Source organism: Microbispora sp. NPDC088329, assembly GCF_040685655.1.
Classification (GTDB): Bacteria; Actinomycetota; Actinomycetes; order Streptosporangiales; family Streptosporangiaceae; genus Microbispora.
On sequence record NZ_JBFBIP010000007.1, the window covers coordinates 1 to 57,671 of the forward strand.

Below are 57,671 nucleotides of genomic sequence, written 5' to 3' on the forward strand. Positions count from 1 at the left end.
CGGCGCCATCGCCGCCAGCCCCTCGGGAATCGCCACCGGCGCCTGCCGCGGCCGGCACGACGACGCAGGCCGCTGCCGTCCACACGGCGACGACGACGGCGACACCGGCGCAGGCACAGGCACAGGCACAGGCGCAGGAACGGGCACAGGCGCGGGCGCGGACGCCGACACGGACGTGGACGTGGGTGCGGACACGGCGGGTGACCCTCCGGAGAGCGGAGACACGGCGGCTGATGGGTTCCCGACCGCCCGGATCGGGACGTCCTTCACGCAGACTCGGCTCAACACACGGCGTATGGCCCTCGACGGCCCGCCAGCAAGGCTCACCTGTAACGGCTACCCCAACCCTACCTCGAACACACCATCGAACCAAGCCCCCACCAGCGACAACATGGAGCCACAACCCGCCCCCAGCCCCGCCACGCCACCCCCAACCGAGCCCCAGGACGTCGAAAACCCGGACCGGCAACCACCCCCGACAACACCAAGCACCAAGCACCAAGCGCCAGGCACCAAGCACCAGGCACCAGGCATCAAGCGCCAGACCCAGACAGCCGGCCAGCTAGCCACACCCCGCCCGGCAAGGGTGCCGGGGCTCCAGCGGACCCCTGCGCCATGGGTGCGCACGCGGCGGGAACGGATACAGCACAGCTGCTCACAGACAGAGCGCTACATGCACACGAGACGGACGCGGCACCGGCCCCGGGACGGGTTACCTGCGATGGGCGGCATGCGCACCGAAAACACAAGGCGCGCTTGAAGGAGAGGGAGCCCCGTTCCGGGCCGTGCGACCCGGCACGGGGCTCCCGACGGTGGCGGGGCGGCTCAGCCGCGCGAACGGCGCAGGGCGGCTAGGCCCGCCCCGGCCCCGACCAGGCCGGCGACGAGGCCGAGGCCGCCGAGCACGAGGGCCGGGGTGTTGTTCCCGCCCTCGTCGTCGTCACGAGCCGCGGCCGCCACCGTGGGGGCGGCGCCCGGCGCGGTGGGGGCGGCGGTGCTCTGGTTGTCGTCCTCCTCCTCGGCCGCGACGAGCTTCAGCGTCGGCGCGGGGTGCTCCGCCTCGGACCCGTCGGCCTTCGGCGCGTCCGCCCACTTGACCACCTCACCGTTGGAGTAGGTCTGCGCCGTCGGGAACGCGATCGCGTCCACGTTCTTCGGCAGCGGGCCGGCCGACACCTCGAACTCCTGGAACTGACCGGACTCGACCTTCCCACCGGACCAGGTGATCTTCAGCACCGACTCGGTGATCGTGTCACCGGCGTCCGACACGACAGGCTTGGGCAGCTTGCCGCGGGTGATCTTGACGTCCCAGCCGGGGACCGGGCGAACCGAGACGAACGGCAGCGGGTGGTCGGTGGGAAACTCGACCTCCACCTTGGTGGTCGAGGCGTTGTCCCGCTCGTTGGGGACGCGGAAGGCGATCTTGGTCCAGCCGCCCTGCTCGGCGGTGCCGGGGTTGACGGTGACGTGGGCGAGGGCGGGCACGGAGAGGCCGAGAGTGAGGGCGAGGGCACCGGCGGCGACGGTGGCCGCGCGCCGAACATACGAGGTCATGGGGGTTCTCCAGTCGTCTGCGAGATTACGAAGGCGCGCGAGCGTGCCCCCAGGGGGGAGAAGAGCCGGATCCCTGGGAGATACGCGCCGCCCGCGCGTGTAGATCAGAAGACGCGGAGAACCGGTGGTCCGCGGCGGACGACCACGTGCCGCAGTACGCCCACGGTGCGAGGAGCGCGCGCCACACCGGGCGCCGTACGCCGGATAGAGCGCCGGGTGGCCGCGAGATCCGCTCCCGGCAGTGCCGCCAACGCCCCCACCAGAGCGGCCACGGCCCGCAGGCAGCGGACCGCCCCGGCGCCGATCGCGCGCAGCGCGGACCACAGGGCCTCCTCGCCGCGCGACAGCCACACTCCGGTGAGCAGCGCCGCGGTGAGGTGGGCGGTGAGCATGCCGGTCTGCGCGGCCAGGCCGCCGTGCCAGGTGGGGTGCGACGCCGCGGCGGACCCCGCGACGTCGAGGAGGCAGTGCAGGAACACCTGGGCACCGACCAGCAGGCCGACGATCGCCTGGGGCGAGCGTTCCCGGCCCGCCGCCGCGGCAGCGGCCGCGGTCACCGTGAGCACTCCCGTGAGGAGCGCCGCGGGCGTCGGCCCGCCTCCCCCGGCGAACCGGTGCGCACCGACGGCGAGGAGCACGCAGACAGCCGAGAAGGCGGCCGACCGCGCGAGCCGGAAGGAGAACGTGGCGCGCATGACGCCGGGATTGTCTCACACCCCCGCGATCTAGGCTGTCCGTCGCCGAGCTTGCCGCCCACCAGGGCAACCGCCCTCGCCGCATCGGCCACGGGAAGGGGCCACTCCGCGCCACAGCCTGCCACTGTCGCCGCACCGCCGCACCGCACCGCAGCCTGCCACTGTCACCGCACCGCCGCACCGCACCGCAGCCTGCCACTGTCGCCGCACCGCCTTCGCCGGGACGGACCGCGCCGCCCGGCGAAGGCATGCGAGGAGAGGTCAGAGGCGGGTCCAGCGCTGGTTGGCCTGCCCGTTGCACGTCCAAATGACGATCTTGGTGCCGTTGGCGGTGCCCGCGTTGTAGGCGTCCAGGCACTTGTTCGAGCCCACCGCGGTGATGGTGCCGTCGGCGTTGAGCCGCCACTGCTGGTTGCTCTGCCCGTTGCAGTCCCAGATCACCACGTTGGTGCCATCCGCGGTGCCCCGGTTGTACACGTCCAGGCACTTGGTGCCGTAGACCCGCAGCTCACCCGAACCGGTCGGCGTCCACCGCTGGTTCACCTGGCCGTTGCAGTCCCAGATCTGCACCTGCGCGCCGTTGGCCTGCGAGGCGCCGTTGACGTCGAGGCACCGGCCCGACCCCACCCCCTTGATCGCACCCGTCGCGGTGGGAGTGGGCGACGGGCTGGGAGCGGTGCCGTTTCCGGTGACGGTGAGGAGGACCGCTTCGCGGGCGGGCACGGTCGTGGTGTAGCCGCCGTCGAACGTCCCGGCGTCGCTCCCCGTCCACAGGTTCCGTACGGTCGCCGGCCCGGTGAGACCGAGGTCGGACCAGCGGGCGGTGATGGACGCGGAGGAGGTGGTCCGGTTGAGCAGGAGCACCGCCCGCCGGCCCGTCCCCGACAACACCTTGCTGTACACCTGACGGCCGCTCTGGTCCTCGGCCACCTTCACCCCCTGCCGCCCGAGCGGGTCCTGGTCGACCGCGAGCACCTCCCGATTGGTGAGGATGGCCCGGGTCTCCGCGCTCATCGTGGCGAGGTTGTTGCCGGCCAGCAGCGGCGCCCCCGAGATCGCCCACAGGCCCATGTGCGTGCGGTTCTGCGCCGCCGAAAAGCCGTTCATGCCGACGATGAGCATGTCGGGGTCGTTGTAGTGGCCGGGGCTCTGCGCGTTCGGGTGCTGGGCGGAGTCGAAGTTGGCCAGCACCCGGTCCATCGACGCACTCTGCCCCCAGTAGATGATGTCGCCGCTGGTGCGCCACATGGTGGAGATGCCCGGTGCCCAGTCCCAGGGGTTCTGGGCTCCCCAGTTGCAGACCGACAGGACCATCGGCCGCCCGGTCTCCGCGGTGGCGCGGTCGATCGCGGCGCTGATCGCCTGGTAGGCGGTGCGTGCGTTGAGCCCCTCGGCCTGGCCGCCGCACCAGTCGACCTTCACGAAGTCGAAGCCCCAGCGGGAGAACTGCAGGAAGTCCTGGTCGTAGTGGCCCTCGCTGCCGGTGTTCGGGGCGGCCGGCCGGCCGGTGGGATAGTAGTAGCCGCAGCCGTTACGGCCGGCGTCCGTGTAGATGCCCGCCTTCAGCCCCTTGCTGTGGATGTAGTCGGCGATGGCCTTCATCCCGCCCGGCCATTCAGCCGTGTCGACCGTGATGTTGCCGGACGCGTCGCGTGTCCCCTGCCACCAGCCCTCGTCGATGTTGACGTACTCGTAGCCGGCGTCCTTCATCCCGGAGGACACCATCGCGTCCGCCTGGGCTTTGATCACGTTGTAGTCGATCTGGGCCGCGAAGGTGTTCCACGACGCCCAGCCCATCGGCGGAGTCGTCACCGCCGCCACGGCCGCGGCGGCCCCGGCCGTTCTCGTCGTGGCGGCCACCGCGCCGTCCGCGAGCGCCCACCATGCCGGCACCGTCGTCGCGATCGCGAGGTGCACGGCGACGACCAGCCGCAGCAGCAGCCGGACGCGGGGGGAACGGCCGTCCCCCGTGTGCCCCGAGAACCACCGCGGGGCAGGCCCGTGTAATCGCATTCGTTTCTCCTTCTGGTGAGGGATCCCCGGCGAGTGCCCGGCGTCGCCGCCGGCCCCTGCCGATCGTCACCGCCCCGGCAGGAGGAAGCCGATCGCGCACTCAGTGTGAAAAATCTTCACGACGTGCGTCAAGACCGTGAGCGAATCGATTCGCATCGCGCGTCCCTCCATCGCACGGCTCGCAGGACCGCTGAACGTTTCGGCCGGACGCCGAGGTGGCGGCCGGACACCCCGCGGGGGTTTCCCCGAAGACAGCCCTTCGGTCATACTCACAACGATCAACGGTGCAAAGGCGAGGACGCCGACCATGACAACTCCCCAGCGCCGCCCTGGCGCGGTCGTTCCCGCCGTCGCCGCGACGGCGATCGCCGTACTGGTGCTCGCCCTGTGGTTCGGCGGTGGCAGACCGCAACCGGCGATCCAGGGGCTCCCCTCCCCCGGCGCGCTGACCACCTGGGGCCTGCCGGTCGCGCGCCTCGTCCACGACATCTGTGCCGTCGCCACGGTCGGGGTCCTGCTCGCGGCCGTCGTGCTGGCCCCGGCGAGCGGCCGCGCCGTCGTACGGGCGGCCGGGGCCTGGGCGCTCGGCTGGGCGGCGAGCGCGGCGGTCACCGAGGTGCTGACGCTGTCGGACTTCCTCGGGCTGCCCCCGGGAGACGCCCTGCGCTCCGGCGCGCTGACCGCCTTCCTTCTCTACATCCCGCAGGGACAGGCGTTCCTGACAGTGACGCTCGCCGCCCTGGCGATCGCCGCCGGGTCGTTCCTTGCCCGCGGCGCCCGCAGCTGGTCCGCGCCGCTCCGGATCGTGCTGCTCTCCGTGGCGCTCTTCGCGGTGCTGCCCCCGGTGTACGTGGGCCACTCGGCCTCGGCGGCCGACCACAACCTCGCGGTTCTCAGCCTGATGGCGCACGTCGCGGCCGTCGCGATGTGGACCGGCGGCCTGTACGCCCTCGTGGCGCACCTGCGCGCCGCGCCCGGGCTCACCGTCGCCGTGCGCCGCTTCAGCACGCTCGCGCTGGGCTGCTACGTAGCAGTCGGGGCGTCCGGCCTGCTCAACGCCTGGGTCAGGCTCGGCTCGCCGCCTCTGCTGTGGCAGTCGAGGTACGGCCTGCTCGTGCTGGCCAAGATCGCCGCGCTGGCCGTGCTCGGCTGGTTCGGGTGGCGGCACCGGAGCGGGACCATCGCGGCGTTGGAGTCCGGCGGAGCCCGCGCGCCGTTCCTCCGCCTCGCCTGCGTCGAGATCGCGGTGATGGCCGGCACGCTGGGCCTGGCCGCGGCGCTGGGACGCACGCCCCCGCCGCCCACGGAGACGGCCGCGCACCAGCACGACGCCCTGGGATACACCCTGCCTCCCCTCACCCCCGGCACGCTCGTCACCGAGGTGCGGCTCGACCCGATCGCGCTGCTCCTGCTGGCCGCCGCCCTGGCCGCGTACCTGTCCGGCGTACGGCGGCTGTCCCGAACTCCGGCAGACGGCGGGAGGTGGCCGGCCTGGCGGACCGCGTCCTGGGTGGCCGGTCTGGTCGTGCTCGGCTACGCCACCTCGGGAGGAGTCGCGGCGTACGCGCCCGCGCTGTTCTCGGCGCACGCGGCGCAGTACGCGCTGCTCGGCGCCGTGGGTCCCGTCCTGCTCGTGTACGGCGCGCCGCTGACGCTGTGGCGCCGGGCACGGCCGGATGCCGACCCCGCCGGCGGCCCCGCCGGGCGCGCGCTGTCCCATCCGGTGACGGCGGTCGTCCTGTACGCCCTGCCGTACCCGGCGCTGTACCTGACGGGCCTGTTCGGGTACGCCCAGCCGAGCCTCGCCCTGCGACTGGCCGCGCAGACGGTCGTGACGGTCACCGCCGTCCTCTTCCTCGCGGTGACCACCGGCGTGGATCCGCTCCCGCGTGCGATCCGGCCGCAGGTGCGCGCCTGGATGCTCGCCGCGGCGATCGCCGTGCTCGCGTGGACGGGCCTGGTGGTGCTGGTGGGGCCGCCGCAGGCGCCGGAGTGGTACGCGGCGCTCGGGCTGACGTGGGCACCCGCCCGGGCGGCCGACCAGCGGCTGGGGGCGCTGCTGGGCACCGGCCTGGCCGTCGCCGTCCTCGCGGCTGTGCTCGTGCTGCTGCTCGTCCGCTGGTGGGCGGCGCGGCGCAGGACCGTGTCCGGACCCGGGTCGATCAGGACGACGGGACGGGCCCCGTCGAGTCGCGGACGCTGAGAGTCGTCGCCAGCTGAAGGTGCCGGGAGACGGGCTGGACGCCGTCCGCCATGCCGAGGACGGTCTCGACGGCCATCCGGCCCATGCCGACGAGAGGCTGCCGGACGGACGTGAGCCGGGGCACGGTCCACTGGGTCTGCGGGGTGTCGTCGAACCCGGTGACCGACAGCTCGCCCGGCACGCTGATGCGAAGCTCCTTGGCCGCGGCGAGGACACCGACGGCGATCTCGTCGTTGCCCGCGACGACCGCGGTCGGCCGCTCGTCGAGCGTGAGCAGGTCGTTGCCGTGCCGGAGGCCCGCCTCGACGGAGAACGCCTCGTGGCGGATCAGTGTGCGGTCCGGCGTGATGCCGGCCGAGTCGAGCGCGGCCTGGTATCCGTGGAAGCGCTCCACCGAAGGCGCGGATCCGAGCGGGCCGCCGATCCAGGCGATCCTGCTGTGGCCGAGCCTGATGAGGTGCTCGGTCGCCGAGCGTCCGCCCGCCCAGTTGGTGGAGCCGATGCTGACGACGCGTGATTCGTTCGTGTCGATCGGGTCGATCGTCACAACGGGGACCTCTAGATCCTCCGCGGCGAGGAGCACCGAGTCGGGCACGGCGACGGCGAGCGCGATGACTCCGGCGACGCCGGACGCCTTCTGCTCCTCCATCCAGGCACGGGCCGCCGTATGGCTCGTGCTGATCGGCTCGTCGGGCGGCAGGCGCAGGAGAAGCTCTGCCTGGGCGGAGGTCGCGGCCACGAGTATCCCTTGAAGCACCGTGCCGGCGTAACGGGACTCCACGATGTCGAGCACGGTGACGAGGGCCCGGTCCCGTGCGCGCTCGTGACGCGCGGCCGTCGGCTTGTAGCCGATCTCGGCCATGACACCGAGGACACGCTCGCGCGTGTTCGCCCCCACGTCGCTGCGCCCGTTGAGGACCTTCGATGCGGTCGTCGGCGAGACGCCGGCCAGCCGGGCGACGTCCGCCAAGGTGACTCGCTCGGAAGGACCGCGCCGTGGCATCAGGGCTCCTTTGGCCTCGAAATTTTTTCGAATTTACCACGGAGCCCCCTGCCGTCGGCGGCTCCAGCGATTCCCTTCCTGTTCCACCGTTGACGGGGGACAGCGGCACGACCTACTGTCCTCGCAGCACCGAACAAGTTGCGAAATAGTTTCGAAATTCTCTGAATGAGAGGCCACACGGCTCTCCCAGAAGGCAAGGCTGAGACCATGACGATCGACAGTGTGGATTCCCCGGTGCCCAATTCAGCGGTGCGCATCGACGGGAAGCTTTGCGACGAGAGTCCGCTCCCGCACATCTGGAGCAGGTGCGTCGGCGCCGGCCGGGCCAACGAGGCACTGCGCGCGGACTGGCGGCAGCAGTTCGCCGAGGCCGTCGCCGCATGCGGATTCGAGTACGTCCGCTTCCACGGCCTCTTCCACGACGACATGTTCGTGTACCGGGAGAGCTACGGCGGCGGTTTCGGCCCGGACGCGCCTCTTGCCTCGCCCGTGTACACGTTCAGCTATGTGGACAAGGTGTTCGACTTCATCCTCGGCTGCGGGGCCCGGCCCTTCGTCGAACTGGGTTTCATGCCGCGCGAACTGGCGACGGCGACGGAGACGGTGTTCTGGTGGGGCGCGCACTGCAGCCCGCCCAAGGACATGGCGCGCTGGGTCGAGCTGGTCACGAGGACGGTCGAGCACTGGATCGACCGGTACGGCCTCGACGAGGTGCGGCAGTGGCGATTCGAGGTGTGGAACGAGCCGAACCTGGTTCCCCACTTCTGGACCGGGACGAAGACCGAGTACTTCGAGCTCTACGAGCAGACCGTGATCGCGATCAAGGGGGTCGATCCCGAGTTGAAGGTGGGCGGGCCCGCGACGAGCGTCTTCGTGCCCGACGACCGCTACAAGGGCGAGGTCGAGGACCGCTCCGCGACGCACGAGACGGCCGCCGCGGCAGACGTGGACGCGCTCGACTGGCGTCCGGTGTGGATCGAGGACTTCACGGCCTGGTGCGCGGAGCGCGACCTGCCGATCGACTTCATCTCGACCCACACCTACCCCACCGACTTCGCGTTCGCCGCCGACGGCGAGGCGGTGCAGATCACCCGGTACGCCGACGCGACGTTCGACGATCTGACCCTGCTCCGCACGATCGTGAACAACAGCGCGTATCCCGATGCGGAGATCCACATCACGGAGTGGTCGACGTCGCCGTCATCGCGCGACTTCATCCACGACACGCTGTTCGCGGCGACCTTCATCACGCGGGCGTATCTGCAGTGCGCCACCCTCGCCGACTCGATCTCCTACTGGACCTTCACGGACGTGTTCGAGGAGGGGGGCGCCGGGATCGGACCGTTTCACGGCGGGTTCGGCATCGTGAACGAGAACGGCGTCCACAAGCCCACGTTCCACGCGTTCAGGATGCTGGAACGGCTCGGCGACCGGCTGCTCCTCTCGACGCCCGAGGGGGTCGTGACCCGTGACAGCCGGACGTCGGCCGTGTCGGCGGTCTTCTTCAACTACCCCGACGACATGGCGCTGAAGGGTGTCCGGTCGCAGAGCTCGTACGCGGCGACACGCGCGCTGGCCGAGACGGGGCCGAGCCGGCGGATCCGCCACTCGATCGGCGGGCTCGAGCCGGGCGCCACGTTCCTCGTCGAGATCCTGGACTGGGAGCACGGGAACGCCGCCGAGGCCTGGTACGCGCTCGGATCCCCCCTCAACCCGTCCCGGGCCGAAAGCGAGCACCTGAGCGAGGTCGCCGACTCGCTTCTCAGGTTCGCGCTGACCGTGCCCGGCACCGGGGTGCTCGACCTCGACGTCGAACTCGCGCCGTGGGCGGTGATGTCCGTGCGGCAGTCGGCATGACCGCGGGCCGCCGGGCCCCGGAAGACGGCCGCCGGGTGAGAACGGCCGTCGCCCCGACCCGGCGGCACCCTTCAGTGCCGATCGTCTCCGGGAAGATCAGCGACGGCCGCGCGGGGCGTCGTCGCGGTCCCTGCGCACCATCGGCTTCCTGCCCTTGATCGTGGTGCGGCGCAGTGCGGAGACCACCTCGTCCACCGCGCCGTCCGGGATCTCGACCAGGGTGAACCGGTCGGCGATCTCGATCGCGCCGATCTCGCGCCCGCTGACCCGCGTCTCCCCGGTGATCGCGCCGACGATGTCCTGGGGGCGCACGCCCGCGCTGCGGCCCGCGCCGACGAACACCCGGCTCATCGCGCCGCCCGCGCGCCGCCCGCGCCGCTCGTCGCGGCCGAACCTGTCGTCGCGCGGCCCGCGCTCGGGCCGCTGGGGGCGCGACGCGACCTCGGGGATCTCCTCCTCGTCGGCGGCGGCGCCGGTGGACTCGTGGGCGAGCTTGACCGCGGCGAGCGCGATGTCGACCAGGTCGAACTCGTCGGCGAGCGTCTCGACCACCACGCGGAAGCGGTCGAGGTCGCCGTCCTCCATCAGGCTCTCCTGCAGGGCGGCCCGGGTCAGCTCCAGCCGCCGGGCGCGCAGGTCGGCCACCGTCGGCACCTTCTCCACCGCGATCTTGCTGCGGGTCACGCGTTCGATGGTCTTGAGCATGCGGTGCTCGCGCGGCTCGGCGAGCGTGATCGCGACACCCTCGCGCCCGGCCCGGCCCACCCGGCCGATGCGGTGCACGTACGACTCGGGCGCGGACGGCACGTCGTAGTTGATGACGTGGGTGAGCTGCTCGATGTCGAGGCCGCGCGCGGCCACGTCGGTCGCGACGAGCAGGTCGGCGGTGCCGCTGCGCAGCCGGCTCATGACCCGGTCGCGCTGCTCCTGGCCCATGCCGCCGTGCAGGGCCTCGGCGCGGTAGCCGCGGCCGTTCATGGTCTCGGTGAGGCTGTCGACCTCCTCACGGGTACGGCAGAACACGATCGCCGCGGTGGGGGCCTCCACGTCGAGCACCCGGCCCAGCGCGGCCGGCTTGTACGCGCGGCTCACGATGTAGGCGCTCTGCCGGATCAGCGGGGCCTCTCCGGCGGCGGGCCGCTCCCGCTCGATTCTGATCCGCACCGGCTCGCGCAGGTGGCGGCGGGCGATCCCGTCGATGCGCGGCGGCATGGTCGCGGAGAACAGCACGGTCTGCCGTTCCTGCGGGGTGTCCTGGAGGATCGCCTCGATGTCGTCGGCGAAGCCCATGTCGAGCATCTCGTCGGCCTCGTCGAGGACGACCATCCGCAGGCCCTTGAGCGGCAGGGTGCCCCTGCCGATGTGGTCGAGCGCCCGTCCCGGCGTGGCGACGACGACATCCACGCCGCGCTCCAGCGCCCGCAGCTGCCGCCCGATCGGCTGGCCGCCGTAGATGGGCAGCACCCGCGTGCCGAGGTCGCGGCCGTATCGGTGCATGGCCTCCGACACCTGCACCGCCAGCTCCCGGGTGGGCACGAGCACCAGCCCCGCGGGCTCCCCGCCGTCGCCCTCCGCGTGCAGGCGCTGCAGCATCGGGAGGGCGAACGCGGCCGTCTTGCCCGTTCCGGTCGCGGCCTGGCCGAGGAGGTCGCGACCCTCCAGCAGGGGCGGGATGGCCTCACGCTGGATCGGGGTCGGCTCCTCGTAGCCGAGACCGGACAGGGCCTTGAGGAGCTCGGGGCCCAGCGCCAGGTCGGCGAATCCGGGTCCTTCGTCGATCTCGTTCACGACCATGTCCTGCTCCTGATGGTTCTGCTCCTGGTTTTGCTCACCGGCGGGGCTAATGTGCACGGGACGACCCTACGGTCTTTCCGCCCTTACCCCGAACGCCGCCCCCGGCACGCGGCCCGGAAATCCCGGGGCCTATACCGTTTGATCGTGGATCTTCGGGAGCTGAGACGGGCCAGAATCGCGGTGTCGGTCACCTTCGCCCTGCACGGGGCGGTGACCGGCGGCTTCGCCTCCCGCATCCCCTGGATCCAGGACCACGTCGGAGCCGGCCCCGGCCTGCTCGGGCTCGCCCTGCTCGCGCCCGCGGCCGGCGCCATCCTCGCGATGCCGACCGCGGGGCGCCTCACACACCGCTTCGGCGGGCGGGCCGTCACCCGCGTCTCGATCGGCCTGTGGTGCCTGATCCTCGTCCTGCCCCCGCTGGCGCCGAACCTGCCCCTGCTCTGCGCGGCGCTCCTGCTGTACGGCGGGGTGGCCGGCATGAGCGACGTCGCGATGAACGCCCAGGGGGTGGTGATCGAGCAGCGGCTCGGCCGTTCGATCATGTCCGGGCTGCACGGGATGTGGAGCGTGGGAACGCTCGCGGGCGGCGCGGTGGGCACGCTGGCCGCGAGCGCGGGCCTCGACGCCCGGCTTCACCTGGGCGGGGCGGCGGTCGTGCTGTTCCTCGCGTCCCTGGCCGTGGGTCCGCTGCTGCTCGACGTGCGGGCGGGCGACGACGAGCCGGCCCCGCCCCACTTCGTGCTCCCGCCGCGCGAGGTGCTGCTCATCGGGCTGGTGGGCTTCTGCTCGGTGTTCGGCGAGTCCGCCGCCCAGGACTGGTGCGCGGTCTACCTCCGGCAGGTCACGGGTGCGTCCCAGGCGGTCGGCGCCGCGGCGTACACGGCCTTCGCCTGCATGATGGCCGCGGGCCGGTTCTGCGGCGACGCGGTGGTGCGGCGGCTGGGGCCGGTCGCGACCGTGCGCGCCGGCGCGGCGCTGGCCTCGCTGGGCGGGCTGCTCGTTGTGGTCTCCCGGACTCCGGTGCCGGCGACCGCCGGGTTCATGCTGATCGGCGTGGGGATCGCGGTGGTAGTCCCGCTGGTGTTCGCGGCGGCGGGCAACGCGACGCCCTCACCGAGCGAGGGCGTGGCGGGCGCGGCCACGGTCAGCTACGCGTCGGGCTTCGTCGCACCGAGCGCGATCGGCGGGATCGCCGCGCTGACCGGGCTGCCCGCCTCGTTCGCGCTGGTCACCGTGCTGCTGCTGGCGGTCCTGCTGGGCGCGGGCAGGCTCGCGCCGTCGGGCGGGCGGGCGCGTCAGGGGATCCGGCCGACCCCGCACAGGAAGTAGGTTTTGAATCTCAGCAGGCGCGGGTCGAACGCGTCGTGCTCGGGGCGCCACTCATGCAGGTTGACCAGGCCGGGCTCGACCAGATCGAGCCCCTCGAAGAACGGCGTGACCTCGTCGGAACGCCGGGCCACGAACTGCGCGGACGCGCCCCGGTAAATCCGCTCGACGCGCGACGCCTGCTCCTGGCGGTCGTCCACCGCGACGTGCGACATGACCAGGTAGCTGCCGGGCGCGAGTTCCTCGCGGATCTCCCTGATCAGGCGGCGGGGCTCGTCGGAGTCGGGCAGGAAGTGGACGATAGCGACCAGCAGCACGGCGACCGGCTGCCCGAGATCCAGGTGATCCCGCACCTCGGGATGGGACAGGATCTCCTTCGGGCGCCGCAGGTCGCCCTCCACGACCCGCACCTGCGGGCTGTCGGCGAGCAGCGCGCGGGCGTGCGCGAGCACCTGCGGGTCGTTGTCGACGTAGACCGTCTTCGCGTCGGGCACGTGCTCGGCCGCCACCTGGTGGACGTTGGGCTGGGTGGGCAGGCCCGCGCCGATGTCGAGGAACTGCCGGACGCCCTGACCGGCGAGGAACCGGACGGCGCGGACGAGGAACTCCCGGTTCTCCCTGATCCTCAGGGTGACCTCCGGAACGTGCCGTATCACCTGCTCGGCCGCCGCCCGGTCGGCCGGGAAGTTGTCCTTGCCCCCGAGGAAGTAGTCGTACATCCGAGCCGCGTTGGGCACGTTCGGGTCGAACCCGCTCTCCATGGCCGCCGAATCCATGACGCCTCCCCCTGGCCGTCGCCGACGTAGACGATCTTAGCTGGCAGCACCCGAAAGACGGCGTTCACCGAGGAATGCGACATTTCCCGAAGAGCGCGACGGCCCAGGGACTGAGCGGGGCGCTCGACGAACCGGTAGGTCAGCGCGGAGCAGGCGAGGACCACCGCCAGCAGCAGGACGGCCATGGCCAGGCGCTCGGTCAGGGGGAAACGGCCCGGATCCATCGTCAGCCGCCGGAGCACCTGCACGGCGAGGGGGTGCAGCAGGTAGACGGAGTAGCTGATCAGGCCGAGCCGTACGAGGGCACGGGGCATGGGCCGGCGCCGCAGCAGCCGGGCGGCCAGGAAGGTGGCCCATGCCGCGGCGACGGCGGTCGACCAGCCCCGGGTGAACGCCAGCGCCTGATCGCCGGGCATGCCCCAGCCGGGACCGAAGGCCCACGCGGCGCCGATGGACGCGACCGGCACGCACGCGAGCGCCCACCCGCTCCTCTTCCAGCGGAGCTGCCCCTGGTCGAGCCGGTGGAGCACGGTGCCGGCGAACATCGTCGCGAGGATGGCGAGGCTCTGCCACGCCCCGATCCGGCTGTTGACGCCGAGCAGCACGAGCGCCAGCACGGCCGCCGCCGTGGTGCCGCACACGCGCGGCCACCCGCCACACGCCAGCGACGCGGCCGCCGCGAGCAGCACGACCACCGTGATCACCACGACCTGGGTGGCGCCGGCGCCACGCGACAGCGCGCCCGATGGAAGCACGCCTCCCACGGTGACGGCCGCCACGGCGAGGACGAGCGTGGCGGTGGCGCTCGCGCGATGCGCCCGGGCCACGAACATCGCCGTCACGAGCAGATAGAAGACCATCTCGTACGACAGCGTCCAGAACACGTTGACGACGCCGGCCACCTGCAGAAGGTCCTGCAGCATCGTCAGATGCGCCATGACCGAGGTGACGGGACTGTCCGTCAACTGGCCCGGCAACGTCGCGTACACGCCCGCGGCGCCGAACACCGTCCCGATCAGCGCCGCGACGAGCCACAGGGGATACAGGCGGAAGACCCGGTTGATCCAGAACCCGCCGACGCTGCCGCGCCGTTCCAGCGAGACCGGCACCACGTATCCGCTGACGAGGAAGAACACGAGCACGCCGTACTGGCCGAAGTTGAACCACGGACTCGCGCTCGCGCGCACCTCGGGAAACAACGCGTCCAGGGAATGCTCGAACACCACGACGAGCGCCGCCATGCCGCGCAGCGCGTCCAGCCATCCCTGTCGCGGCGGGGACTGCGGCCGCCGGGCCGAGACCTCCTCCCTGACCGCGGTCCGGCCCGTTTCCACGGCATCGACGAACATCCGGTCAGGCTAGGAGGTCATCCTGGGAGAATCGTGAGCGCCCGGCGAACGCTCCCGTATACCTACGTCAGGTCGGCGCAGCTCAGGGCGTCGGCGTCCGTGGCCGCGCCAGGCACCCACCGGACGTTCGCGAACGAGGCGGAGAACGCGCCGTCCGTGTACACGAGGAACGGCGTGTTGACGTTCTCGAAGTCCAGGTTCGGCGTGAAGCAGGACAGCGGGATCTTCACGGTCGTCCTGGTGTTTGCGGGCAGCTTCCGGAACAGCGACGTCGCCACGACCTCGGCGGAGCACGGGTAGACGCAGTGCGCGCTGATCACCGTGCGGGCCGCCGGGGGCTGATGGACGATCGTGTCGAAGACCAGCGCGCCGCCGGCGTTCAGGTAGCCGCGCAGGTCGCCGCCGCCCGCCGGGTCCTGCAGGTAGATCTGCGCCGCCCCGGCGCCGTTCCAGGTCGCCTTCAGCCCGTCGCCCTGCACGTCGACGTCCGACGGGACGACGGCGATCTCCGAGTGCGCCGCCGCGCCGTCCACGCCGATCTCCGTGCTGCCCCAGTTCTCGGCCGAGCCGATGAAGCTCTTGTACGGCGCGACGTCCTGGCGGTTGTAGATCTCCAGGTCCTCGGTGGCGGTGCCGCCGCCGCCCGTGCCGGAGCAGCCGGACCCCGGCGAGGTCTCGTCGAGCGTGCCGACCGACCCGGTCTGCCCGTAGCGCAGGCCGTACCCGAGGGGGAACAGCGGGTCGTAGCCCTCCTCCCCCGGATTCAGCGGAGTCTGGCAGGCGCTCTTCGGCCACGAGTACGACAGCGTGCCCGTGTAGCCGGGGCCGCTGTCGCGGCTCCTGACCAGCAGGTCGGCCACGCCGCCGCCCTCGGTGCCGGGAAGCCAGGCGACCACGAACGCGTCGGACCGGTTGAGCTCCTTGTTCACGTGCAGCGGGCGGCCGGTGACGTAGACGGTCACGACGGGCGCGCCCCTGCCCGCCACCTTGTCGAGCACCGCGAGGTCGCCGGGGTACAGCGTGGCGGCCTCCAGCGAGCGCCGCCCGAGGTCGCCCACGCCCTCGGCGTACGGCGTCTCGCCGATCACGGCGATCACGGCGTCGTACCGGCTCGGGTCCACGTCGTCGGCGGTCTCGCTGAAGGTCACGTTGCCCGCGCCGAGGATCTCCCGCAGCCCGCCCAGGATCGTCGTGCCGTTCGGGAAGTCGGCGTTGGTGTTGCCGGTGCCCTGCCAGCTGAGGGTCCAGCCGCCGGTCTGGTTCTGCATGCTGTCGGCGCTCTTGCCGACCACCAGCACCGTGGACCGGGGAGACAGCGGCAGGACCTTCCGGTCGTTCTTCAGCAGGACCTGTGACTCCCGTACGGCCTTCCTGGCCAGCGCCCGCGCCTGAAGGGCCCTCTGCGAGCCCGCGCCGGGACGCGCGGACGGCTTGGGCGCCCCGAACAGGCCCGCGCGCAGCTTCACCCGCAGGATGCGCGTCACGGCGTCGTCGATCCGGGACATCGGGATCTCCCCCGCCTCGACCTGGGCGATCGTGGTGGAGATGAACGCCTTCCAGTCGTTCGGGACCATCACCACGTCGATGCCGGCGTTGATCGCCCGGGCGCAGTTCGAGTTCGTGCAGCCGGCGACCTGGCCGATGCCGTTCCAGTCGGAGACGACGACGCCGTCGAAGCCCATCTTCCGCTTGAGCACCTCGGTGAGCAGTTTCCCGCTGCCGTGCACCTTGCCCTCGGTGATGCCGAGGTCCTCGTTGGTCCAGCTGTTGAAGGACGCCATGACGGTCTGCGCCCCGGCGGCGAGCGCGCCGTAGTAGCCCTGGCCGTGAATGTTGATCATTTCGGCCTCTGACGAGGCGTTCACGCCCTGGTCCTGTCCCTTGAGCGTGCCCCCGTCGCCGATGAAGTGCTTCGCCGTGGCGATCACGCCCCGGTCGCCCAGCCCGCGCGAGTTCCCGTTCTGCAGGCCGCGCACGACCTCGTAGCCGTACGCCCGGGTGATGCGGGGGTCCTCGGAGTAGCCCTCGTACGTGCGGCCCCAGCGGTCGTCCCTGACGACGGCGAGCGTGGGCGCGAAGGCCCAGTCCTGGCCGGTCGCCCGGACCTGGGCGGCGGTGGCGGCGCCGATGTCGCGCAGCAGGCAGGGGTCGTGCGCGGCGCCGAGGCCGATGTTCTGCGGGAAGAGCGTCGCGCCGAAGACGTTGTTGTTGCCGTGCACGGCGTCGATGCCCCAGATAATCGGGATCTTGGTCCGCGTGCTCACCGACGCCTGCCAGTACGCGTCGGCGAGGGCCAGCCAGTCCTGCGGGGAGGCGTGCTTGTCACGGCCCGGCCACGACCCGCCGCCGTTGAGAACCGAGCCGACGCCGTACCGGCCGACCTCCTCGGCAGTGATCGCGGAGATCTCCGGCTGGGTCATCTGGCCGACCTTCTCGGCCAGGGTCATCCCCGCGACGATCTTCGCGATGCGCTTCTCGTCGGCCGGGTTCCGCGTGATCTCGCTCCTGACGGCCGGCCAGTCGGGCAGCACGGGCAGGCGCTTGTCGATGCGCGCGCAGCCGTGGTCCATGTCCGGTCTGCCGACCACCGGGCGGGCCGGGGGCTTGCCCGGCGACTTCCCGGACGGACCGCCGGGGGTCGCCGCCGCCACGGCGCCCGGCAGCAGGGCGAGGCCGGCCAGGGCGGCGAGCACGCGCCGGGGCGATCGGGTGATGAGTCTGCGCATGAACGTCCGTTCTCGAGGGTCCCGTGGACCAGGTCGGGTAGTACGGGCGTGTTGCGCAGATCGTCACCCGGTAAAGGCCATCGGTCAAGAGAGCGCTCTCCAGCCGTTCGGCGGTAACCACTGCGATCGCCGCCCCCGTGAAAGTTTCGGGTCGTCCGGCCGCGGCGGACGGCCGGGGCCGAGGTCACCGCGGACGGACCGGCGGGCGGGACGAGCGCGCGTTGCCCCGTGCGCCGGACCGTGACTATGGTCCGGGAGCGCCCGAAGCCGGACGCCGGCGTTCCGTCCCCCGCCCGCCCTTCCCCCCGATGAGGCGCCCATGAGACGAATACTCACGTGGTTCACGGCGCTCGGCACGGCCGTCCTGACGATGGCCGGGCTGTTCACGCCCGCCCCCGGGTTCGCCGCCGCCGCGACGCTTCGGCCCGGCGTCCTGTGGTACGACACCGCGGGCAACCGGCTGCAGGCGCACGGCGCCGGCGTGTTCAAGGTCGGTTCCACCTACTACATGGTCGGCGAGGACAAGTCCGCCGGCGCCACGTTCACGGCGGTCGCCTGTTACTCCTCGACCGATCTGGCGACCTGGACCCGGGTGGGAGACGCACTGAGCCGGCAGAGCGGCGGCGACCTCGCGGCCGGGCGCATCGTGGAACGGCCGAAGGTGATCTACAACTCCGCGACCGGCCAGTACGTGATGTGGGTGCACATCGACAACTCCTCCTACGGCGACGCGCGCGCGGGGGTGGCCACGAGCCCGACGCCGTGCGGGCCGTACACCTACCGCGGCTCCTCACGTCCGCTCGGGTTCGAGAGCCGGGATCTGGGCCTGTTCAAGGACGACGACGGCACGGCGTACCTGCTGACCGAGGACCGCAGCCACGGTCTGCGCATCGACCGGCTGTCCGCCGACTACACCCAGGCGGTGAGCACGACGGCGGTGCTCGCCGACCTGGAGTCCCCGGCGATGGTGAAGGTGAACGGGCGGTACTTCCTTTTCGCCTCGCACCTGACGGGCTGGTCCACCAACGACAACGTCTACGCCACCGCGACCTCCCTGTCCGGGCCGTGGAGCGGCTTCACCACGTTCGCGCCCAACGGCAGCCGCACGTTCGACTCCCAGACCTCCTCCGTCGTGCCCGTCTCGGGTTCGTCGGGCACCACGTACGTCTACGTCGGCGATCGGTGGAACCCGGGTGACCTCAACAGCTCCACTCCCGTCTGGCTACCGCTCACGATCGGCGGCTCCACCGCCTCGATGAGCGCGTTCTACGACTCCTGGACCATCGACACGGCCACCGGCACCTGGGCGGCCACGCCGGCTCCGCAGAACTTCACGCTGGTCGGCGGCCAGTCGGGGCGCTGCCTCGACGTAGCCGGCGGCGCCGCGACCAACGGCTCGATCGTCCAGATCTACGACTGCAACGGCGGCGCGGGCCAGAAGTGGTCCCTCACCTCCTCCGGCGAACTGCGCACGTTCGGCGGGACCAAGTGCCTCGACGTGTTCGACCAGAAGACCTCGGCGGGATCCACGGTGGGCGTGTGGGACTGCAACGGCGGCGCCAACCAGAAGTGGACGCTCACCTCCGGCGGCACCGTGGCCGGCGTCCAGTCGAGCCTGTGCCTGGATGTGAACGGCAACCAGACGGCCAACGGCGCCAAGGTGCAGGTCTGGACCTGCAACGGCGGCGCGAACCAGAGGTGGACTCGCGTCTGAGGTCCCCGGCCGCCTCACGGCCGGTTCCCCCATGCCGGCAGCGGGAGGATGCCGAGACTCGCGTCGAGGCCGCCGTCGACGACCAGCGCGGTCCCGGTGACGTACGAGGCGGCCGGCGAGGTGAGGAACCAGACGGCCTCGGCCTGCTCGCGGGGCTCGGCGAACCGCTGGAGCGGCACGCGGCGCTCGATCTCGGCGGTGAGCACCGGGTCCCGGCGGACGCCGGCGTTGATCCGCGTCCAGGTGAGCCCGGGGGCGAGGGCATTGACCCTGATGCCGTCGGGGGCGTGATCGATCGCCGCGGCGCGGACGAGGTTGATCAGCGCACCCTTGGATGCGTTGTAGGCCCAGTTGCCGGGGTCGGCGCGCAACCCGGCGACGGAGGCGGTGACGACGATCGCGCCGCCTCCGGCCGCGCGCAGCGCGGGCGCCGCGGCCCTGATGCCCAGGATCGGCCCGCGGAGGTTGACGGCGAGGATGCGATCCGCGGCCTCCACCGCGCCGGGAGCCTCCCAGGGCCGGGTGCCGCCGATGCCGGCGTTGAGCACGACCGCGTCGAGCCGGCCGAACTCCCGCACCGCCGCCGTGACCGCTGCCTGGTTGGTCTCCTCAAGCGACACGTCCCCGGCCAGCGTCACCACGCGGTCGAGCGTGGCGAGCTCCTCGAGCGTACGCTCGTCGTGGTCCACGGCGAGGACGGCGACGCCGCGCTCGGCGTATAGCTCGGCGGTCGCCCGGCCGATGCCCGATCCGGCGCCCGTCACGAGTACGGCGTGCGGGCCGGGGACGGATGTGGTCATAAAACCCACACTACCTACATAGAAGTAGGAATGTGAGCCCCCGAGACCAGCGCTCCCGCGGTTCCCCGCCGTGGCGGGGAACCGCGGGCCGCCGGCTACAGCGACCTGAGGAAGGCCAGACCGTCCACGGCGAGGGAGTCCTGGCTCGGTGCGAGCGGCCGCCAGATGGAGGCCGCCGTGGCGATCGTCTGGTTGTGGGCGGTGAAGGATTCGATGACGAGGGGGCCCGCATAGCCCGCTTCACGCAGGGCCTGGGTGAAGGCGGGCCAGTCGAAACGGTCGGCGCCTGGTGTGCCCCGATCCGTTCCGCAGACCTGCACATGCGCGATCCGGCCCGCCGCGGCACGTACGGCTTGCGCCGGATCCCTCTCCTCGATGTTCATGTGATAGACGTCGAGCGCCAGGCCGCATCCGTCGGGCAATGCCTCGAGAGCCTGCTCAACGGTGTTGAGCAAACTGGTCTCGTAGCGGTTGAGCGGCTCGACCGCGATCGTCACACCGCGCTCGCCGGCGTAGTCGACCACGGGTTCCAGGTTGTTCCGGAGCTCGGTGTAGATCGTCCGGCGCTCGTCGTGCGACATCCGCCAGGTCCTGCCCACGGAGGCGTAGGCGGGCCCGCCGATCACCGGGGAGCCCACGGCCACCGCCACGTCCACGCAGTGCCGCAGGTAGTCCTGCGTCTCCTCGACGACCCCGGGCGTGGCCGCCACGAGCTCCCGCCCCGGCGGCATGACCAGCACCACCGACGCCTTGAGCCCGTGTTCGGCCAGCAGTGCCGCGGCCTTGTCAGGATCCCAGTCGCCGGGCCGCTCCACCGGCAGCTCGATGACGTCGAACCCCCAGGCCGCGATCCGGGGCGCCAGGGACGCGAGGTCGCCGTCCGTCAGCGGCGACACCCACACCCAGGTGTTCACTCCGAGAGGGAAGGCGCTCACCCCTTCTTACCGCCCCACTTCTCGGGGAATCCCGGCATGCCCTCACAGCCGCACAGCGCGTAGTGCAGCGGCGGCATGTTCGGCTGCAGGTACCGGTCGAGGTTCTCCGATGTGATCTTGGGCTGCGGAAGGTTCCACACCTTCGGCACCTCCTCACCCTTGAGGATCTTCAAGGCGGCGATGATCGGTGTGCGCCACTGGTAGGTGGGGTACGTGGGAGCGACGGCGGTCAGACCGTCGTCCTTCCACTTACGCAGGAAGTCCTGCTGGTCTTCACCGGTCATCGGCGGGACGGGCATGCCGGCGTCCTCGAACGCCTCGGCGACGGCCACGGAGGTGGCTCCCGAGTCCATCCAGACGCCGTCGAGCTTGCCGTACCGCTGGATGTAGTCGTTGACGATGCCCTTGGCCTTGGCCGCGTCGCCATCGGTGAACTCCACGCCGACGACCTGGAGGCCGCTGGAGTCGAAGGCGGCCTTCGCCGCCGACCAGCGGGTCTCCAGTACATCCACCCCGGGGCTGATGCGCAGCGCCAGAATCTTCCCGCCGGCCGGCACCTTCTCCACGAGGAACTCGGCCGCGTCGGCACCGAACGCGTAGCCGCCGATCGGCTTGATGAACGTCACCGGGCAGTCGGTCTCCACGCCCCGGTCGAAGACGATGACCGGGACCTTGCCGCAGGCGGCCTTGACGGCCGGAGTGAGCGTCGCCGTCGTGTTGGGCGAGACGATCAACGCGTCGCACCCCTTGGCCTGCAGCTCGGCGATGTCAGAGATCTGCTTGTCGTCCTTGCCCTCGGCGTCGAGGGCGGTGAGCTTGGAGATCTCCTTGTGCAACGCCACCTCGGCCTGCATGGTCTTCCAGCCGACCTGCCGCCAGGGGTTGTCGACCGCCGCGTTGGAGAAGCAGAGGTGGTATGGCCCATCCTTCTTCTTGTACTCGGCGGTGGACACCATCTGCGGCGCGATGGCCTGTTCCCAGGGCTTGTCCGCCGGTCCCTCCGCCGTCTGCGACCGCATCGCGAGCTGAGCGTCGTAGTCGGCCTGTACGAAGAACTTGGACTGCTCACCGGTCCCCGAGGCCGGCGCCGTCGAAGCGGCCGCGGTCGGCGCCGTGTCGGCGGCAGTGGTGGTGCTGGGCTTGTCGCTGGTGCAGCCGCCGACGGCGAGCACCGTCAGAGCCGTAACGGCGAGGATGAGCGGTCTATGAGGCGGCATGAGCGTCTCCTTTTGTTTTCGGGGCATTGAGGAAGGGAAGACGGATGGCTCCGGCCGCTACGGCGGCGATGAGGACGACGCCCTGCACGGTGAACTTCAGCGCCCCGGAGACGCCGTACAGGTTGAGCAGGGTGAACAAGGCCTCCAGGGTGAACGCCCCGGCCATCGCGGCGATGACCGTGCCGCGACCGCCGCCGAGGACGACGCCGCCCAGGACGACCGCGGTGATCGCCTGGAACTCCAGTCCCTGGCCGACCTGAGCGGACACGCCGGCGAACCCACCGAGCAGGATTCCGGCCACCGCGGCGGACACGCCGGAGAGGGCGAAGGCGATGATCCTCGCCCTGGTGACCCGTACGCCGGACAGGGCGGCCGCACGCTCGTTGTCGCCGACGGCGATGAGCGTCCTGCCGAAGTTCGCCCGCATCAGCAGCACGGCCGCGACGGCGACGACCACGAGGATGAGCACGGCCCATCCGGTCTCCCTGCCGAACATGCGGAAGGCTTGGGAGAGCGCGCCGCGCGGTGCGCCGCCCGTCCACAGGAAGACCGCGCCGGACAGCACGAGCATCATGCCGAGCGTGGTGATGAACGAGGGCACGCGGAGCAGGGTCGTCACCGCACCGTTGACCAGACCGACGAACAGGCCGAGAACGATCAGCAGGGCCAGCACCGGCCAGGTCGCCGCCTCGTCCCCGTCGATCAAGCGGGCGGCGACGACCACCTCGACGGTGACCAGCGATCCGACCGACAGGTCGAACTCGCCGGAGACGATCACCAGGTACTGCCCGGCGGCGAGGATGACCAGGGGCGCGGCGCGCCTGACGAAGGAGAGGAACCCGGCGGGCTCGAGGAAGAACGGGTTGACGATCGCGATGGCGGCCAGCAGCACCGCCAGCACCGCGAGAATCGGCAGCGCACGCTTCACGTCCGCCTCCTTCCGACCAGGCCCGCACGCCGGGCGTAGACGGCGACGGCGACGACGATCACCACGCCCCGCACGACGTCTTTGAAGAAGGAGTTCACTTCCAGCTGGTTGAACACGCTGTCCAGGACGGCGAGCAACAGCACACCGCCCACGGTGCCCGCGACCCCGCCTCTGCCCCCGGCCAGCGCGGTGCCGCCGAGTACGACGGCGGCGATGGACTCGAGGTCGTATCCACCGTCGGTGCCCACGGTCGGGGCTCCGGCGCCGAGCCTGCTGGCCAGCAGCAGTCCCGCGATCCCGGCACAGAGCGAGCACAGCACGTGCGTGATGATGATCACCCGATCGGTTCGGATGCCGGACAACCTGGCCACCTCGACGTCACCGCCGACGGCGTACACCCGGTAGCCGTACTTGGTCCGTCTGAGCAGGAACCAGGCGACGAGTGCGACCGCGGCCCAGAGCAACGCCGAGACGGGCACGGGGCCCAACCGGTCGTAGCCAAGGTGCTGGAAGGACTCCGGCACCCGGCCGGCCGGGCCGTCGTAGAGGTCGCTCAGGATTCCTTTGACGATCAGTGCGACGCCGAGCGTGGCGATGAACGCGTGCACGCGCAACTTGCTGATCATCAGGCCGTTGACCAGCCCGACCAGCGCGCTCACTGCCACGACGGCGCCGACCGCGAGCACGATGTTGGAGTCCTGGCCCGCCATGGTCACGGCCGCGACCAGCGAGGTGAGGCTGATCAGATAGGCGACCGACAGGTCGAGGGATCCCGCCAGGATGGCCAGCGTCTGGCCTACCGCGACGATCCCGAGCGCCGCCGAGCGCTGCTGCACCCCGACGACGGTCTCCATGGTGAGGAACTGACCACCGTCCACGGCGACCAGCGTCCAGCCCACGAGGATCACGCCGGCCAGTGCCAGGAAGACGACACTCGTGGGGTTGACCAGCGCCGAGAACCTGGCCCTGCGATCAGCGAGAACGTTCTGGGTCATGGGGACACCTCGCCCGCGGCCAGGCTCATGATGGCCTCCTCTGAGGAGCCCGCGGGAAGGGTGCCCACGATGCGGCCCTCCCGGAGCACGACGATGCGGTCGCTCATGCCGATCAGCTCGGGCAGCTCGGAGGAGATCATCATGATCGCGACGCCGTCTTCGGCCAGCTCGCGCATCAGGTCGTGGATGGCCGCCTTGGCGCCCACGTCGACCCCACGGGTGGGCTCGTCGAACAGGAGCACCTTCGGGGCGACGGTCATCCACTTGGCGAGCACGACCTTCTGCTGGTTGCCGCCGGACAGGTAGCGAACCTCCTGCTCCTCGCGGGGCGGCCTGAGCCGTACACGTTCCAGCAGTTCTCGCACCCCGCTGCGGCGAGCACCACGGCCCATCGCGCGGGTCACGAGAAGGGCGTTGTCGCGCACCGACTGGCGCAGGGCCAGGCCCTCGCTCTTGCGGTCCTCGGTCACCAGGCCGACTCCGGCGCGGATTCCCTCGCGGACCGAGCGCGGGCGCACCGGCGTCATCTCGCCCCGGGTGAACGGCTCGGCGCCGAACAGGGCCTTGGCCAGCTCCGACCGGCCGGACCCCTGAAGCCCGGCGATGCCGACGATCTCTCCCGCGTTCAGCTTCAGGTCGATGTCGTGCAGCCGGTCGTTGCCGCCACCGGTGACCTGCAGCCGTGTCTCCCCGGCCGAGGTGGAGCGTGGCGGGAAGTAACCGTTCAGATCGCGCCCGACCATGAGGCGGACCAGATCCTCGGAGGTGACGTCCTCGGTGGCGACCGTGGTGACCAGCCTGCCGTCCTTGATGACCGTCACGTGATCGCTGAGGTCGAACACCTCGCGCAGCCGGTGAGAGATGTAGAGCACGGCGATGCCTCGCTCCTGCAATCGCCGCACCAGCCGGTAGAGCAGCTCGACCTCGTGCTCGGCGAGCGCGGCGGTGGGCTCGTCCATCACGACGATCCGGGCATCGAGCGACAGCGCCTTGACGATCTCCACGACCTGCTGCTGAGCGACCGACAGGCGCTTGACCAGCCGCCGGGGGCCGAAGGAATCCTCACCCAGTTCGGCGAGCAGCCGGGCGGTCGCGGTGTCCATCGCGGTCCGGTCGACCAAGCCGCGCCGTATCGGTTCCCTGCCGAGGAAGACATTCTCGGACACGGTCCGCTCGGGCAGCAGATTGAACTCCTGGTAGATGATCGCCACGCCGGCGCGCTGGGCGTCCAGCGGATGGCCGAACGATACGCGCCGGCCGTCGATCTCGATCGTTCCCTCGTCGTGTGCGTGCACTCCGGCGAGGATCTTCATGAGCGTGGACTTGCCCGCTCCGTTCTCCCCCACGATCGCGTGGACCTCGCCCGCCGCGACCGCAAGGTCGACGCCGGATAACACCCGCACGCCGAAGAAGCTCTTGCCGATGCCCGTCATGGTCAGCATCGGCTCTACTCCGCCACGGGAACGGAGGAGAGAAAGGCCGCGCGCATTCGCGTGACGCGGTCGCCCGCAGGGGCGAAGTAAGCAAGGGCCCGGCCGATGCCGTACTGCTGGGCCCTCTGGATTCTCGGCTCGGGCACGCCGTTAACACAATTCATAAACCCGCTCCCGACCGACACGCGGTCTGCTTGTCAGAACTATAGGTGTGCCGCTACATATCGCCGCGAGCGTATACACGACTTATGACTTCGGTCAAGCAAAAGGCGGCGTAGTGTAAGACATAAGGAAACGTCGAGTACGAAGGAGTGCCAGTGGCTCAGGGCATGCCCGGGGGGACCGGAGCGGGATCACTACTCTCGATCCTGCGCGACGGGCGGGCGCGTACCCGCGCCGAGCTGGTCCAGCTCACCGGTCTGTCAAGGAGCGCGGTGTCCCAACGGATCGACGCTCTGCTGCACCAGCGCCTGATCCTGCCCGCCGAGGAGACGACTCCATCGGGCGGCAGGCCCGCCACCGCCTTCTCCTTCAACCGGGAGGCCCGCATGGTGCTCGCCGCCGACCTCGGCGTCACCCACGCCAGGATCGCCGTCAGCGACCTCGGCGGCACGGCCCTGGCGGAACGTGCCGCCGACCTGCCCATCGACCGCGGACCCGAGCCGACGCTGAGCTGGGTTCTCGACACCTTCCGCGAGTTGCTCGCCGAGTGCGGTCACACCGCGTCGGACGTATGCGGAGTCGGCGTCGGCCTCCCCGGCCCTGTGGACCACGAAAGCGGCACGGCGGTCAACCCTCCGATCATGCCGGGCTGGGACGGCTTCCCCGTACCCGACTGGCTCGGCGAGCGGCTCGGCGTTCCGGTGCTCGTCGACAACGACGTGAACATCATGACGCTGGGCGAGCACTGGGCCGTCTACCCCGAGGTCGAGCATCTGATCTTCGTCAAGGCGGGCACCGGCATCGGCTGCGGCATCATCGCCGGACGCCGGCTGCATCGCGGCGCCCGAGGCGCCGCAGGGGATATCGGCCACATTCGCATACCCACCATCGACCAGGTGCAGTGCCGTTGCGGCTACGTCGGCTGCCTGGAGGCCGTGGCCGGCGGCGCGGCTCTGGTCGCCCGCCTCCGCGACGTGGGGCTTGATGTCGCCGATGGCCGGGACGTCGTCCGCCTGACCAAGGAAGGCAATCCCCTGGCCATCCGCCTTGTCCGGCAGAGCGGCAGAGAGGTCGGCAGCGCGCTCGCCTCGATCGTCAACTTCTTCAATCCCACGCTGATCGTGATCGGCGGCGACCTGGTCGAAGCGGGCGATCACCTTCTGGCAGGCGTCCGCGAAATGATTTACGGCCGCTCGTTGCCGCTGGCCACCCAGAGCCTCAGCATTCGTGCCAGCGAACTCGGTGACCGGGCGGGCGTTACCGGCGCCGCCGTGATGGTCATCGAGCGCATTCTGGCTCCCGAGACCGTCGATCGGTCAGTTACCAGGTAACTTCTGTCGAGTTATGGCATATCTATCCGCCGATCGTCGCAGAACCTGCTCCTCACCTCCAGCGGGTTCGCCTATTTCGGCCCTTCACAAACCGGGCGCGTGACTCGAAAATAGTGCGCTCGGACTCCCGAACAGCTCCCCAGTTGGTGGGCCACCCCTTCGGTGAAGGGGGGCCCGTTTCCTTTTCTGGTCCCGCCGACGGTTCAGGTCTGGTTGAACAGCGAGAGGGTCAGGGTGGAGTGGTACTCGCCGGCGGCGACGTCGACCGGGGTGCGCAGGGCGAGGTCGGCGTTGACCTTCGAGGTGCCGATCTCGTCGGAGGAGTTGGCGGTCGACACCAGCAGCTCCTGACCCTGCAGACCCACCTCGGGGGCTCCGGTGCCGTCGGAGATGACACTGGAGACCGGCTCACCGGCCGACACCGCCCCGGTGGAGGAGTCGCTCAGCAGACGCGGCTTCCATCCCAGGTACTGCGGGCCGATGGTCTTGGCCGGGTCGTCGGAGGCGACGAACTGGCTCGACTGGCCCACGACCGCCCAGAACTCGCCCTCAGGGATGTCCTCGGGGTTGCGGGTGTCGGACACCGTGACCGTCGGCAGGGTGCCGGTGAACTGACGGGCGGCCGCGTCGGAGCCGTTCTCCGTCAGGGACACCCCGTTGTTGTCGGCGACCGTCATCGACAGCTGACCGGGCGTGGTGATGGGCTCGATCTTCACCGACACGTCGATGCCGCTGCCGGGGTTGTCGTCGGCCAGCGCGGGACCGGCCACACCGGCCCCGGCGAGCGCGAGGCCGAGCACGGCCGCGGCGAGCAACTGGGTGGTCCTGTTGATTCTCATGTGTTCGCTCCATTTATGGGGGGCGGGGCCGGTCGGCTGTTCGGCCGGCCGGCCCCGGTTGTGCCAAATCGGCGGCTGACCGCGGTGTGAGCCGCTCAGCGGCAGCCGGCCGCGGTGTAGGCGGCGTCGTAGGACGTGGTGACCTGCTTGCCGCCGATCGTCCCGGTGCCGGTCACGGTGACCTTGCCGGCGTCGACCTGGGCGGCCCGGGTGTTGAAGGACTGGTAGGCCTGCTTGCCCGGAGCCACGTCGGCCACCGTCTTGGTGCCGTACGGGGTGGTCAGCGTGATCGTGGCCGGCGCGTCCGAGTCGTTGACGGCCGTCACCGCGACGTACGCCGAGGTGCCGATGCAACGGGACGAGGCGGTCACGGTCAGCGGGAGCACCGGAGCCTCGCGGACCGTGACGGTCTGCGTGTTGTACTTCTTGCCGTTGCCGTCCGGCTTGTAGCCGTTCTCGGTGTTGCCCGCGAGGTCCATGGCGAACCAGTGCACCTCGGTGGTCTTGTCGACCGAGATCTTCGCGGCGCCCTCACGCATGCCCGAAGAGGTCAGCTTGGGCGAGCTCAGCGTCGGCCGGCTGCCGTCGAGGGTGTAGTACACGTTCGCCGGCTCGTCCACGGTGAAGGTGAACGTCGTCGAGCCGTCGGTCTCGCCCGCCACCACGAGTTTCGACTCGGGCTTCTGCTTGTCCTTCTGGTACATCTGGGCGACCTCGAGGATGCCGATCTGGCCGTTGGAGAACTCCATCGCCTCCTCGTGGCCCTCCTCGAACGGAGGCTGGAAGCCGACCGCGCGGTACTGCTTGGCCGCCGGGTCGTAGACGTCCGCGCCGACCTCGAAGTCCCAGCCGATGATGCCCTTGTTGTACCAGAACTCGTCGGCGCTGTTGCCGGCCGCGGAGTAGAGCACGTCGATCACCGGGCCGGTGCGTCCCGGCCAGATCGCCGTGCCACGCCGGCCCTGGACGGCGGACAGGATGTGGTTGGAGGCGTTCCAGAAGTATTGCTCGGTGCCGAGGTCCGGCCGCGGCAGCGCCTCCCGCCCGGCGGTCTTGTACGCCCCGGGAGGCCACATGAAGTAGCCGCCGTAGGAGTGGGTGTTCATCGCGAACTTGATGTTCGGGAACTTCTCCGTGAGCCACACCTCGTTGCGCGTCTCCGGCTCCGACAGCTCGGCAGGCCCGGCGTAGGTGTCGCTGGTGCAGGTGGTCGAGCCGCCGTTGTATCCGTCGTAGACGCTGCCCACCGAGAAGTTGCGGTTGAGGTCGACGCCCCAGGAGTTGCGCCGCCCCGGGTCCGACCCGTCGGCAGCGCAGTAGTTGACCATGTTCCTGCGCTGCATGTTGTAGTCGTACATCGAGTAGTGGGCGCCGTCGGGGTTCATCGTCGGCACGATGAAGATGTCGAGGTTGTTCACCAGTTTCTTGGTGTCCGCGTCGAGCGCGTAGTTGCGCAGCAGCCGCTCGGCGGTCTCCACACAGGTGAGCGGGGTCACCCACTCGCGGGCGTGCTCCTGGCAGTAGAGGAACACTCCCGTCTTCGAACCGTCCCGGCTCTTGCCGATGCGCAGCGCCTTCATCTGGAACGGCTGACGCGAGACGCTCGCCGGCGCCTTCAGGTTGTCGGTCAGCTTCGTCGCCGGAGCCGCGGCCACCACTCCGGTGCCCGTGCCGGTCCTGTAGAGGGCGGCGGTCAGCAGCGCCGAGGCGGCGGAGTCGCCGTTCAGCGCGGCGACCACCTGGGCGGCCGTGCTGCCGACCGCGCCGGAGGCGTCCGTGCCCAGGTTGACCACGACGTCCTTGCCGCTGACGGCGACCGAGAGCGGGGCCGAAGCGGTCCCGGGGTTCACCAGCGCGACGCTGACGTCGTTGCCGCCCTCGCTGCCGTACGCCTTGGACGTCACGTAGAACGTGCTCGCCAGCGCGCTCCCCGAGCCCGTGCCGAACTGCGTCTGTGCCTGGCGGCGGTAGCCGTTCGTCTTGTACGGGAGGTCGATGACCTCCGAGATGTTAGGGAACTGCTTGGACAGCCACACGATCCGGCTGGTGACCTCGGTGGGGTCCATGTAGTGGTCGACGAAGTCCTGCACGTAGTGCTTGGTCGGCGTCTTACGCGGCTCGCCCAGCCACTTGGTCACCGGCACGGTGATCGAGCCGCCCCGGTTGCTGGTGATCGTGACCTGGGTGGGGGCCTCCGTGATCGGCAGCGGCGAGCTGAACCGGTGGTACATGTACTGCCCGGCGTCGGTGAAGCGGGACATCGTCGCCGTGCCGCCGGAATCGGGGGCGGTGCCGGAGCCGCTGTCCCAGGTGGCGGTGAGGACGGTCTGAGCGTCCGTCGCGCTCGTCTTCACCTCGACCGACAGGAACCGCTGGTTGTCGAGGCTGGTGAACCACTCGGCGCGCAGCGGCGTGAGCGTGTCGGTCTCCGCCGCGTCGGCGGCCGCGGCGGCGAGCGCCTGCCGCCGTTCGGCCACGTTCGCCGCGTAGTCGCTCTGGTCCGATATGGAGTCGCGGACGTCGAAGCCCTGGTCGCGCAGGCCTCGGGCCTCCTCGGGGCTGAGCACGGCGTGCACCTCGATGCCGCCGTCCACCGGCTTGCTGTATTCGGCCAGGTCGACGCCCATGGAGGACAGCCTGTCCACCGCCGACTGGTCAGGGACGACGATGCGCATCAGCGCGACGCCGTTCTGCGCGGTGCTGGACGTCCGGTCGGGCGGGGCCGGATCAGGAGAGGGATCGGCGAGCGCCGGGAGGGCGTTCAGGGTGAGCGCCAAGGGGAGTGCGAGCGCGGCGGCGTAGCGCCGCGCCCTGCGGGGAGAGCTCCTCATCGGGTTTCCTCCATCTGGCGTGCCTTCCGGGCGAGGGGGGCCGGCCCGGAGTGGATCACGCGAGGTCGAAGGAAGTCTTCGTCACCCCCAAATGGGCGTCAAGGTCTGCAACCCCCGATTCCGGGATTTTTCCGTAACGAGATGACTTAGTGCCCTATTGGGTATTTAGGCCCTCTTGTCACGGCGGACGGCGTGGGTAACGGTCTCGCGTGACCCTCGTTCGTCACCGCATCAGCACGAGGCGTACGGCCTCGGTGACGGGCACGGCCCCGCCGATGAGTTCGAGGACGCGATGCCGCGTCTCCGGCGCGTCGATCAGCGCGGCGATCACGGCGGCGACGTCGTCGCGCGGCACCGCCCCGGAGGGAAGCGGCGGGTCGGCCAGCGTCACCAGGCCGGTCCCCGGCTCGTCCGTGAGCCGCCCCGGCCGCAGGATCGTCCAGTCGAGCGGGCGGGCGCGCAGGTCCTCCTCGGCCGCCGTCTTGGCGGTGATGTAGGCCGTCCAGACCTCGTCGCGCCCCGGCGCGGGTGGCGATCCCGCGCCCATTGAGGAGATCTGGATGAAGCGGGACACCCCGGCTCGTTCCGCCGCTTCGGCGAGCAGCACCGAGGCGCCCTGGTCCACCGTGAACTTGCGCGCGGCGCCGCTGCCGGGTCCCGCTCCGGCGGCGAAGACGACGGCTCCGGCTCCCAGCAGGATCTCGGCCACCTCCTCCGGTGTGGTCCGCTCCAGGTCGCACGGCACCGCCTCGGCGCCGGTCGCCTCCACGTCCGCGACCTGGTCCGGGTTGCGGATCAGCCCCACCGGGGCGTCGCTCCGATCGCTCAGCAGGCGTGCCAGCCGAAGGGCGATCTTCCCGTGTCCACCCGCGATCACGACGCGCATGCGCTCACCTCCGCGCCGATCCTGCCATGGCCCGTTGCCGCTCGTGGGGCAGGCCGCGCCGTCGTTTGCCCGTCTTCGCTGGTCAATGATTACGTGTTGTGATAGTCATGTCACCACAAGTAATCAGCAAAGTGTCTGTGGAGATGCCATGCTCTTAGGCGTACTCGCGGTCGCAGCGGCCGTCGGGCTGGTGGCCGTGGCGGCCCTTCTGTTCCGTGCGCTGGGCCGGGGCACCGACGATCGCGATCCCGGCGGCGCGTCCGCCGGGCACGCCGGGTCGATGCTCTCCTCGCTGTTCCTGCTCGTGTTCGCCATCGCGATCGTCGTGCCGTGGACCTCGGCCGACTCCGCCCGGCAGAACACCTACGCGGAGACCCAGGCCCTCGTGGAGGCCTACTGGGCGGCCGCGCCGCTCCCCGCCCCCGACGCCGCCCAGGTGCGCGAGGGACTGCGGGAGTACGCGAGATATGTGATCGACGACGAGTGGCCGCAGATGGCGGCCGGACATCTCGGCGCCGAGGGCACGGCGCGACTGGAGTCGCTGCGTGCCCGCGTGAGCGAACTGCCGGTCACGACCGACGAGGCCCGCGACGCCAGGGACGCCGTGCAGGAGCGGATGGCGGACCTGTTCGCCGCCCACCGGCAGCGCGCGGCCGACGCGGAGACCGCGCTGCCTCCCGGCGTCTTCCTGCTGACGATCCTCACGGGCGTCATCGTCGTCGTCTTCCCGTTCCTGGCCGGGGCCCGGCCCCGAGGGCTCACGCTCGTGCCGATGATGGCGATGGCGGTCCTGCTCGGCGTCGGCGTCTACCTCGTCTGGAACATCTCCCACCCCTTCAGCGGTGGCCTGGCGGTGAAGCCCGACGCGTTCGTGAGCGCCCTGCACGAGTTCCAGCGGATCCCCGAGGGCCGCTGACATGGGCAGGACGGCGAGCCCGCGCGTGGCCGTCGCGGTCGTCTCCACCTGCGCCGCGCTGACCTGCGTCATGCCGGCCGCCGCGTTCTCCGCGCCGGTGCGGCCCGAGCGCCCCGCGATCGCCGGTGCCCGTACGGCCGCCCTCGTCCGGCAGGGCGCGGCCACGGCGGGCGACACGGCGGGCGACACGGCGGCGTCGAAGCGGCCGGAAGCCGGAGGGATGGTGCGGGCGACCGGCAAGGCGGCCGTCAAGGTCGGCGATCCTGACGGGCCGGGCCTGCGGGTGGGTGTCTGCGTCGACGTGAACGTGATCGTCGGCCTGCACGCCGAGGTCGGCATCGGAGGGCCCGCCTGCACGCCGCCGACGCCCGTGCCGCCGCCCGCGCCGCCACCCGAGCCGCAGCCCGCTCCCTCCCCGAAGCCGCCGCCGTCCCCCGAGCCGCCACCACCGCCACGGGTGCCCGAAAGGCCGGCACCTCGGCACTCTCCTCATCGGGTGGCGGCCGCGCCCAGGCCGCCCGCCGCGATGCCGTCCCCCCGGCCTCGCGCGACGCCACGGCCCACCCCGTCGCCGTCGAAGCCGGCGGTCCACCGCGTGCCGGCCATGCGCGCGATCGCGCCCGTACGGCACCGCAACCCTCTGGGGGCGCTGACGGTCATCGTGGTGCTGTCCGTGGCGATCGCCGCGGCCGGCGCCGCCGCCTTCCGCCGGTAGGAGAATCCCTGCGCGCTCCCGGAGATCGGGAGGAGCGACAGGCTGCCCCGGACGCCGGCGCCTGACCGTGCCGAGGGCGGGACCGGCGAGTGCGGCGCGGCGCCGGCCCCCAGGTGCCTCGGGAAGCGGAGCCGGCGCCGCACGATCGACGGTCTCAGGACCGGTTCGCCCGGGCCACGACCTCCTCGCTCGTCAGGGGACTGGCCGGGTGGTGGCTCAGGCACAGCGGCGTACGGACCTTCGTGAAGGACCCGCCCTCGAACGCCGCGTAGAACTGGCCGGAGCGCAGCCGCGACACGTCGGGGACGTCGCCGCCCTTGGCCCTCGCCAGCTCCCGCGCCGCCGTGATCTGGGCCGGCGCGTTGAGCAGCCCGAAGAACTGGGTGGCGGCGTTGCCGGTGATCCGGTTGTGCAGGCCCTTGGGCGCCTGGGTGGCGAACACCAGCCCGAGGCCGTACTTGCGGGCCTGGGCGGCGAGGGCGAGCGTGCTCTGGGTGCACACGGTCGTCGCCCCGGACGGCGCGAACGTCTGGGCCTCGTCCATCACGAACAGCCCGCCGAGCGGCCGGTCTCCGGCCGGGTGCCGCTTGATCCAGGAGAACAGCGCCATCTGCAGCTGGTTGACGAAGCCCTGCCGCTGAGCGTCGGAGGCCATGCCGGTGAGGCTGATCACCGAAACGCGGGCCCGCTTCCCCTCCGGCGGCGTCAGCAGGACGCCGGGATCGACGGGCGTCCCGGTCCCCGCGAACAGCGGATCGCTGATCGTCTCCGCCCTCAGATGCTGCGCCATCTCGGTCGCGAGCCTCGCCGCGCCTTCGAGACTGCTCACGCCGTCCGGCAGGTCGTCGAGCAGGGCGATCAGACCGCCCAGCCCCGTGCCGCCGCGCCGTCCGTAGTGGGCGACGGCCTCGCGGAGCACCGCCTGGCCCAGATGGGCCTTGGCCGTCTTGGCCTCCAGCTTCGCCCGGGGCACGAGCGCGGCGAGCGCGGCGTCCACCGCCTCGTTGAACTCGTCCGCGTCGTCGGCGACGCCGGCGAAGTCGGGCAGCGGCTGGAAGCTCAGCGGGCGTCCCGACTCCTTGCGCGGCGTCCAGATCATCACGTCGGTGTTCGCGAGGTAGTCGCCGGCCTTCGCCGCGTCGTCCTCGCCCCACTCGGCGGGGGGTTCCGGCCACCGGTCGCCGAGCAACGCGAGGTCGTTGTTCGCGTCGAGGACGATGGCCGAGACTCCCTGAAGGGCGCACTCCTCCACGAGACGGCGGATCAGCACCGTCTTGCCGGAGCCCGAACCGGCGAAGATCGCCGCGTGCTTGCGCAGGGCCTCCAACGGGATCCGTACCGGTCGGCCGTCCGAGGCCGCCGCCCCGATCGTCAGGTACGGATGCGCGGCAGCCTCGTCCGCCGGCAGCAGCCCGCGCGGGCTGTTGCCGGCCGGTTCCCCGATGTACGGCACCTCAAGAGTCGGAACCTCGAGGTACGGCATCTCCGCGACCGGTTCCTCGAAGGCCGGTGCCTCCGCTGCCGGTTCCTCCACAGGCCGGATCTCCAGGTACGGCATCTCCCAGACCGCCGTCTCCGTGGACGGTGTCTCCAGGGACAGCATCTCCGGGAACGGCATCTCCGGGGACGGTGTCTCGATCGGCGGTGCCTGCGTGGAGAGCACCGCAGGGGTCAGTGTCTCGGCTGACGGTGCGTCCGAGGGCAGCATCTCTGGGAACGGTGTCTCGATCGGCGGTGCCTGCGTGGAGAGCACCTCGGAGGGCAGCACCTCCGAGAACGGCGTCTCGACCGGTGGTGCCTGCACGGACGGTGCCTCCGAGAGCGGCATCTCCGGGAACGGCATCTCCGGGAACGGGGCCTCGACCGGTGGTGCCTGCGTGGAGAGCACCGCAGGGGTCACTGTCTCGGCCGACGGCTCCTCCACGGGCGATGCCTCGGGGAGGGGGAGCGGTGGCCAGACCTGCACATCGGCATTGGCCGGGCCGAGGTCAACGCCGTAGGAAAGCGCCACACTCGCAGCGGCCGGCTCCGGGATGCTGTCAGGCGCCGGGGACGGAGCACCGCCGAAGGCCGGGGCGGGCACGTCGCCGGCAGCGGGGGCCGGCGCATCGCCGGGCACCGGAGACGGCGCTTCGACGGGCGGCAGCGGCTCGAGTCGTGGCACGGTCTGCCGCTGGAGCAGGTGCCGGCCGGGATTGGCGGTGTGCCGGGGACGATCCGGCGACCGGGTCGCCCGCGAGGACCTTCCACTCCCGACGGCGGGCACATGCGGAACGACCGCGTCGCTCAGTGCCTCGGCGAACAGCTTCACCTCGCTCGTCGGCTTGCGAGCGACGAGCCATGCCTGGAGGTCCGGCGGGTTGTCGGCGATCAGGGCACGGAGTGCGGCGAAGATCTGGAGGTCGTCCTCCTCGATCCGCAGCACACGGCCTCCCGCCTGCTCGAAGGCGGCCAGGGTCTCCTGGGTGACAGGTCCCTTGGCCCAGCTCTGGTTCCTGAGCACGAACAGTTTTCGCGCGGGTATCCGCTCGTCGAGCCCGGCCGCCGTGGACGCGGCCTTCAGCCGGTTGAGCGCGGCGATGTGATGGGACGCCGAGATGGCCCGGAAGCACCAGTGGGCCTCGTTTTCCGTCGCCTCGTCCAGTGTCCGCCGCAGGCGGGCGTGCAGGGGCGGCTTCGTGCTCGGAGGCGGGTCCTGGGTGAACAGGCGCCCGTCCTCGCCCTGCTCGGAGATCCAGGCGGACAGCCCGGCCGACAGCAGCCCCGGCATCACGACGTCCTCCGTGATCGGGTCCAGCGCCTCCATCACGTCCGCCAGCCTTCGCAACTCCGCGAACCGCCTGTCGAGCGCGCTGAAGTCCGGTCCCGGCCGAGGTCCCGGGTTCGTTTTCGTTTCCAGGTCCGGGAGTCGTTTGACGGGGACGATCTCGCCGGGCCGGGAGTCGGTCAACTGTTCCAGTTCCGTGACCTGCCCGGTGGCCAGGCACGACCGGACGTGCTTGTCGATCCGGATCAGCAACTGGCGAGGGGTGTACTGGTACGCCTCCTCGAACGCCTCCGGCTTCACCGGCCACGTCGGGTACGGCGGCGTGAACCCGATCGCGCCGTACTGCGCGCTGAACCGCTTCTCCACCAGCGCGATGCCGGTCGCCGCATCCGGGATCGTCCTCAGCGGCAGGGTCGTCCGGAAGCGGTCCTGGACGGTGTCGGTGGCATGCTCTCCGATCAACGTCCATGTCTGCGGAAGGCAGGACAGGACCGTCAGGGTACGGCGGGTCACCTCACGAAGGGTCATCAGGCCCCCCGCGACGCGTTCGATCGTTCTCCGGTGCTCAGCGTCCTCCGTCGACCCTCCCTCGGTGCGGGTCGACGACTGGGCGATCAGCGTGTCGACCTGGTCCACGGCGATGACGGAGGGACCGGTCAGCGCGAGAAGGCCGGACAGGTCGTGGACGATCTCCTGCGGTGTCTTCTCGACGGTCCGGAAGCCCCATCCCGCGCGTTCGCCGGGCTCCCCCTGCGGCGCGGAGATGAGGTAGGCGTCACCGATGTCCTGCGCCGCCAGGTCATGCGAGGCCCGCAGCGTGAGGGCCCGTGCGGTGTCCTGCACGTCCCGGCCGACATGCTGGTCGTAGCGGCGCAGGGCATGGATGAAGGCGTCCAGGTCCGCCCGGGACAGGGGGGCGTCGCCGATGATCGGGCCGCGAGCCGTCTGCGGCACCTCGGCGAGCACGCAGAGGCGCCACAGGAGTTCTCTCAGCTGGCTCCCGTCTCCCGCCATCGGCCGGGAGAGGCTGTCGAGCATGGAGAGGAGCACACTCTCCCAGAAGTCCTTCGCGTCGAGCAGGCTCACCAGGAAGAAGTAGGCGTCCTCCTCGTGCACCTTCTGACGGACCCAGCCGAGCAGGTGGGTCTTGCCCGTTCCCCGCTGGCCCTGTATCACGACGCCGATGGGACTCGCGGCGTCGCTTTCCTCCGCCTCCATCAGGCCGTTGAGGATGACCTGCGAGGTGTCCTGGTGCAGTCCCTCGACATGGAACGGCAACGGGCGCCACACGTCATCGGCGACCCGCGTGTAGTTGAACCGCAGGGCCCGAAGGGCGTTGAGTTCGTCGCTCGTCATCATGCCCCGATCAAAATGAGGTGCTTGGCCTGGTCCCCGATCACGACAGCCGCGCTCCTGTCCTCGTCGGTGAGCATCTTCTGGTTGGACTCGGGCACCAGACGCACGTCCGGCAGACCGATCATCCGGCGCAGGGTGGCGTCGACCTCGTCCCGGGGGGCGTCGGCCAGCAGCGGACGCAGGTGGGTCAGGCTGACCCATGCGTTCGGCTTGCCGGCGAGCTGCGCGTACGCCTTCCTGATCCTCGTCTCGACGTCGGCACCGGAGGCGACGGCGGTGCCCGCGGTGCCTGAGGTGACGGTGGTGCCTGAGGTGACGGTGGTGTCCGGTCCGGTGACGGTGGTGGGCGTCCCGGCAAGGCTCACGACAGGCGGCACCGCGCCACGCATGGGCGTCGGTTCCTGTACGGCCGCGGCCTCACGCTTGGGCGCCGGCTCGTGCACGGGCTCGTCCACGGAGGTCGTCAGGCCTGCCGGGGTGAGGTCCTCCTCCCGTCCGAAGATCTCGGCGAGAGGGCTCCCGGTCCGCTCCATGTGCCGCAGAAGTCCGGAGACCATGGCCCGGACGACCGCTTCGAGTGCCCGTGCGGCGAGACGGCTGGACCTGGGGACGCCGTTGCGGAAGATCTCGGCTGCGGTGGCCCAGCCGTCCTCGCTCAGTGTGTACGTGAACGCCTGCCCCCTCTTGCCGACATCGATTAGCTTGAGTCGGTGCAGGTGCTCGCGTTCGCCTTTCTCGATCTTCAGGCCGAACTGCTCGTCGAGCTCGGGGTTCGTGAACTCGCGGGCCTCGGCCATGAGGAGCAACAAAATGGCGGTCTCACGCTGAGATAGCGGCTTTTCAGGCATGGAGTGACCCTTCGAGCGTTCCATTGCGGCATTGGTGGAGGAAGCGCTCCAACTCGGCGAGCACGGTGCCGAGGCGTTCCAGCACCTGCTCGTTGGTGAAGCGGCGTACGGCGTAGCCGTCCCGGAGGAGGCGCAGGTCGCGCTGCCTGTCCGCGGCGAGGCGGAGCGGCCGCAGATGCTCCGGGCCGTCGATCTCGATCACGCACCGCTCGGCACGCCACAGCAGGTCGACGCGGATCGGGGGGCTGAGCGGCCCGGAGGCGTGGAGCTGGTTCCACTCGCGGCCCGCCGCCCAGGCGCACGGCGTCAGAGCCGCCTCCAGCCGCCGCTCGGCGATGCTGGCCGGATGCGGCAACCCTGCGAGGGGCGGATAGGTGAGCGGCGGCGGCGTCGGCCGCCGGTCCCGGCCGCCGGAGCCGTCACCGCCGGATTCGGGACCGCCGGAAGCGGTGGACGTCGAGTGGACGAGCGCCGCGACCTCCTCGGAAATCGGAGCGGCCACGGTCTCGATCCGGTCGACGGAGCGCGGGGGAGGTCCGGTGAGCCAGACGCCGAACCCGCCGTGGTGGGCCAGCCATTCGCCCGCCGCCACCAGCGCCTCTTCCGCGGACATGGGGAGCTCGGGTGGCATCCGCACGAGGATCGCGGCCTCCGGCCGCCGGTAGCCCGCGCGGAGCACCCGGGCCAGCCCGGCGGCGCGGATCTCGGGCGGGAATCTCCGGGCCCGGCCCGCCCTACCGGCCCTGGCCCCGCTCGCCGTGGCCCCGCTCACGGCGTCCCGATCGCGCAGGGCGCGCTCCGCGAGGTGGGCGAGGAAGGGAGTGAAGTGGCCGCTCGCGGAGCCCGCACGCAGGGCGAGGACACGGACGGCGGGGACGGCCGCGCCGCCGGGCCCGGTGATGCCGTCCGCCTCGGGCAGCCAGGCGGGAAACATCGCCAGCGCGGCGGACTCCAGCTCCCCCAGCACATCGGCGACCACGTCCGCGGGCGTCCTGGCCGGGCGGGGGACGTACGTCACGAGCGCGGGCGCGTCATCGGGCAGCGGTTCGGCCGCCAGTGCGACGGCGTCCGGGTCGCCGTTCAGGTGCACGACCCGGCCGGTGGGAAGCTCCCTCCACGAGCGCGCCACGCCGTCCCCACCCTGTCATTGAAGATCCAACAATCTCGACCCGGCAGGAGGGTATCGGGCAGTGGCAGGACCGTCCACAAAATCGGGATTATCCGGTTCGGGATGCGGAGGCTCCAACCGGTCTCGAAGCAGACGGGGGGTGGCCGGCGTCGTCGGCCACCCCCGTCGCGGTGCTCAGGAGAAGACGGGAACCCCGTCGCGGACGAGCCTCCAGTTCGCCTCGGCGAACGTGGCCGGGTCGATGGTGCCGGTCGCGGCGGCATACTCGATCAGCGCCTGGCGGATCTCCACCTGCGCGTTGTAGACCACCGGGGCGGTCGAGACGTGCGGGAAGCCGCCGCCGCCCGACTGGCGGTAGTTGTTGATGGCCACCACGAACTGCTGGTCGTCTGTGACCGGCCTGCCCTGGTACGACAGGCCGACGATGCGCTGGCCTACCGGCTTGGAGATGTCGATGTCGTACGACACGCCGGAGAGCTGGTCGTAGTTGTAGTCGGGCGTGCCGCCGGCGTTGGTGAGCGTGGCGAGGTCGATCGGGGCGCCCGGGGCGACCTGGGCGAAGTACTTCGCCGAGTACTCCAGGAAGTCCTTGACCTGGGCGCCGGTCAGCTTGATGCCGAGCAGCGTGTTGTCGTAGACGTACAGCCCGGCCATGTCGCGGACGCTGACCGGCCCGGCGGGGAAGACGGCGGTGCGGCTGAACGGCGCGGCGATCGACAGCACCGGCAGCGAGGCGTCGGCACTGCCGGCGATGGCCTTGCTCACCAGGTCGGTCTGGACCTTCTGGATGTAGTCGAGGATCGGCGTGTCCTTGTACGGCGACTCGGCCGCCGACAACTGCTGTGTGGACTGCGCGATGACCTTGTTGACGTAGCCGACGGTCTTGTCGTGCTGCTCCTTCATCAGCGCGACGATCTTCGGGTCCTCGGCCACCGTGTTGGTGTTCAGCGTGGTGGACGACTTGCCGGTCACCGTCCACTTCCCGCGCTGCTTGGCGAGGGTGAAGTCGACGACGCTGAGGCGCTGGCCCCACTTGGCGGGCTCGGTCAGCAGCACCTGCTGCCCGGTCACCTTGTTGGTGACGAAGCGCTGCGGCACGTCGTTGTGCGCGTGGCCGAACAGGACGGCGTCGACGCCGGGCACCTGCTCGGCGACCATGGCCGCGGCGTTCTCCACCGGCAGGTCGGAGCCGTAGGACGACATGCCGTCATCGCCCGCGTGGGCGGTCACCAGGACCACGTCGGCGCCGAGGCCGCGGATGACGGGCACCCACTTCTTGGCGGTCGCGACGAGGTCGAGGAACTTCAGCTTCCCGTCGACGTTCGCCTTGTCCCAGATCGCGACGCCGGGATTGGTGAGGCCGAGCACGCCCACCTTGATCGGCTTTTCGCCCTTCACCTTCATGGTCTTGATGACGTACGGCTGGTAGGCCGGCAGGCCGGTCTTGGCGGAGACGGCGTTCGCGCCGAGGACCGGCGCCTTCATCTGCTTGACCCACGCGCCGAGCAGCGGCAGGCCGTAGTTGAACTCGTGGTTGCCCAAGGTCACGGCGTCGTACCCGATGGCGTTCATGGCCTTGGCCATGGGGTGGACCTCGCCGGTCGAGGTGATCGGCTCGACCTTGGCGTAGTAGTAGTCCAGCGGCGTGCCCTGGAGGGTGTCACCGGAGTCGAACAGCAGGGTGTGGCCGGCGCCGCGGTCGGCCCTGATCTTCGACACCATCGTCGAGATCTTCGCCAGGCCCACGTCGTTGTGCGCGCTGTCGTCGTACTCCGCGTTCTTGTAGTAGTCCCAGTTGAGCGCGTTTCCGTGGGTGTCGGAGCTGGCCATCACGGTGATCGTGACCGGGTGGCTCGGGGCCGCTGAGGCGGGGGCGCCGGGCAGGAGGAGACCGAGGGCCACGGTGGTGGCGCCGGCGGTCAACCTGATCGCTGAACTCATGGTGGGTGACGATAGTAAGGCGCCATTACCAAAGGGTCACGAAGTCCTTAACCGGACATGGCGCTACAAGGTGACACGCTTGTCACCCACGGCGAGCCGCACCCTGGGTAGGACGAGTGGGGTGGCGGACAGACTCGAGACCTACCGGGCCAAGCGCGACGCGACGCGCACCAGCGAGCCGATCCCCGCCGAAGGGCCGCTGCCGCGGGGCGAGGACGACACGTTCGTCATCCAGGAGCACCACGCCCGGTCCCTGCACTGGGACCTGCGCCTGGAGCGGGGCGGGGTGCTGGTCTCCTGGGCGATCCCCAAGGGGCTGCCGCCCGACCCCGGGACCGACCACCTCGCCGTCCACACCGAGGACCACCCCGTGGAGTACGCCCGGTTCGAGGGCGAGATCCCCAAGGGCGAGTACGGCGGCGGCACGATGACGATCTGGGACCGCGGCCACTACGCGACCGAGAAGTGGAACGACCGCGAGGTCAAGATCGTGCTGCGTGGCTCACGGGTCGCCGGCCGGTACGTGCTGTTCCAGACCCGCGGCCGCAACTGGATGATCCACCGGATGGACCCGCCCAGCGGGCAGTGGGAACCGCCGCCCGCGCTCGCGCCGATGACGCCGGTGACCCGCGCCCGCGTGCCGCGCGATCCCGAGGCGTACGCCTGGGAGTTCTGGTGGGGCGGTGCGCGGGCGCTCGCGTACGTGGAGGGCGGCAGGCTCACCCTGCGTGACCCGGGTGGCACGGACGTCACCGTGGAGCACCGCTGGTTGCGCCCGCTGGCCGAGTCGTTCGGCAGCAGGGCCGCCGTGCTCGACGGCGAGGTCGTCACGGTCGGCGGCACCTCCGTCTACGTCGCCTACGACCTGCTGTACGACGACGGCCGGTCGTTGCTGGACGAGCCGTTCGAGCGTCGCCGTACGGGCCTGGAGAGCCTCGCGGTGAACGGGCCGCGCTGGCAGACGGCGCCGTCCTGGCCGGGGGAGGTCCACGCGGTGAGGCGGGCGGCGGCCGAGCAGGACCTGCCCGGTGTGGTGGGCAAACGCCTCGACTCGGCGTACGCCCCGGGGGAGGAGTCCGCCGCCTGGATCCGGCTGAAGGGGAAGGCCGCAGGGTGAGGCGGCAGGGGAGACAGCAGGATGAGGCGGCAGGGTAAGGCGGGTGGCACCGGGTAGGGAGGACGAGGGGGAGGTGTCGACATGTCCGAGCAGCACCACCCGGTCACCGGCGAGCACAAGTACGAGCAGGAGATTTCCTCCGCGGACGAGCATGAGGAGCGTCCGGGGCGCAGCTTGATCACGACCGACCACGAGGTGATCAGGCGATGGGCCGAGGAACGGGACGCCACACCCGCGACCGTCCCCGGCACCGAGCACGAGGGCCGTCCCGGGGTCCTCCGGTTCGACTTCCCGGGCTACGGCGGCGGCGACCTGAAGAAGATCTCCTGGGACGAGTGGTTCACGACGTTCGAGGAACGCAATCTCAACTTCATCTATCAGGAGCACCGCAAGGACGGCAGCCCGAGCAACTTCTTCCGGTTGGAGAACCCCGAGCGCGAGGACGCCTGAGCTCTTTTCGCCCAGGTCGTCCATCAACGTTCACCGGGGTCGAGGGAGCGGAGCGGAAGGGAGACGAGGACCGGAGCGGAGGCCCAGCGGAGCGGGCTTCGCGAGGACCGAAGGTTCTCTCCGGCGCAGTGACCGACCCGGCCGAGGCTCGTGGACAGCGCACCAGGTTCACTCGCCGGCCCGCGCGGCGGCGCTCGCCGACCGGAGCAGCCCGAGCTCGGCGGCGTAGTCCTCCAGCTTGGCCCGCAGCTGCCGGCGTCCCCGGTGCAGCCGCGACATGACCGTGCCGATGGGGACGTCCATGATCTGCGCGATCTCCTTGTAGGCGAAGCCCTCCACGTCGGCGAGGTAGACCGCCAGGCGGAAGTCCTCGGGCAGTTCCTGCAGTGCCTGCTTCACCCGGGAGTCGGGCAGCCCCTCCAGCGCCTCCACCTCGGCGGACTTGAGCCCGGACGAGGTGTGCGACGCCGCCTCGGCGAGCTGCCAGTCCTCCACGTCCTCGGTCGCGGCCCGCTGCGGCTGCCGCTGCTGCCTGCGATAGGTGTTGATATAGGTGTTGGTCAGGATGCGGTACAGCCAGGCCCGCAGGTTCGTGCCCTCGCGGAACTGGTGGAAGTTGCTGAAGGCCCGCATGTACACGTCCTGCACCAGGTCTTCGGCGTCGGTGGGGTTGCGGGCGAGCCGTAGGGCGCCGGCATAGATCTGGTCGATGTACGGCAGCGCGTCCCGTTCGAACCGCAGCCGCCGTCGTTCGACCGCCGTGTCGTCGACGATCGTCATATCCCCACCTCCTTGAGAGCCTGCCACTAGCAGTTACGGCCGCTTTGTCCGATCCGGCCGCACCGTTCGCCTACCCCTGGTCTCCCTTTCAACACGGCTCGCGGGTCTGTTTTCGGCTCCCACGACCGTCTTGCGGTGTGACCGAATGCCCGCGCCGCCGGGGGGTACGCGGAGATGGAGAGGCGCGGCCCGAGGAGGACGCCATGCCGAAGGACAACACTGGGCCGGAAGACCTGATCCCGGACCGGCTGCCGCCGCTGGCGCAGTCTCCCGACGCGGAGCCCGGGGCGGACCCCGGGGGAGGGTCCGGCGACTGGCACGCCCCCGGCGCCGACTCGCCCGACGACGTCGAGGAGCCGGCCGACGAGTGACCCGGCCCGGACGAGCCGCCAACGAGCCCGGACGAGCCGCGAGAGCCGCGGATGAGCCGCGAGCGGAGCCGGGCGTTCAGGCGGCGTCGCGGCGGCCGGACGGCGGGGCCGTACCACCCGGCGTGGTAGGCCCCCCGGTGGTAGGGCCCGGGGCGGGGCCTCTGGGCGTCGGCGGTGCGAGATCCGCGCCGCGCGGCGTGCGGTACGGCTCGTGCGCCCGCAGGTCCACGGTCTGGATGGTCCGGCTGATGTCGGTCGGGGTGACCAGGCCGACGAGGTGACCGTCGTCGAGCACCACGGCCCGGCCGTCCGTGCTGCCGCTCATCCGCTGGAGCAACTCGGTGAGCTGGTCGTCGGGCCGCGCGGCGGGCACGTCCGGCGGCGGGCAGGCGATGTCGCGCAACCTGGTGATCGCCCGGTCCTCGGGTGGGACGCGCCGGATGCGGCCCAGTGTCACCAGTCCCGCGAACCGGCCGTCGTCGTCCCGCAGCGGATAGGTGGACAGATGATGGCGCAGCACGAGCCGGTCGACCAGACCGGCCACCGTCTCGTCGGGATGGGCGACGACGGGATCGCGCGACATCACCTCGCCCACCGTGATTCCGTGGAGGGCGGCGGCGATCTGCGTCTGTTGCTCCTCGGCGCTGGCCGCGTTCACCAGGAACAGGCCGATCAGGGCCAGCCAGAATCCCTGGAGGCCGAGGCCGGAGACGAGGTTGAGGAAGCCGACGGCGATCAGGACGTAGCCGAAGACCCGGCCGGCCCGGGCGGCGGCCACGGCGGCCCGCATGCGGTCGTGCCAGCGGGCCCACAGGAAGGCCCGCAGCACCCGGCCGCCGTCCAGCGGCGCGGCGGGCACCAGGTTGAACACGGCCAGCAGCACGTTCACCGCGGCCAGGTAGCCGAACATCCCGCTGGCCAGCGGTGGTGCGCCGATGACGGAAACCCCCCACGACACGAGGGCGAAGACGCCGCCGAGCACGACGCTGGTCAGCGGCCCCACTCCCGCGATCTTGAGGTCGGCGCCGGGGGAGCGGGGCTCCCCGCGCAGCTCGGCCACCCCGCCGAGCAGCCAGAGCGTGATGCCCGTCACCTCGATGCCGTGCCGCTTGGCGACGATCGCGTGGGCGAGCTCGTGCGCGAGCAGCGAGGCGAGGAAGAGCGCGGCCGACACCAGGGCGGACAGCACGTAGGCCGCCGTCGGCAGGCCGGGGAAGGCGATGGGGAAGCGCCCGTAGGCCAGTCCGATCACCAGGATCACGACGATCACCAGGACGCTGATGTTGAGCCCGACCGGGACCCCGCCCACGCGGCCGAGACTGATCGACGATCGCATCCTGCCACCCCCTCGGCCCTCCGCTGAGACTGGCCTACCCGAAAAGGCGCAGGTCACGCGGCAGCCGTGGCTCTCCGGTGCGGCAACCCGCAGCTGTTCCGACAGGACCCCGCATGTCGTGATCCACGCGTGCGTGACGACTGCAGGCGGTTCCACGCCGGCCGGCTCCGCGACGACGGACCATATGCCGCGGCGGCCGCGGACGCTCGCCAGGTACGTCCGCGGCCGCCGGGGGTCACCTCACATAGATGTTCGGCCTGGAGGGCGTCGCCATGCCGTCCCCGAGGAAGAATCCCGTGTGAGGCGGCTGGTTGTAGGCGGTGTTCTGCCAGGCGACCGCCATCCGGTAGGTCGGATCGTGCATCAGCGTGTGGATCTGACGGCTCGCCGCCGTGGTCGTGCTGTAGATCCGCAGGGCGGTGTTGCCGCTCGTCGGCCAGACGACCTCCTCACGCCAGTCGCCGAACAGGTCGGCGGACAAAGACGGGGTCGACTTGGTGCCGTTGTTGGAGTGGACGCCGCTCGCCGTCAGCAGGCGGGTGTCGCCGCCCGTGCCGTACTTGTCGATGTGGGTGCCGTCGAGCAGTTCCCGGACCGGGTCGGCGTCCCACCAGGCGAGGAAGTTCGCCGAGCCCGGCTTGCGCCCGACGTTCTGCCCCTTGGTGTTGAAGATCCCGCTCACGGCGGAGGACCACGACTCGGCGCCCGGGCTGCCGGCCCAGACGTCGCCGGAGACGCCGCGCCCGTTGTCACAGCCGCAGGAGGCGTTGCTCCAGATGATCGAGCCGGTGCGGGCGTCGGCCATCCACGCCGCGGGCTTGCTGGTGTCCTCGTCCACCTTGAACACCTCCAGCCCGGCGCGCGACGGGTCGAGGTCGCCCACGTGCAGCGCGTCGCCATGGCCGTTGCGGGTGTTCCACAGCGCGGAGCCGTTGTCGTTGATCGCCATCGCGCCGAAGACGATCTCGTCCTTGCCGTCGGCGTCCACGTCGGCGACGGCGAGGTTGTGGTTGCCCTGGCCGGTGTACTGGCTGCCGGCCGAGTTGGAGTCGAACGTCCATCGCTTGGTGAGCGAGCCGTTGCGGAAGTCCCACGCCGCGATGACCGTACGCGTGTAGTAGCCGCGCGACATGATCAGGCTGGGCCGCTGCCCGTCGAGGTAGGCGGTGGCGGCGAGGAACCGGTCGACCCGGTTGCCGTAGTTGTCGCCCCAGGAGGAGACCGTGCCGCGCGGCGGGTCGTAGTTGACCGTGGACATCGCCTTGCCGGTCTGGCCGTTGAACATGGTCAGGTATTCGGGACCGGACAGGACGTAGCCGGAGGAGTTGCGGTAGTCGGCCGAGGAACTGCCGATGACGACGCCGGTGCCGTCCTTGGTGCCGTCGGCGGTCTTCATCGCCACCTCGGCCCTGCCGTCGCCGTCGTAGTCGTACACCTGGAACTGGGTGTAGTGGGCGCCGGCGCGGATGTTGCGGCCGAGGTCGATCCGCCACATGCGGGTGCCGTTGAGCTTGTACGCGTCGACGAACACGTTGCCGGTGTAGCCGGACTGGGAGTTGTCCTTGGCGTTGGACGGGTCCCACTTCAGCACGAACTCGTACTGTCCGTCGCCGTCCAGGTCGCCCACGCTCGCGTCGTTGGCGCTGTAGGTGTAGGCGACCCCGTCGGGCGTGGTGCCGCCGGACGGCGGCTGGATGGGCACGTCGAGGTGGTCGCCGCCGGTGAGGCGCAGCGACGTCTCCGACGCCGCCTGCTCGGCGCCGTTCACCACGGCCCGCACGGTGTAGGTGGCGTCGGCGGCGGCCCCGGAGTCGAGGTAGTTCGTGGAGGTGGTGATCGGCGAGGAGTTCAGCTTGGTCGAACCCCGGTAGACGTTGAACCCGGTGCCGATGCTCTCGGTGCCGAGCAGCCGCCAGGAGACCAGGTTGCCGCTGCCGGACCGTACGCTGATGAGCCCGCGGTTCAGGTCCTCCATCTGCCGCGCGCCCGCCGGGATGCTCGTCGGGCTCGCGGAGGGGCTCGGCGTGGGGCTGGGAGTGGGGCTCGGCGTGGGGCTTGCCGAGGGCGACCGGGTCGGACTCGCACTGGGACTGCTCGTGACCCCGCCGGTGCAGGTGGTGCCGTTGAGCGAGAAACTCGCGGGCACGGGGTTGGAGGAGTTGTTCCACGAGCCGTTGAAGCCGAACGACGCGGTGCCGCCGGTGGGAATCGACGCGTTGTAGCCGGCGTCCTTGGCGCTGACCTGCGTGCCGCTCTGGCTGACCGTGGCGTTCCACGCCTGCGTGACGGTCTGGCCCGCGGCGTACGACCAGGTGAGCGTCCAGCCGTTGACCGCGTCGCCGAGATTGGTGATCGTGACGGCGGCTCCGAAGCCGTCCTGCCACTGGTTGGTCACCTGGTAGTCCACCCGGCAGCCCGCCGCCGCGGCGGCCGGCAGGGCGGGCAGGACTCCGGCCCCCGCGAGTGCGGCGGCCGTGGCCACGGCGGCGAACAGCGCGGATCTTCGTCGTGTGGTCATCCAAACTCCAAGGGGGTGCCGATGGGGGGCGGCGGCAGAGCCCTGACGGCGCCCGGAACGCGCCGGGCGCGTGATCGGGTTTCCGGTGCGGGACCTCCGGAGGTCGGGCCGGGCCCCGGGCGCGGGGTGCCGGGTGCGCCATCACAACGCGAAACCGGCGGTGCGGTCAATCGCCTCCGGTTCGCTGATGTGAACGCAATCATCGGACGCGTGGGGACGTACGGATCTCCGGCTGGTAGGAGCCATGACAGGCCGGGATCCCGCGTTCCGCCTGCGCGGGGGCACCACCCGCCGATCACTGAAACTTTCACCTCCAGCCCGCCCCGCCGATCTGTGAACGAGCACAGATCTGATCTCTGCTCGATCTCTGCCCGGGGCACGGCCGGGCGGCCCTCGACGCGTGGCGCCGGAGCGGGTCCGCCTGAAGGGCGGGCCGCGGCGCCGCTGCATCCGCCGGCTCCCGCCGGTGCGAATTCCCTGAAGGAGCCGTCGCCGTACGGCGGCGATCGGAAAGGGGGACCCGATGCCACAGCCTGCCACGGTGATCGTCGTCGGAGCGGGACTCGCGGGCCTGGCCTGCGCCTGGCACCTGCACAGGGCGGGTGTGGCGGTCCGGGTGCTGGAGGCGTCGGACGGTGTGGGCGGCCGGGTCCGCACCGATCTGGTGGACGGCTTCCGCGTCGATCGGGGCTTCCAGATCTTCAACACGAGCTATCCGGAGGTCGCCCGGGTCCTCGACATCGGCGCGCTGGACCTGCGGCGGTTCACCAACGGAGCGATGATCTTCCGGGACGGCCGGCGCGAGCGGGTGGCGCTGCCGTGGCGGCATCCACGACACGCGCTCAGTGGCCTGCTCGCTCCCGTGGGCACGCCGTTCGACAAGGCCGTGCTGGTCGCGGTGACCGGTCGCGACCTGCTGCTGCCCGACTCCCTCGTACGGCGGCGCGGCGGCGCCGAGCGCACCACCCTGGCCGAGCTGCGGCACTGGGGCGCGTCCCCGGAGATCGTCGAGAGGCTCTTCCGTCCCCTCCTCGCGGGAGTCGTGCTGGAACGGGAGCTGGAGACCTCCGGCCGGATCTTCCACCTGCTGTGGAGGTCGTTCTCGCGGGGGAGGATCGGCGTGCCGGCTCTCGGCATGGAGCGGATCCCCGCGCAGCTCGCCGACCGCCTGCCGCGGGACGCGATCTCGCTGGAGACGCCGGTGAGCGCGCTGACCTCCGAGGGCGTGGCGCTCGCCGGTGGAGGCGAGGCGGAGGCGCGTGCCGTGGTGGTCGCCGTCGATCCGCCCACGGCCGGACGGCTGGTGCCCGGCCTGCCGGTGCCGGCGATGCGGCCGGTCACGACGTTCTACCACGCCGCTCCGTCCTCGCCCCTGGGTGAGCCCACGCTGATCGTGGACGCGCACGGGGTGATCACCGACACGATCGTGCTCACCGACGCCGCGCCCGAGTACTCCGCCGACGGCCGCGCCCTGATCTCCACGTCGGTCCTCGGCGTGCACACCGCCGGGGACGAGCCCCGGGTGCGGGTCAGGCTGACCGAGATCTACGGCGACACCTCCGCGTGGGAGCACGTCGCCACCTACGCGATCGAGGCGGCCCTGCCCGCGATGCCGCCTCCGATGCCGCTGCGCCGCCCGGTCCGGCTGGAAGAGGTGGGCCTCGGCGTCCGGCGCTACGTGTGCGGCGACCACCGGGACACCGGTTCCCACCAGGGCGCACTCGTCTCCGGACGGCGGGCCGCGCGGGCGGTCCTTGCGGACCTGAACCGGGACCTGAACCGGGGGGCGCCGGCCCGGGGCCGCCGCGCCGCCCCGGCGTCGGCTCGTCAGCGCTGAGGGCCCGGCCTACCTGTCGCCGGGCAGGTCCAGCCAGCGCTGCATGCACAGCATGAGCTCCTCGGCGTCGACCGGCTTGGTCACGTAGTCGCTCGCGCCCGACGACAGCGTCTTCTCCCGGTCGCCGTGCATGGCCTTGGCGGTGACCGCGATGATCGGCAGCTGGGCGAAGCGCGGCATCGACCGGATGGCGGTGGTGGCGGCGTAGCCGTCCATCTCCGGCATCATGACGTCCATCAGCACCAGGTCGACGTCGTCGTTGCGCATCAGCACCTCGAGGCCCTTGCGGCCGTTCTCCGCGTACAGCACCTGCATGCCGTGCAGTTCCAGGATCGTGGTGAGCGCGAAGACGTTGCGCACGTCGTCGTCGACGACCAGCACCTTGCGGCCGACCAGCGCGCTGTCGACCTTCCCGACATCCTGCGCCCCCTCGTCCGAGGCGGCCTGCACGAGCGGCAGGACGTCGCCGGGCTCCTCCGCGGACAGGTGCAGGGTGATCCGCTCACGCAGCTCGTCGAGGCTGGGCAGGCGCTCCAGCGGCTGGTTGCGGGAGCGCACCTGCAGCAGATCCTCCTGCGGGCGTGACAACTTGCGCGAGTGGTGCGCGAGCACCGGCAGCGCACGCAGCACGGGATCGGAGTCGAGCCCTTTCAGGAAGTCGACCGCGGCGTCGTGGGGCATGCCGAGGTCGAGCACGACGCAGTGGACGCTCTCCTGCCGCAGCATCGACAGCGCCGAGTGGGCGTCGTTCGCGGTCGACACCTGGACCGGCCCGTGGGTGTCGCGCAGGTCGGCCGCGACGCTCTGCGCCAGCATGGACAGCAGGCCGCCGGCCCTGGCCTCGACGACCAGGAGACGGCGCCGCGCCCCGCTGTCGTCCCTGCCATCCCTGCCGTACGGGGCCCGCGCCGCGGCGGGCGCCGGCTGCGGGGCGAGCACCGGCGGCTCCGCTTCGGCCCTTCCGGCGTCGTCGAAGTGGGCCTGCGGGAGGTAGAGCGTGAACGTGCTGCCCTCGCCCAGTGTGCTGGTGGCGCGGATCTCGCCGCCGAGCAGGGTCGCGATCTCGCGGCTGATCGACAGGCCGAGACCGGTCCCGCCGTACTTGCGGCTGGTCGTGCCGTCGGCCTGCTGGAAGGCGTCGAAGATCTGCGAGAGGTTCTCGGCGGCGATGCCGATGCCGGTGTCCACCACGTGGAAGGCCAGGATGTCCTGGCCGCCGGCGTCCGGCAGGTCCACGCCGGCCGCCCGTTCGATCCGCAGCTCGACCGAGCCCTCCTCGGTGAACTTGACCGCGTTCGACAGCAGGTTGCGCAGCACCTGCCGCAGTCGCTGCTCGTCGGTGAGCAGCCGGGCCGGCACGTCGGAGGCCACGGTGACCCCGAACCGCAGGCCCTTCTGCGTGGTCAGCGGGCGGAAGTTGGCGTCCACGTAGTCGAGGAGCTGACGCAGGCTGACCGGCTCCGGCGTGATGTCCATCTTGCCGGCCTCGATCTTGGACAGGTCGAGGATGTCGTTGATGAGCTGGAGCAGGTCGGTGCCGGCCGAGTGGATGACGTTGGCGTACTCCACCTGCTTGGGCGTCAGGTTGCGGGTGGGGTTCTGGGCGAGCAGCTGCGCCAGGATGAGCAGTGAGTTGAGCGGGGTGCGCAGCTCGTGGCTCATGTTGGCGAGGAACTCGCTCTTGTACTTCGAGGCCAGCGCGAGCTGCTGGGCCCGGTCCTCCAGCTCCTGGCGGGCCTGCTCGATCTCGCTGTTCTTGGTCTCGATGTCGCGGTTCTGCTGGGCCAGCAGCTCCGCCTTCTCCTCCAGCTCGGCGTTCGAGCGCTGCAACTCCTCCTGCCGCACCTGGAGCTCGGTGGCGAGCCGCTGCGACTCGGCCAGCAGCGCGTCGGTGCGGGCGTTGGCCACGATCGTGTTGACGTTGACGCCGATCGTCTCGACGAGCTGCTCCAGGAAATGCCGGTGGATCGTGGTGAAGCGCCCGAGGCTGGCCAGCTCGATCACGCCGAGCACCTGGTCCTCGACCACGATGGGCAGCACGATGAGGCCGACGGGCCCCGCCTGGCCGAGGCTGGACGACACCGTCAGGTACCCCGGCGGGATGTCCTCCACCAGGATCGTCCGCCTGGCCTGCGCGGCCTGGCCGACCAGCGAGTCGCCGAAGGCGTACCGGCGCGAGGTCTCGCGGTGGCCGTAGCAGCCGACCACCCGCAGCTCCGCGCCCGCCGGGGTCTCCTCGGCCAGCAGGAACGTGCCGTACTGCGCGTCGACCAGCGGGGCCAGCTCGTTCATGACCAGCTCGGCGACCGTGGACAGGTCGCGGTGGCCCTGCATGAGCCCGGAGATGCGGGCGAGGTTGGTCTTGAGCCAGTCCTGCTCCTGGTTAGCCCTGGTCGACTCGCGCAGCGACTCCACCATGGAGTTGACGTTGTCCTTGAGGTCGGCCAGCTCGCCCTCGGCGTCCACGGTGATGGAGCGGGTCAGGTCGCCGGAGGTGACCGCGCTGGTCACCTCGGCGATCGCGCGGACCTGACGGGTGAGGTTGCCGGCCAGCTCGTTGACGTTCTCGGTCAGCCGCTTCCAGGTGCCCGACACGCCCTCGACCTCGGCCTGCCCGCCCAGCCGTCCCTCACTGCCGACCTCGCGGGCGACGCGGGTCACCTCGGCGGCGAACGAGGACAGCTGGTCGACCATCGTGTTGATGGTCGTCTTCAGCGCGAGGATCTCGCCCCGGGCGACCACGTCGATCTTCTTGGTCAGGTCGCCCTGGGCGACGGCCGTCGTGACCTCGGCGATCGAGCGCACCTGGTTGGTCAGGTTGTCGGCCATCGAGTTGACGTTGTCGGTGAGGTCCTTCCAGGTGCCCGCGACGTTGGGCACCCGGGCCTGCCCGCCGAGCTGGCCCTCGGTGCCGACCTCGCGGGCGACGCGGGTGACCTCGTCGGCGAACGCGCTCAGCGTGTCGACCATGGTGTTGATGGTCTGGGCGAGCGCGGCGACCTCGCCCTTGGCCTCGACCGTGATCTTCTGCGACAGGTCGCCCTTGGCGACGGCCGTGGCGACCTGGGCGATGGAGCGGACCTGGCTGGTGAGGTTGGACGCCATCACGTTGACGGAGTCGGTGAGGTCCTTCCAGGTGCCCGACACCCCGCGTACGGTGGCCTGGCCGCCCAGCCGCCCCTCGGTGCCGACCTCGCGGGCGACGCGGGTGACCTCGTCGGCGAAGGACGAGAGCTGGTCGACCATCGTGTTGATGGTCTCCTTCAGCTCCAGGATCTCGCCCCGGGCGTCGACGCGGATCTTCTGCGACAGGTCGCCCTTGGCGACCGCGGTGGTCACCTCGGCGATGCTGCGCACCTGGTCGGTGAGGTTGTCGGCCATGACGTTCACCGACTCGGTCAGCGCCTTCCAGGTGCCGGAGACGCCCTTGACGTCGGCCTGGCCGCCCAGCCGTCCTTCGGTGCCGACTTCGCGGGCGACGCGGGTGACCTCGTCGGCGAAGGCGCTCAGCGTGTCGACCATGGTGTTGATGGTCTGGGCGAGCGCGGCGACCTCGCCCTTGGCCTCGACCGTGATCTTCTGCGACAGGTCGCCGCGGGCCACCGCCGTGGCGACCTGGGAGATGTTGCGGACCTGGCTGGTGAGGTTGCCGGCCATGAAGTTCACCGAGTCGGTGAGGTCGCGCCAGGTGCCGGAGACGCCCTTGACGTCGGCCTGGCCGCCGAGCTGGCCTTCGGTGCCGACTTCGCGGGCGACGCGGGTGACCTCGTCGGCGAAGGACGAGAGCTGGTCGACCATGGTGTTGACGGTGTTCTTGAGTTCGAGGATCTCGCCGCGGGCGTCGACGGTGATCTTCTGGGAGAGGTCGCCCTTGGCGACGGCGGTGGTGACCTCGGCGATGGAGCGGACCTGGCTGGTGAGGTTGCCGGCCATCGAGTTGACGGAGTCGGTGAGGTCGCGCCAGGTTCCGGCGACGCCGGGCACCTGCGCCTGGCCGCCGAGCTGGCCCTCGGTGCCGACTTCGCGGGCGACGCGGGTGACCTCGTCGGCGAAGGACGAGAGCTGGTCGACCATGGTGTTGACGGTGTTCTTGAGTTCGAGGATCTCGCCGCGGGCGTCGACGGTGATCTTCTGGGAGAGGTCGCCCTTGGCGACGGCGGTGGTGACCTCGGCGATCGAGCGGACCTGGCTGGTGAGGTTGCCCGCCATCGCGTTCACCGAGTCGGTGAGGTCCTTCCAGGTGCCCGAGACTCCCGGCACCTCGGCCTGGCCGCCGAGCTGGCCCTCGGTGCCCACCTCCCGTGCCACGCGCGTCACCTCGGAGGTGAACAGGGACAGCTGGTCGACCATCCCGTTGAAGACGGTGGCGATCTCCTTCAGCAGGCCGTCTCCCTCGTCCGGCAGCCGGGTGCCGAAGTCGCCGTCCCGTACGGCGGTGAGGCCGGCCAGGAGCTGCCGCAGATCCAGCTCGGGATCATCGCCCGCGGCACGCGTGGATCTCGCGCGCTTCACCGTGCCTGCTCTTTCGACCATGTCCACCCTCGCGATCGCCCTCTGACAAGGCAGAAAGAAGCATATAAAGCACCGCTGAACGCGTCGCGCCCTGCGAGCGACCGGAGCGGGCACACCGGCCTGAAGATTACCCGTCGAACGATCTCCGCGCTGATCGGAGGACTTGGGGCGGATGGCCGCGCCCCCGGATCTCAGCCGGTGGAGTCGCGGCCTGCGTCGAACACCTTCTCGTAGTGCTCGCGCGCCTGCTCGACCACGGAGTCGTCGAGCCACGCGACCGGCTCGACCCGGTCGATGAGCGGCTCGTGGTCGGGGCCGCGAGCCACGACACGTCCGGTGAGCACCCACGCGTGCCGCTCCTCGTCCTTCTCGGCCAGGTGGGTGTACTTGCAGATCTGTCGCGCCAGCCAGTCACGCAGCGGGAGGGTCCACCACTGCTCGGCGTCGAGCACGGTCACCGACAGGCCGGGTAGTTCCAGACGGCTCTCGTAGTCGACGCTCGGCTTGCCGGCGTCGGCGTCGGGACCCTTGGAATACCGCAGGTACAGGCTTGGCCGGTTTTCGACGAGCTCGGTCAGCTCGTCCAGGCTCTTGATGGTCGGTATCTCGCTCACCCGCGCTCCCGATTGCCTCCATCCGTCCGGGGCGGCAACCGGGTGCGGTGTCCCCTCCGCGTCCCGGCCCGTCCCGAGCGCACGTCGTGTCACTCGTGCCGCGAGCTCATGCGGGGTACGGAGGCCGCTGGTCCGGCGGAACGCCGCCGCCCCCGCCGGAACGCCGGAGCTCGGGCTGCTGAGGCTCGGTCATCGTTCCTCCTTTCCGGACCACCGTGAAGGCCGAAACAGGCTGTCCGCAACCATGCCCCGGCGGTGCTGTCCTCCCCTCCCCACCTGCCGGAAGGGCAAACCCGGGAAGGATGCGAGCCGCCGTGGGCCGGCGCCGTCCGGGGCGGAAGCCGAACCGGGCCGGCTTGGCGCCGATCGTCAGGGGCGCTGGTCGCGCTCGGCGAGGAGTCGGGCGGTCTCGTCGGAGACCTCGCTCGCGAGGACCGCCGCGACCACGTCGATCAGATGGCCGGTGAACAGCCGGTCGTCGCGGCCCGCAGGGCCGCCCGCCCGGCGGGCGAGCTCCACGTACGTCATGCGGATCGCCATGAAGCGTTGGTGCAGGCGCACGGCGGCCTCGGGCAGTAGGGGGGCGACCAGTTCACGCCAGCGGCCGATGCTGCCGCCGCCGTCCTCGGGGAGGCTGGGCGGCACGCGGTGGACCAGTTGCTCCATGACGCGCAGATAGTCACGCCCGCCGTCCGGGTCGGCCAGCTTCGCGGCGGCCGGGCGGACGAGCGCGGCGGCGAGCGAACGCAGGGCGTCGGCCTGGGGCAGCGGGCCGCGTGCCTCGTACTCGTCCAGGAGCTGGTGGCGTCGTGCCTCGATCTCCGGCCGATGCTTGGCGAGCACCGCCTTCAGCAGCCCGGCGCGGTCGCCGAAGTGGTACTGCAGCGCGGTGGAGTTGCGCTGCCCGGCGGCGGCGTTGATCTCGCGCAGCGAGACCGCGTCGATGCCGCGCTCGGCGAACAGGTGCTCGGCCGCGTCCACGAGCCTCCGGACCGTGGTCTCCGACGGCATCGCGCCTCCCTTGTCGCTCGTACGGCCGAAGGATACGGTATTTCAGGCGATTGCATTATTTGACATGTCAGTCGCATTAATGGGCCCGCGGGAGGATCATGGCCATCGATTTCACGCTCGCCCCCGAGCACGAGGAGATACGCGCGCGGGTGCGGACGTTCGTCCAGGAGGTCGTGATCCCGGCGGTCAGGCCGTTCGAGGACTCGGAGGACAAGGCCCTCAGCCGCGAGGAGTACCTGCGCACGATCGTCGGCCTGCGCCGCAGGGCGAAGGAGGAGGGGCTCTGGCTGCCGCACATGCCCGAGGAGTGGGGCGGCATGGGCCTCGGCCACGTCGAACTGGCGATGGTGCAGGCCGAGGCGGCCAAGACCAGGCTCGGCCCCTGGGTGCTCAACTGCGCGGCTCCCGACGAGGGGAACATGCACACGTTGCTGCACTGGGGCACCGGCGAGCAGAAGGAGCGTTACCTGCGGCCGCTGCTCGACGGGGTGAAGATGTCGTGCTTCGCGATGACCGAGCCCGAGGTGGCCGGCTCCGACCCGACCCTCATCCGTACGCACGCCGTCAAGGACGGCGACGAATGGGTGATCAACGGGCACAAGTGGTTCATCTCGAACGCCCGCCGGGCGAGTTTCGCCATCCTGATCGCGAAGACCGAGTTCGACCTGCCCGAGGGCGCCCGGGGCGCCAACACGGCCTTCCTCGTGGACCTGCCCGCCGACGGCTGGAACGACGTACGCGAGATCGAGACCATGCACGGCTCGACCGGCCACAGCGAGATCGTCATCACCGACCTGCGCGTGCCGGATGCCGCCGTGCTCGGCGGGCGGGGCAACGGTCATCGGCTGGGCCAGCACCGTCTCGGCCCGGCCCGGCTGGCGCACTGCATGCGGTGGATATCGCAGGCGGAGACGGCGCTCGACATGATGGTGGGCAGGGCGCTGGACAGGTTCAGCCACGGGTCCCTGCTCGCCGACAAGCAGGGCGTGCAGTGGATGATCGCCGACTCGGCCATGGAGCTCTACCAGTGCAAGCTCATGGTGCTGCACGCCGCATCGAAGATCGACAAGGGTGAGGACTTCCGCACCGAGGTCTCGATGGCCAAGCACTTCGTCGCGAACAGTCTGAACCGGATCGTCGACCGGGCCATCCAGGTCCACGGAGCGCTCGGCTACTCCACCGACACCCCGCTGGCGCGCATGTTCCAGCACGCGCGATGGGCCCGTTTCGCCGACGGCGCCGACGAGATTCACCAGATGCGTATCGCGGAACGAACAATCGAGGCATATCGGGCCACCGGCTCCACCAGGGCCGCGACGGGAGGGCTGCCCCTGTGAACACCGACGACATCGCCGGCAAGGTCGCGCTCGTCACCGGAGGCGCGGGCGGCATCGGCGCGGGCGTGGCCCGCCGCCTGGCCGCCCGCGGCGCGCACGTCGTGCTGGCCGACGTCGACGCCGAGGCCGGTGCGCGCACCGCCGAGGAGATCGGCGCCGCCTTCGTCCGCACGGACGTGTCGCGGCTGGAGGACAACCAGGCCGCCGTCGCGCTCGCCGTCGAGCGGCACGGGCGGCTCGACCTCGCCTTCCTCAACGCCGGCGTCGCCTCGGGATTCGGGCTCGGCGAGGATTTCGACCTCGCCCGCTACCGGCGCGTGATGGGGGTCAACCTCGACGGCGTCGTCTTCGGCGTGCACGCCGCGCTGCCGGCGATGAGGACCGGAGGCGTGATCGTGGTCACCGCCAGCATGGCGGGGATCGTGGGCATTCCGCAAGATCCCGTCTACGCGGCCAACAAGCACGCGGTCGTCGGCCTCGTCCGCTCGCTCGGCCCGCAGTTGGAGCCCCTCGGCATCCGGGTGCAGGCGCTGTGCCCGTCGTTCGCGGACACCGCGATCCTGGACACCGACATCAAGGCGCTGCTGGACGAGATGAAGTTCCCCATCCTCGACGTCGGGACGGTCGTCGACGCGTTCTTCTCGCTGCTGGCGAGCGAGGGCACCGGCGAGTGCTGGTTCGTCGTGCCGGGCCGGGAGAGCCGGCCGTTCCTCTTCCGCCACGCCCCCGGCCCCCGCTGATCGGTCGGC

General features: G+C 71.0%; 40 protein-coding genes. 13 read left to right on the forward strand and 27 right to left on the reverse strand.

The annotated features are described in order from the left end of the window. Positions 1–825 precede the first annotated feature (825 nt). The 3 genes from AB0O28_RS15595 to AB0O28_RS15605 all read right to left on the reverse strand — a co-directional run bounded on the left by AB0O28_RS15595 (position 826) and on the right by AB0O28_RS15605 (position 4,262). Complete coding sequence (locus AB0O28_RS15595) at positions 826–1,554, reverse strand: YcnI family protein (RefSeq protein ID WP_363640484.1); 729 nt, start codon at positions 1,552–1,554, stop codon at positions 826–828. A 104-nt stretch (positions 1,555–1,658) separates the two neighbouring features. Continuing rightward, positions 1,659–2,249, reverse strand: coding sequence for an MFS transporter (locus tag AB0O28_RS15600; protein WP_363640486.1), 591 nt, complete (start codon positions 2,247–2,249; stop codon positions 1,659–1,661). Between the two features lie 261 nt (positions 2,250–2,510). Then, the gene (locus AB0O28_RS15605) at positions 2,511–4,262 is read right to left on the reverse strand and encodes a lectin (protein ID WP_363640488.1); all 1,752 of its coding nucleotides are present in this window, start codon (positions 4,260–4,262) and stop codon (positions 2,511–2,513) included. A gap of 307 nt (positions 4,263–4,569) precedes the next feature. Between AB0O28_RS15605 and AB0O28_RS15610 the strand changes: the two genes are divergently transcribed. Next, positions 4,570–6,465 carry a cytochrome c oxidase assembly protein gene (locus tag AB0O28_RS15610; RefSeq protein WP_363640490.1) on the forward strand — a complete coding sequence of 632 codons (1,896 nt, stop codon included), beginning with the start codon at positions 4,570–4,572 and terminating at the stop codon, positions 6,463–6,465. On the opposite strand, the gene AB0O28_RS15615 is transcribed toward AB0O28_RS15610, so the two are convergent. Further along, entirely contained in the window at positions 6,425–7,468 is a 1,044-nt protein-coding gene (locus AB0O28_RS15615; RefSeq protein ID WP_363640492.1) for a substrate-binding domain-containing protein, read from the reverse strand. The two genes, AB0O28_RS15610 and AB0O28_RS15615, sit on opposite strands and share 41 nt — an antisense overlap. A gap of 207 nt (positions 7,469–7,675) precedes the next feature. Between AB0O28_RS15615 and AB0O28_RS15620 the strand changes: the two genes are divergently transcribed. After that, positions 7,676–9,325, forward strand: coding sequence for a beta-xylosidase (locus AB0O28_RS15620; protein ID WP_363640494.1), 1,650 nt, complete (start codon positions 7,676–7,678; stop codon positions 9,323–9,325). Between the two features lie 96 nt (positions 9,326–9,421). Here AB0O28_RS15620 and AB0O28_RS15625 read toward each other — a convergent pair whose 3' ends face one another. Next, the gene (locus AB0O28_RS15625) at positions 9,422–11,119 is read right to left on the reverse strand and encodes a DEAD/DEAH box helicase (protein WP_363640963.1); all 1,698 of its coding nucleotides are present in this window, start codon (positions 11,117–11,119) and stop codon (positions 9,422–9,424) included. A 144-nt stretch (positions 11,120–11,263) separates the two neighbouring features. Between AB0O28_RS15625 and AB0O28_RS15630 the strand changes: the two genes are divergently transcribed. After that, the gene (locus tag AB0O28_RS15630) at positions 11,264–12,448 is read left to right on the forward strand and encodes an MFS transporter (RefSeq protein ID WP_363640496.1); all 1,185 of its coding nucleotides are present in this window, start codon (positions 11,264–11,266) and stop codon (positions 12,446–12,448) included. Here AB0O28_RS15630 and AB0O28_RS15635 read toward each other — a convergent pair. The 3 genes from AB0O28_RS15635 to AB0O28_RS15645 form a co-directional block, all read right to left on the reverse strand. Further along, on the reverse strand, positions 12,415–13,206 hold the full coding sequence (locus tag AB0O28_RS15635) for an SAM-dependent methyltransferase (protein WP_363640965.1): 792 nt from the start codon (positions 13,204–13,206) through the stop codon (positions 12,415–12,417). The genes AB0O28_RS15630 and AB0O28_RS15635 overlap by 34 nt on opposite strands. Further along, entirely contained in the window at positions 13,098–14,570 is a 1,473-nt protein-coding gene (locus AB0O28_RS15640; protein ID WP_363640498.1) for an acyltransferase, read from the reverse strand. The genes AB0O28_RS15635 and AB0O28_RS15640 overlap by 109 nt, the downstream gene beginning before the upstream one ends. Before the next feature lie 62 nt (positions 14,571–14,632). After that, entirely contained in the window at positions 14,633–17,296 is a 2,664-nt protein-coding gene (locus AB0O28_RS15645) for an exo 1,3/1,4-beta-D-glucan glucohydrolase (protein ID WP_363640500.1), read from the reverse strand. A 319-nt stretch (positions 17,297–17,615) separates the two neighbouring features. Between AB0O28_RS15645 and AB0O28_RS15650 the strand changes: the two genes are divergently transcribed. Beyond that, complete coding sequence (locus tag AB0O28_RS15650) at positions 17,616–19,010, forward strand: lectin (protein ID WP_363640502.1); 1,395 nt, start codon at positions 17,616–17,618, stop codon at positions 19,008–19,010. A 14-nt stretch (positions 19,011–19,024) separates the two neighbouring features. On the opposite strand, the gene AB0O28_RS15655 is transcribed toward AB0O28_RS15650, so the two are convergent. The 6 genes from AB0O28_RS15655 to AB0O28_RS15680 all read right to left on the reverse strand — a co-directional run bounded on the left by AB0O28_RS15655 (position 19,025) and on the right by AB0O28_RS15680 (position 25,327). Further along, entirely contained in the window at positions 19,025–19,810 is a 786-nt protein-coding gene (locus AB0O28_RS15655) for an SDR family oxidoreductase (RefSeq protein ID WP_363640504.1), read from the reverse strand. A gap of 95 nt (positions 19,811–19,905) precedes the next feature. After that, on the reverse strand, positions 19,906–20,724 hold the full coding sequence (locus AB0O28_RS15660) for a sugar phosphate isomerase/epimerase family protein (protein WP_363640506.1): 819 nt from the start codon (positions 20,722–20,724) through the stop codon (positions 19,906–19,908). A gap of 17 nt (positions 20,725–20,741) precedes the next feature. Further along, entirely contained in the window at positions 20,742–21,962 is a 1,221-nt protein-coding gene (locus AB0O28_RS15665; RefSeq protein ID WP_363640508.1) for an ABC transporter substrate-binding protein, read from the reverse strand. After that, positions 21,949–22,890, reverse strand: a complete 942-nt coding sequence (locus tag AB0O28_RS15670; RefSeq protein ID WP_363640510.1) for an ABC transporter permease — start codon at positions 22,888–22,890, stop codon at positions 21,949–21,951. The genes AB0O28_RS15665 and AB0O28_RS15670 overlap by 14 nt, the downstream gene beginning before the upstream one ends. Then, complete coding sequence (locus AB0O28_RS15675) at positions 22,887–23,885, reverse strand: ABC transporter permease (RefSeq protein WP_363640512.1); 999 nt, start codon at positions 23,883–23,885, stop codon at positions 22,887–22,889. Before AB0O28_RS15675 ends, AB0O28_RS15670 begins: the two co-directional genes overlap by 4 nt. After that, positions 23,882–25,327, reverse strand: a complete 1,446-nt coding sequence (locus AB0O28_RS15680; protein WP_363640514.1) for a sugar ABC transporter ATP-binding protein — start codon at positions 25,325–25,327, stop codon at positions 23,882–23,884. Before AB0O28_RS15680 ends, AB0O28_RS15675 begins: the two co-directional genes overlap by 4 nt. Before the next feature lie 539 nt (positions 25,328–25,866). Here AB0O28_RS15680 and AB0O28_RS15685 point away from each other — a divergent pair. Next, entirely contained in the window at positions 25,867–26,811 is a 945-nt protein-coding gene (locus tag AB0O28_RS15685; protein WP_363640516.1) for an ROK family protein, read from the forward strand. A gap of 203 nt (positions 26,812–27,014) precedes the next feature. Here AB0O28_RS15685 and AB0O28_RS15690 read toward each other — a convergent pair whose 3' ends face one another. The 3 genes from AB0O28_RS15690 to AB0O28_RS15700 all read right to left on the reverse strand — a co-directional run bounded on the left by AB0O28_RS15690 (position 27,015) and on the right by AB0O28_RS15700 (position 31,367). Beyond that, positions 27,015–27,650, reverse strand: a complete 636-nt coding sequence (locus AB0O28_RS15690; RefSeq protein ID WP_363640518.1) for a hypothetical protein — start codon at positions 27,648–27,650, stop codon at positions 27,015–27,017. Positions 27,651–27,745: 95 nt separating this feature from the next. Next, entirely contained in the window at positions 27,746–30,481 is a 2,736-nt protein-coding gene (locus AB0O28_RS15695) for a M14 family metallopeptidase (RefSeq protein ID WP_363640520.1), read from the reverse strand. Positions 30,482–30,704: 223 nt separating this feature from the next. Next, complete coding sequence (locus AB0O28_RS15700) at positions 30,705–31,367, reverse strand: SDR family oxidoreductase (RefSeq protein WP_363640522.1); 663 nt, start codon at positions 31,365–31,367, stop codon at positions 30,705–30,707. 148 nt (positions 31,368–31,515) lie between these two features. Between AB0O28_RS15700 and AB0O28_RS15705 the strand changes: the two genes are divergently transcribed. Further along, a complete protein-coding gene (locus tag AB0O28_RS15705; RefSeq protein WP_363640524.1) occupies positions 31,516–32,283 on the forward strand; it encodes a hypothetical protein in 768 nt (255 codons plus the stop codon). Position 32,284: 1 nt separating this feature from the next. Next, complete coding sequence (locus AB0O28_RS15710) at positions 32,285–32,998, forward strand: hypothetical protein (protein WP_363640526.1); 714 nt, start codon at positions 32,285–32,287, stop codon at positions 32,996–32,998. Positions 32,999–33,152: 154 nt separating this feature from the next. Here the strand turns inward: AB0O28_RS15710 and AB0O28_RS15715 are convergent, their stop codons facing one another. The 4 genes from AB0O28_RS15715 to AB0O28_RS15730 form a co-directional block, all read right to left on the reverse strand. Then, on the reverse strand, positions 33,153–37,124 hold the full coding sequence (locus tag AB0O28_RS15715) for a DUF87 domain-containing protein (protein ID WP_363640528.1): 3,972 nt from the start codon (positions 37,122–37,124) through the stop codon (positions 33,153–33,155). Beyond that, a complete protein-coding gene (locus AB0O28_RS15720; protein WP_363640530.1) occupies positions 37,121–37,918 on the reverse strand; it encodes a hypothetical protein in 798 nt (265 codons plus the stop codon). Before AB0O28_RS15720 ends, AB0O28_RS15715 begins: the two co-directional genes overlap by 4 nt. Before the next feature lie 43 nt (positions 37,919–37,961). Further along, positions 37,962–39,098: a DUF559 domain-containing protein gene (locus tag AB0O28_RS15725; RefSeq protein ID WP_363640532.1), complete on the reverse strand. Its 1,137-nt coding sequence runs from the start codon at positions 39,096–39,098 to the stop codon at positions 37,962–37,964. Between the two features lie 174 nt (positions 39,099–39,272). Beyond that, positions 39,273–41,039 carry a 5'-nucleotidase C-terminal domain-containing protein gene (locus AB0O28_RS15730; RefSeq protein WP_363640534.1) on the reverse strand — a complete coding sequence of 589 codons (1,767 nt, stop codon included), beginning with the start codon at positions 41,037–41,039 and terminating at the stop codon, positions 39,273–39,275. A gap of 121 nt (positions 41,040–41,160) precedes the next feature. Here AB0O28_RS15730 and AB0O28_RS15735 point away from each other — a divergent pair, with 121 nt between their 5' ends. Both AB0O28_RS15735 and AB0O28_RS15740 read left to right on the forward strand, forming a co-directional pair. Next, positions 41,161–42,156, forward strand: a complete 996-nt coding sequence (locus AB0O28_RS15735; RefSeq protein WP_363640536.1) for a DNA polymerase ligase N-terminal domain-containing protein — start codon at positions 41,161–41,163, stop codon at positions 42,154–42,156. 81 nt (positions 42,157–42,237) lie between these two features. Next, the gene (locus AB0O28_RS15740) at positions 42,238–42,606 is read left to right on the forward strand and encodes a hypothetical protein (protein ID WP_363640538.1); all 369 of its coding nucleotides are present in this window, start codon (positions 42,238–42,240) and stop codon (positions 42,604–42,606) included. A 168-nt stretch (positions 42,607–42,774) separates the two neighbouring features. Here the strand turns inward: AB0O28_RS15740 and AB0O28_RS15745 are convergent, their stop codons facing one another. Next, positions 42,775–43,386, reverse strand: coding sequence for a sigma-70 family RNA polymerase sigma factor (locus AB0O28_RS15745; protein ID WP_363640540.1), 612 nt, complete (start codon positions 43,384–43,386; stop codon positions 42,775–42,777). 203 nt (positions 43,387–43,589) lie between these two features. On the opposite strand from AB0O28_RS15745, the gene AB0O28_RS15750 reads away from it, so the two are divergent. Then, the gene (locus AB0O28_RS15750; protein WP_363640542.1) at positions 43,590–43,757 is read left to right on the forward strand and encodes a hypothetical protein; all 168 of its coding nucleotides are present in this window, start codon (positions 43,590–43,592) and stop codon (positions 43,755–43,757) included. 76 nt (positions 43,758–43,833) lie between these two features. Here the strand turns inward: AB0O28_RS15750 and AB0O28_RS15755 are convergent, their stop codons facing one another. Together AB0O28_RS15755 and AB0O28_RS15760 are read right to left on the reverse strand one after the other, a co-directional pair. Then, positions 43,834–45,093, reverse strand: a complete 1,260-nt coding sequence (locus tag AB0O28_RS15755) for a site-2 protease family protein (RefSeq protein ID WP_363640544.1) — start codon at positions 45,091–45,093, stop codon at positions 43,834–43,836. A gap of 235 nt (positions 45,094–45,328) precedes the next feature. Beyond that, on the reverse strand, positions 45,329–47,611 hold the full coding sequence (locus AB0O28_RS15760) for a cellulose binding domain-containing protein (protein WP_363640546.1): 2,283 nt from the start codon (positions 47,609–47,611) through the stop codon (positions 45,329–45,331). A 523-nt stretch (positions 47,612–48,134) separates the two neighbouring features. Here AB0O28_RS15760 and AB0O28_RS15765 point away from each other — a divergent pair. Next, on the forward strand, positions 48,135–49,448 hold the full coding sequence (locus AB0O28_RS15765; RefSeq protein WP_363640547.1) for an NAD(P)/FAD-dependent oxidoreductase: 1,314 nt from the start codon (positions 48,135–48,137) through the stop codon (positions 49,446–49,448). A 9-nt stretch (positions 49,449–49,457) separates the two neighbouring features. Here AB0O28_RS15765 and AB0O28_RS15770 read toward each other — a convergent pair whose 3' ends face one another. The 3 genes from AB0O28_RS15770 to AB0O28_RS15780 all read right to left on the reverse strand — a co-directional run bounded on the left by AB0O28_RS15770 (position 49,458) and on the right by AB0O28_RS15780 (position 55,585). After that, on the reverse strand, positions 49,458–53,960 hold the full coding sequence (locus AB0O28_RS15770; RefSeq protein WP_363640549.1) for a HAMP domain-containing protein: 4,503 nt from the start codon (positions 53,958–53,960) through the stop codon (positions 49,458–49,460). 191 nt (positions 53,961–54,151) lie between these two features. Beyond that, on the reverse strand, positions 54,152–54,574 hold the full coding sequence (locus AB0O28_RS15775; protein WP_363640551.1) for a DUF6098 family protein: 423 nt from the start codon (positions 54,572–54,574) through the stop codon (positions 54,152–54,154). 369 nt (positions 54,575–54,943) lie between these two features. Further along, positions 54,944–55,585, reverse strand: coding sequence for a helix-turn-helix domain-containing protein (locus AB0O28_RS15780; RefSeq protein WP_363640553.1), 642 nt, complete (start codon positions 55,583–55,585; stop codon positions 54,944–54,946). A 98-nt stretch (positions 55,586–55,683) separates the two neighbouring features. Here AB0O28_RS15780 and AB0O28_RS15785 point away from each other — a divergent pair, with 98 nt between their 5' ends. Continuing rightward, a complete protein-coding gene (locus tag AB0O28_RS15785) occupies positions 55,684–56,922 on the forward strand; it encodes an acyl-CoA dehydrogenase family protein (protein WP_363640555.1) in 1,239 nt (412 codons plus the stop codon). Continuing rightward, on the forward strand, positions 56,919–57,662 hold the full coding sequence (locus AB0O28_RS15790; protein ID WP_363640557.1) for an SDR family NAD(P)-dependent oxidoreductase: 744 nt from the start codon (positions 56,919–56,921) through the stop codon (positions 57,660–57,662). Before AB0O28_RS15785 ends, AB0O28_RS15790 begins: the two co-directional genes overlap by 4 nt. The last annotated feature ends 9 nt before the right edge of the window (positions 57,663–57,671 follow it).

What these genes read in the sequence shown, in the direction of transcription:
- AB0O28_RS15595 (WP_363640484.1), bottom strand. Translation starts at nt 1,554, where the DNA reads ATGACCTCGTATGTTCGGCGCGCGGCCACCGTCGCCGCCGGTGCCCTC.
- AB0O28_RS15600 (WP_363640486.1), bottom strand. Translation starts at nt 2,249, where the DNA reads ATGCGCGCCACGTTCTCCTTCCGGCTCGCGCGGTCGGCCGCCTTCTCG.
- AB0O28_RS15605 (WP_363640488.1), bottom strand. Translation starts at nt 4,262, where the DNA reads ATGCGATTACACGGGCCTGCCCCGCGGTGGTTCTCGGGGCACACGGGG.
- AB0O28_RS15610 (WP_363640490.1), top strand. Translation starts at nt 4,570, where the DNA reads ATGACAACTCCCCAGCGCCGCCCTGGCGCGGTCGTTCCCGCCGTCGCC.
- AB0O28_RS15615 (WP_363640492.1), bottom strand. Translation starts at nt 7,468, where the DNA reads ATGCCACGGCGCGGTCCTTCCGAGCGAGTCACCTTGGCGGACGTCGCC.
- AB0O28_RS15620 (WP_363640494.1), top strand. Translation starts at nt 7,676, where the DNA reads ATGACGATCGACAGTGTGGATTCCCCGGTGCCCAATTCAGCGGTGCGC.
- AB0O28_RS15625 (WP_363640963.1), bottom strand. Translation starts at nt 11,119, where the DNA reads ATGGTCGTGAACGAGATCGACGAAGGACCCGGATTCGCCGACCTGGCG.
- AB0O28_RS15635 (WP_363640965.1), bottom strand. Translation starts at nt 13,206, where the DNA reads ATGGAGAGCGGGTTCGACCCGAACGTGCCCAACGCGGCTCGGATGTAC.
- AB0O28_RS15640 (WP_363640498.1), bottom strand. Translation starts at nt 14,570, where the DNA reads ATGTTCGTCGATGCCGTGGAAACGGGCCGGACCGCGGTCAGGGAGGAG.
- AB0O28_RS15645 (WP_363640500.1), bottom strand. Translation starts at nt 17,296, where the DNA reads ATGCGCAGACTCATCACCCGATCGCCCCGGCGCGTGCTCGCCGCCCTG.
- AB0O28_RS15650 (WP_363640502.1), top strand. Translation starts at nt 17,616, where the DNA reads ATGAGACGAATACTCACGTGGTTCACGGCGCTCGGCACGGCCGTCCTG.
- AB0O28_RS15655 (WP_363640504.1), bottom strand. Translation starts at nt 19,810, where the DNA reads ATGACCACATCCGTCCCCGGCCCGCACGCCGTACTCGTGACGGGCGCC.
- AB0O28_RS15665 (WP_363640508.1), bottom strand. Translation starts at nt 21,962, where the DNA reads ATGCCGCCTCATAGACCGCTCATCCTCGCCGTTACGGCTCTGACGGTG.
- AB0O28_RS15675 (WP_363640512.1), bottom strand. Translation starts at nt 23,885, where the DNA reads ATGACCCAGAACGTTCTCGCTGATCGCAGGGCCAGGTTCTCGGCGCTG.
- AB0O28_RS15680 (WP_363640514.1), bottom strand. Translation starts at nt 25,327, where the DNA reads ATGCTGACCATGACGGGCATCGGCAAGAGCTTCTTCGGCGTGCGGGTG.
- AB0O28_RS15685 (WP_363640516.1), top strand. Translation starts at nt 25,867, where the DNA reads ATGGTGCTCGCCGCCGACCTCGGCGTCACCCACGCCAGGATCGCCGTC.
- AB0O28_RS15690 (WP_363640518.1), bottom strand. Translation starts at nt 27,650, where the DNA reads ATGAGAATCAACAGGACCACCCAGTTGCTCGCCGCGGCCGTGCTCGGC.
- AB0O28_RS15695 (WP_363640520.1), bottom strand. Translation starts at nt 30,481, where the DNA reads ATGAGGAGCTCTCCCCGCAGGGCGCGGCGCTACGCCGCCGCGCTCGCA.
- AB0O28_RS15700 (WP_363640522.1), bottom strand. Translation starts at nt 31,367, where the DNA reads ATGCGCGTCGTGATCGCGGGTGGACACGGGAAGATCGCCCTTCGGCTG.
- AB0O28_RS15705 (WP_363640524.1), top strand. Translation starts at nt 31,516, where the DNA reads ATGCTCTTAGGCGTACTCGCGGTCGCAGCGGCCGTCGGGCTGGTGGCC.
- AB0O28_RS15710 (WP_363640526.1), top strand. Translation starts at nt 32,285, where the DNA reads ATGGGCAGGACGGCGAGCCCGCGCGTGGCCGTCGCGGTCGTCTCCACC.
- AB0O28_RS15715 (WP_363640528.1), bottom strand. Translation starts at nt 37,124, where the DNA reads ATGATGACGAGCGACGAACTCAACGCCCTTCGGGCCCTGCGGTTCAAC.
- AB0O28_RS15720 (WP_363640530.1), bottom strand. Translation starts at nt 37,918, where the DNA reads ATGGCCGAGGCCCGCGAGTTCACGAACCCCGAGCTCGACGAGCAGTTC.
- AB0O28_RS15730 (WP_363640534.1), bottom strand. Translation starts at nt 41,039, where the DNA reads ATGAGTTCAGCGATCAGGTTGACCGCCGGCGCCACCACCGTGGCCCTC.
- AB0O28_RS15740 (WP_363640538.1), top strand. Translation starts at nt 42,238, where the DNA reads ATGTCCGAGCAGCACCACCCGGTCACCGGCGAGCACAAGTACGAGCAG.
- AB0O28_RS15745 (WP_363640540.1), bottom strand. Translation starts at nt 43,386, where the DNA reads ATGACGATCGTCGACGACACGGCGGTCGAACGACGGCGGCTGCGGTTC.
- AB0O28_RS15750 (WP_363640542.1), top strand. Translation starts at nt 43,590, where the DNA reads ATGCCGAAGGACAACACTGGGCCGGAAGACCTGATCCCGGACCGGCTG.
- AB0O28_RS15755 (WP_363640544.1), bottom strand. Translation starts at nt 45,093, where the DNA reads ATGCGATCGTCGATCAGTCTCGGCCGCGTGGGCGGGGTCCCGGTCGGG.
- AB0O28_RS15760 (WP_363640546.1), bottom strand. Translation starts at nt 47,611, where the DNA reads ATGACCACACGACGAAGATCCGCGCTGTTCGCCGCCGTGGCCACGGCC.
- AB0O28_RS15765 (WP_363640547.1), top strand. Translation starts at nt 48,135, where the DNA reads ATGCCACAGCCTGCCACGGTGATCGTCGTCGGAGCGGGACTCGCGGGC.
- AB0O28_RS15780 (WP_363640553.1), bottom strand. Translation starts at nt 55,585, where the DNA reads ATGCCGTCGGAGACCACGGTCCGGAGGCTCGTGGACGCGGCCGAGCAC.
- AB0O28_RS15785 (WP_363640555.1), top strand. Translation starts at nt 55,684, where the DNA reads ATGGCCATCGATTTCACGCTCGCCCCCGAGCACGAGGAGATACGCGCG.